The organism is Emergencia sp. 1XD21-10 (assembly GCF_009936045.1).
GTDB lineage: Bacteria > Bacillota > Clostridia > Peptostreptococcales > Anaerovoracaceae > Senimuribacter > Senimuribacter intestinalis.
In genome coordinates, this window is sequence record NZ_QWEQ01000016.1 from 1 (window position 1) to 57,671 (window position 57,671).

The 57,671-nt window shown below is 43.2% G+C and carries 49 protein-coding genes (1 of these 49 running past the window's edge); 34 read left to right on the forward strand and 15 right to left on the reverse strand.

Features of this window, described 5'->3' with window-relative positions; all coding sequences use genetic code 11:
- Nucleotides 1-2,519, reverse strand: a 2,519-nt coding sequence (locus tag D1151_RS10815; protein ID WP_161908916.1) for a hypothetical protein, incomplete at its 3' end; no start/stop codon positions are given.
- Nucleotides 2,520-3,039: 520 nt separating this feature from the next.
- Between D1151_RS10815 and D1151_RS17245 the strand changes: the two genes are divergently transcribed.
- Entirely contained in the window at nucleotides 3,040-3,231 is a 192-nt protein-coding gene (locus tag D1151_RS17245; protein ID WP_334296743.1) for a type II toxin-antitoxin system RelE/ParE family toxin, read from the forward strand.
- A 210-nt stretch (nucleotides 3,232-3,441) separates the two neighbouring features.
- On the opposite strand, the gene D1151_RS10830 is transcribed toward D1151_RS17245, so the two are convergent.
- Nucleotides 3,442-5,754, reverse strand: a complete 2,313-nt coding sequence (locus tag D1151_RS10830) for a cation:proton antiporter (RefSeq protein ID WP_161908917.1) — start codon at nucleotides 5,752-5,754, stop codon at nucleotides 3,442-3,444.
- A 346-nt stretch (nucleotides 5,755-6,100) separates the two neighbouring features.
- Here D1151_RS10830 and D1151_RS10835 point away from each other — a divergent pair, with 346 nt between their 5' ends.
- A complete protein-coding gene (locus D1151_RS10835; protein WP_161908918.1) occupies nucleotides 6,101-7,225 on the forward strand; it encodes a HipA family kinase in 1,125 nt (374 codons plus the stop codon).
- 77 nt (nucleotides 7,226-7,302) lie between these two features.
- On the opposite strand, the gene D1151_RS10840 is transcribed toward D1151_RS10835, so the two are convergent.
- On the reverse strand, nucleotides 7,303-10,110 hold the full coding sequence (locus tag D1151_RS10840) for a fibronectin type III domain-containing protein (protein WP_161908919.1): 2,808 nt from the start codon (nucleotides 10,108-10,110) through the stop codon (nucleotides 7,303-7,305).
- Between the two features lie 223 nt (nucleotides 10,111-10,333).
- On the opposite strand from D1151_RS10840, the gene D1151_RS10845 reads away from it, so the two are divergent.
- A complete protein-coding gene (locus D1151_RS10845) occupies nucleotides 10,334-11,398 on the forward strand; it encodes a hypothetical protein (protein WP_160203189.1) in 1,065 nt (354 codons plus the stop codon).
- Between the two features lie 156 nt (nucleotides 11,399-11,554).
- Nucleotides 11,555-12,529 carry a lysine exporter LysO family protein gene (locus D1151_RS10850; RefSeq protein WP_161908920.1) on the forward strand — a complete coding sequence of 325 codons (975 nt, stop codon included), beginning with the start codon at nucleotides 11,555-11,557 and terminating at the stop codon, nucleotides 12,527-12,529.
- 90 nt (nucleotides 12,530-12,619) lie between these two features.
- On the opposite strand, the gene D1151_RS10855 is transcribed toward D1151_RS10850, so the two are convergent.
- Entirely contained in the window at nucleotides 12,620-13,888 is a 1,269-nt protein-coding gene (locus tag D1151_RS10855; RefSeq protein WP_161908921.1) for a M18 family aminopeptidase, read from the reverse strand.
- Nucleotides 13,889-14,493: 605 nt separating this feature from the next.
- On the opposite strand from D1151_RS10855, the gene mscL reads away from it, so the two are divergent.
- The 9 genes from mscL to D1151_RS10900 all read left to right on the forward strand — a co-directional run bounded on the left by mscL (nucleotide 14,494) and on the right by D1151_RS10900 (nucleotide 24,370).
- Nucleotides 14,494-14,976, forward strand: coding sequence for a large-conductance mechanosensitive channel protein MscL (gene mscL / locus D1151_RS10860; protein ID WP_160203186.1), 483 nt, complete (start codon nucleotides 14,494-14,496; stop codon nucleotides 14,974-14,976).
- Between the two features lies 1 nt (nucleotide 14,977).
- Nucleotides 14,978-16,327, forward strand: a complete 1,350-nt coding sequence (locus D1151_RS10865) for a replication-associated recombination protein A (protein ID WP_161908922.1) — start codon at nucleotides 14,978-14,980, stop codon at nucleotides 16,325-16,327.
- 50 nt (nucleotides 16,328-16,377) lie between these two features.
- The gene (locus D1151_RS10870) at nucleotides 16,378-16,680 is read left to right on the forward strand and encodes a YunC family protein (RefSeq protein ID WP_201759613.1); all 303 of its coding nucleotides are present in this window, start codon (nucleotides 16,378-16,380) and stop codon (nucleotides 16,678-16,680) included.
- Between the two features lie 146 nt (nucleotides 16,681-16,826).
- Complete coding sequence (locus D1151_RS10875) at nucleotides 16,827-17,549, forward strand: ABC transporter ATP-binding protein (protein ID WP_160203184.1); 723 nt, start codon at nucleotides 16,827-16,829, stop codon at nucleotides 17,547-17,549.
- Nucleotides 17,550-17,552: 3 nt separating this feature from the next.
- Nucleotides 17,553-18,482: a SufD family Fe-S cluster assembly protein gene (locus D1151_RS10880; protein WP_160203183.1), complete on the forward strand. Its 930-nt coding sequence runs from the start codon at nucleotides 17,553-17,555 to the stop codon at nucleotides 18,480-18,482.
- A gap of 5 nt (nucleotides 18,483-18,487) precedes the next feature.
- Nucleotides 18,488-19,522 carry an A/G-specific adenine glycosylase gene (gene mutY, locus D1151_RS10885; protein WP_161908923.1) on the forward strand — a complete coding sequence of 345 codons (1,035 nt, stop codon included), beginning with the start codon at nucleotides 18,488-18,490 and terminating at the stop codon, nucleotides 19,520-19,522.
- 177 nt (nucleotides 19,523-19,699) lie between these two features.
- On the forward strand, nucleotides 19,700-21,211 hold the full coding sequence (locus D1151_RS10890) for an AbgT family transporter (protein WP_161908924.1): 1,512 nt from the start codon (nucleotides 19,700-19,702) through the stop codon (nucleotides 21,209-21,211).
- Nucleotides 21,212-21,230: 19 nt separating this feature from the next.
- Nucleotides 21,231-22,418, forward strand: coding sequence for a M20 family metallopeptidase (locus D1151_RS10895; protein ID WP_161908925.1), 1,188 nt, complete (start codon nucleotides 21,231-21,233; stop codon nucleotides 22,416-22,418).
- A 758-nt stretch (nucleotides 22,419-23,176) separates the two neighbouring features.
- Nucleotides 23,177-24,370, forward strand: a complete 1,194-nt coding sequence (locus tag D1151_RS10900) for a pyridoxal phosphate-dependent aminotransferase (protein ID WP_160203179.1) — start codon at nucleotides 23,177-23,179, stop codon at nucleotides 24,368-24,370.
- A 622-nt stretch (nucleotides 24,371-24,992) separates the two neighbouring features.
- Here D1151_RS10900 and D1151_RS10905 read toward each other — a convergent pair.
- A complete protein-coding gene (locus D1151_RS10905; protein ID WP_161908926.1) occupies nucleotides 24,993-25,643 on the reverse strand; it encodes a phosphoribosyltransferase family protein in 651 nt (216 codons plus the stop codon).
- Nucleotides 25,644-25,860: 217 nt separating this feature from the next.
- On the opposite strand from D1151_RS10905, the gene D1151_RS10910 reads away from it, so the two are divergent.
- Nucleotides 25,861-26,055: a hypothetical protein gene (locus tag D1151_RS10910; protein ID WP_160203001.1), complete on the forward strand. Its 195-nt coding sequence runs from the start codon at nucleotides 25,861-25,863 to the stop codon at nucleotides 26,053-26,055.
- Between the two features lie 68 nt (nucleotides 26,056-26,123).
- Here the strand turns inward: D1151_RS10910 and D1151_RS10915 are convergent, their stop codons facing one another.
- Complete coding sequence (locus tag D1151_RS10915) at nucleotides 26,124-26,489, reverse strand: helix-turn-helix transcriptional regulator (RefSeq protein WP_160203002.1); 366 nt, start codon at nucleotides 26,487-26,489, stop codon at nucleotides 26,124-26,126.
- 190 nt (nucleotides 26,490-26,679) lie between these two features.
- Nucleotides 26,680-27,837, reverse strand: coding sequence for a cation:proton antiporter (locus D1151_RS10920; RefSeq protein WP_160203011.1), 1,158 nt, complete (start codon nucleotides 27,835-27,837; stop codon nucleotides 26,680-26,682).
- A gap of 323 nt (nucleotides 27,838-28,160) precedes the next feature.
- Between D1151_RS10920 and fabG the strand changes: the two genes are divergently transcribed.
- From fabG to D1151_RS11005, 17 genes are all read left to right on the forward strand, one after another.
- Nucleotides 28,161-28,916, forward strand: a complete 756-nt coding sequence (gene fabG, locus D1151_RS10925) for a 3-oxoacyl-ACP reductase FabG (protein WP_243151207.1) — start codon at nucleotides 28,161-28,163, stop codon at nucleotides 28,914-28,916.
- A 54-nt stretch (nucleotides 28,917-28,970) separates the two neighbouring features.
- On the forward strand, nucleotides 28,971-30,770 hold the full coding sequence (locus D1151_RS10930) for an FtsW/RodA/SpoVE family cell cycle protein (RefSeq protein WP_161908927.1): 1,800 nt from the start codon (nucleotides 28,971-28,973) through the stop codon (nucleotides 30,768-30,770).
- The gene (locus D1151_RS10935) at nucleotides 30,767-32,098 is read left to right on the forward strand and encodes a penicillin-binding transpeptidase domain-containing protein (protein ID WP_161908928.1); all 1,332 of its coding nucleotides are present in this window, start codon (nucleotides 30,767-30,769) and stop codon (nucleotides 32,096-32,098) included. Before D1151_RS10930 ends, D1151_RS10935 begins: the two co-directional genes overlap by 4 nt.
- 522 nt (nucleotides 32,099-32,620) lie before the next feature.
- A complete protein-coding gene (locus tag D1151_RS10940; RefSeq protein WP_334296744.1) occupies nucleotides 32,621-33,310 on the forward strand; it encodes a response regulator transcription factor in 690 nt (229 codons plus the stop codon).
- The gene (locus D1151_RS10945; protein ID WP_161908929.1) at nucleotides 33,285-34,922 is read left to right on the forward strand and encodes a HAMP domain-containing sensor histidine kinase; all 1,638 of its coding nucleotides are present in this window, start codon (nucleotides 33,285-33,287) and stop codon (nucleotides 34,920-34,922) included. The genes D1151_RS10940 and D1151_RS10945 overlap by 26 nt, the downstream gene beginning before the upstream one ends.
- Nucleotides 34,923-35,011: 89 nt before the next feature.
- Nucleotides 35,012-35,989 carry a 3'-5' exoribonuclease YhaM family protein gene (locus D1151_RS10950; protein ID WP_161908930.1) on the forward strand — a complete coding sequence of 326 codons (978 nt, stop codon included), beginning with the start codon at nucleotides 35,012-35,014 and terminating at the stop codon, nucleotides 35,987-35,989.
- The gene (locus D1151_RS10955; RefSeq protein ID WP_161908931.1) at nucleotides 35,986-37,275 is read left to right on the forward strand and encodes a CCA tRNA nucleotidyltransferase; all 1,290 of its coding nucleotides are present in this window, start codon (nucleotides 35,986-35,988) and stop codon (nucleotides 37,273-37,275) included. The genes D1151_RS10950 and D1151_RS10955 overlap by 4 nt, the downstream gene beginning before the upstream one ends.
- Entirely contained in the window at nucleotides 37,275-39,494 is a 2,220-nt protein-coding gene (locus D1151_RS10960; protein WP_161908932.1) for an ATP-dependent RecD-like DNA helicase, read from the forward strand. Before D1151_RS10955 ends, D1151_RS10960 begins: the two co-directional genes overlap by 1 nt.
- Complete coding sequence (locus tag D1151_RS10965) at nucleotides 39,491-40,216, forward strand: ComF family protein (protein WP_161908933.1); 726 nt, start codon at nucleotides 39,491-39,493, stop codon at nucleotides 40,214-40,216. Before D1151_RS10960 ends, D1151_RS10965 begins: the two co-directional genes overlap by 4 nt.
- A gap of 659 nt (nucleotides 40,217-40,875) precedes the next feature.
- The gene (gene raiA / locus D1151_RS10970; RefSeq protein WP_160202413.1) at nucleotides 40,876-41,403 is read left to right on the forward strand and encodes a ribosome-associated translation inhibitor RaiA; all 528 of its coding nucleotides are present in this window, start codon (nucleotides 40,876-40,878) and stop codon (nucleotides 41,401-41,403) included.
- 158 nt (nucleotides 41,404-41,561) lie between these two features.
- A complete protein-coding gene (gene cdaA / locus D1151_RS10975) occupies nucleotides 41,562-42,407 on the forward strand; it encodes a diadenylate cyclase CdaA (protein ID WP_160202414.1) in 846 nt (281 codons plus the stop codon).
- The gene (locus tag D1151_RS10980; protein ID WP_161908934.1) at nucleotides 42,397-43,602 is read left to right on the forward strand and encodes a YbbR-like domain-containing protein; all 1,206 of its coding nucleotides are present in this window, start codon (nucleotides 42,397-42,399) and stop codon (nucleotides 43,600-43,602) included. The genes cdaA and D1151_RS10980 overlap by 11 nt, the downstream gene beginning before the upstream one ends.
- A 9-nt stretch (nucleotides 43,603-43,611) precedes the next feature.
- A complete protein-coding gene (glmM, locus tag D1151_RS10985) occupies nucleotides 43,612-44,964 on the forward strand; it encodes a phosphoglucosamine mutase (protein ID WP_161908935.1) in 1,353 nt (450 codons plus the stop codon).
- A 35-nt stretch (nucleotides 44,965-44,999) separates the two neighbouring features.
- Nucleotides 45,000-46,829 carry a glutamine--fructose-6-phosphate transaminase (isomerizing) gene (gene glmS / locus D1151_RS10990; RefSeq protein ID WP_161908936.1) on the forward strand — a complete coding sequence of 610 codons (1,830 nt, stop codon included), beginning with the start codon at nucleotides 45,000-45,002 and terminating at the stop codon, nucleotides 46,827-46,829.
- An 11-nt stretch (nucleotides 46,830-46,840) separates the two neighbouring features.
- Complete coding sequence (locus D1151_RS10995; protein WP_160202418.1) at nucleotides 46,841-47,350, forward strand: GerMN domain-containing protein; 510 nt, start codon at nucleotides 46,841-46,843, stop codon at nucleotides 47,348-47,350.
- Nucleotides 47,351-47,377: 27 nt separating this feature from the next.
- Nucleotides 47,378-48,628, forward strand: coding sequence for an adenosylhomocysteinase (locus D1151_RS11000; RefSeq protein WP_160202419.1), 1,251 nt, complete (start codon nucleotides 47,378-47,380; stop codon nucleotides 48,626-48,628).
- Nucleotides 48,629-48,675: 47 nt separating this feature from the next.
- The gene (locus D1151_RS11005) at nucleotides 48,676-49,245 is read left to right on the forward strand and encodes a TIGR01440 family protein (RefSeq protein WP_160202420.1); all 570 of its coding nucleotides are present in this window, start codon (nucleotides 48,676-48,678) and stop codon (nucleotides 49,243-49,245) included.
- Nucleotides 49,246-49,507: 262 nt separating this feature from the next.
- Here the strand turns inward: D1151_RS11005 and D1151_RS11010 are convergent, their stop codons facing one another.
- The 6 genes from D1151_RS11010 to D1151_RS16670 form a co-directional block, all read right to left on the reverse strand.
- Nucleotides 49,508-50,737 (reverse strand): hypothetical protein, encoded by a 1,230-nt coding sequence (locus D1151_RS11010; protein ID WP_161908937.1) that lies wholly within the window; start codon nucleotides 50,735-50,737, stop codon nucleotides 49,508-49,510.
- A 206-nt stretch (nucleotides 50,738-50,943) separates the two neighbouring features.
- Complete coding sequence (locus D1151_RS11015; protein WP_160202422.1) at nucleotides 50,944-51,678, reverse strand: hypothetical protein; 735 nt, start codon at nucleotides 51,676-51,678, stop codon at nucleotides 50,944-50,946.
- Nucleotides 51,679-51,739: 61 nt separating this feature from the next.
- Nucleotides 51,740-52,111, reverse strand: a complete 372-nt coding sequence (locus D1151_RS11020) for a cell wall hydrolase (RefSeq protein WP_160202423.1) — start codon at nucleotides 52,109-52,111, stop codon at nucleotides 51,740-51,742.
- A 37-nt stretch (nucleotides 52,112-52,148) separates the two neighbouring features.
- Nucleotides 52,149-53,681: a recombinase family protein gene (locus tag D1151_RS11025; RefSeq protein WP_161908938.1), complete on the reverse strand. Its 1,533-nt coding sequence runs from the start codon at nucleotides 53,679-53,681 to the stop codon at nucleotides 52,149-52,151.
- 207 nt (nucleotides 53,682-53,888) lie between these two features.
- Nucleotides 53,889-54,752, reverse strand: coding sequence for an Abi family protein (locus tag D1151_RS11030; RefSeq protein WP_161908939.1), 864 nt, complete (start codon nucleotides 54,750-54,752; stop codon nucleotides 53,889-53,891).
- Nucleotides 54,753-55,178: 426 nt separating this feature from the next.
- Nucleotides 55,179-55,736, reverse strand: a complete 558-nt coding sequence (locus tag D1151_RS16670; protein ID WP_202620420.1) for a transcriptional regulator — start codon at nucleotides 55,734-55,736, stop codon at nucleotides 55,179-55,181.
- Between the two features lie 164 nt (nucleotides 55,737-55,900).
- Here D1151_RS16670 and D1151_RS11040 point away from each other — a divergent pair, with 164 nt between their 5' ends.
- A complete protein-coding gene (locus tag D1151_RS11040) occupies nucleotides 55,901-56,125 on the forward strand; it encodes a DUF739 family protein (RefSeq protein WP_161908940.1) in 225 nt (74 codons plus the stop codon).
- Between the two features lie 30 nt (nucleotides 56,126-56,155).
- Nucleotides 56,156-56,326 carry a hypothetical protein gene (locus D1151_RS11045; RefSeq protein ID WP_161908941.1) on the forward strand — a complete coding sequence of 57 codons (171 nt, stop codon included), beginning with the start codon at nucleotides 56,156-56,158 and terminating at the stop codon, nucleotides 56,324-56,326.
- A gap of 424 nt (nucleotides 56,327-56,750) precedes the next feature.
- On the opposite strand, the gene D1151_RS11050 is transcribed toward D1151_RS11045, so the two are convergent.
- Nucleotides 56,751-57,113: a hypothetical protein gene (locus D1151_RS11050; protein WP_161908942.1), complete on the reverse strand. Its 363-nt coding sequence runs from the start codon at nucleotides 57,111-57,113 to the stop codon at nucleotides 56,751-56,753.
- A gap of 147 nt (nucleotides 57,114-57,260) precedes the next feature.
- Between D1151_RS11050 and D1151_RS11055 the strand changes: the two genes are divergently transcribed.
- Nucleotides 57,261-57,461: a hypothetical protein gene (locus D1151_RS11055; RefSeq protein WP_160202432.1), complete on the forward strand. Its 201-nt coding sequence runs from the start codon at nucleotides 57,261-57,263 to the stop codon at nucleotides 57,459-57,461.
- Nucleotides 57,462-57,569: 108 nt separating this feature from the next.
- On the opposite strand, the gene D1151_RS11060 is transcribed toward D1151_RS11055, so the two are convergent.
- Nucleotides 57,570-57,671: the 3' end of a hypothetical protein gene (locus tag D1151_RS11060; RefSeq protein WP_160202433.1), read on the reverse strand. Its footprint extends 108 nt past the window's final position; the window shows 102 of its 210 coding nt (coding positions 109-210); its start codon lies beyond the right edge, outside the window; it ends in the stop codon at nucleotides 57,570-57,572.

Genomic DNA, 57,671 nt, shown 5'->3' on the forward strand with positions numbered 1-57,671 from the left:
GTCCAGTTGATTCTCATCTTGGAACCGGTGTAACGCTTTGTGGTTACCTTAATCTTGAAGGATTCTACTGCTTTGATAATCTTTTCTACAGCATCTTTTTCTAAAGCTGCTAATGTAGCTTCAGCATCTGCTAATTCTTTGAATTTTGCATCAGGAATATCTTTTGCAGCATTCTGATTATATACGCCACTTGGAGCTGGAGCAGTATAATCTGTGTATTCAGCAACATATGCATCATATAATGCTCTAGCCGTTTCAACTAATGCCTTATGGGCTTCAGTTACATTAAACGGAATTGCATCAATTGCCTTTTTAACAGCAGCTAATTCCTGACCGCGAATGGTTACTAGCTTATCAGTTAAAGTCGTAATTTCAGCATCAGTAAATCTTGTCACACCTTCGTAGATTTTGCCAGTATCACATTTTTCATTGAATGCCTTCTCTTTCGCAACTAATGTTTTGATATTTTCCTTATCAGCGCTAGTTACATTAGCAGGAAGTTTTGCAATTGCATCAGTGATTTCTTTCTTTTCAGCTTTGGCTAATGCAGAAATCGCTAATTTTAAAGTTGCGATGTTTGCAATGTCAGTATTATCCATTGTTTTATTCGCATCTTTGTTGTATGCCACAGCTGCATCAAATGCAGCTGTAACTGCAGCGGCATTTGCGGTAGTAATGGTTGCAGGCAGTGCCGCAATTTTATCTTCAACTGCTTTCTTGTCGGCTGCAATCTGTCCCTTGGTTTTTGCTGCGTCAAGTACTGCTTTTGCAGTGTTTAACAGTGCAGCAACTTTTTCAGTTGTTCTAGCACCATTGCTTGCATATAAATCTGCAAAGAAATTATCATCATATGCCGTGAAATCTCTGTAGCCTGCATCTGCGGATGTAAATCCAGCATTCAGCATTGTTTTATATGCTTCCAGAGCAGTTTTGTTGGTAGTAAAGCCTGCCATCGCTTTAATCTCATCTAATAAATCTTCTTTAGTATAGATTTCATCTAAACCAACTACTGCATTGTTATTAGTATATACGTTCTGAACTTCAGTAGCAGTTTTTGCAGCATCTACAGCAGCAATTAATTTATCAAAGAGAGCGTTTACTTTTGCTTCTTCTGGAGCATAGTAGCCTTCGGCAAGTGCCTCTGCTCTACCTTTTTCAATATCAGCTTTTTCAAGTTCAATCACTTCTTTGGAAACCGCAGCTGCAGCATTGGTAGCATCAGATTTAATCTCTGCTTCAGCAGCATCATATCCAGACCAGGCAGCATTTGTTTTGTATGCTGCAACTTTTGCATCTGCAACAATTTTATCAATTGCATCTGCATCTTTTACAGTATTTCCATCTGCATCTTTATATGCTTTATATTTAGCTGCAACTGTTTCCAGATCAGAGATTTTTACCGCATTTGCAGTATAGAAGAAATCAGTTGTTGGAACAGCAATAGTATCGGTTGAAGTAGCAATGGCACTCAACTCAGCATCTGTAGTAACAGCATTGATAATTGCAGTCATGCCTGCAACATATGCATCCTTTTCGGCCTTTACTTTTGCAGCAGTATCACCAGTAGCAGTAGCATTGCTAGCAAGGTACTGTGCAGCATTTGCATTTACACGGCTTAAATAAGCAGCCTTTTTTGCAGCTAAAGTGGTAGCATCTGCTTCTTCTTTCGCAGTTGTTAAATAGTTCAGTGCATTTGCGAGCTTGTAACCGATTACAACATTTGCATCTGTACTGTCAACAATTTTAACAACATCTTTTAATGCGCCGGCATCAACCGTTGCCGTTTCAGTACCATATTCACCGGTAGCAGTATTATAAGTAACGGTTTCTGTAGCACCAATCTCACCTAATGCAGTCTTAACAGCACTAACATCTGCATTTGCAGCAATTGTTACAGCATTGATTTCTTTTTTGATCTCAGCAATTTTTTCTTTTGCAAGATCATAACCACTCTTTTTTGTTACTTTATCAACAGTAGTGGAGTAAATAGATAAATTAATCTTATCTACAGCATTCAGTGCTTCTGCTTTCTTCTCTGCAAAGTCAGCTCTAGCAACAGCATCCTTCACCTTGACATCAGCGTATAACGCATCGTTTAAATCACCCTGTACCAAAACTGGAGCGTCAGATGCAAAATCATTTTTGGTATCATCTCCCTTCGCTTCACTATAGAGTGCAACAATCTCGTTTACTGTTAAGTCTTGAAGATCAGCATATTTGCCTTTGATTTCGTTTGTTCTTGCAGTGATAGCAGCAAGCTGCTTATCTTTAATCAGCTGTGCAGCAGCAGTCCAAGCAGCTTTGCTGGCAGTATAGCCAGTATCATATTCTGCAGCAGTTATGTTCTTTACAACATTGTTATAGCTGCTATTCAGAGTTTCAGTAACCTGCGCCTGAGCCTGATTTACATTACCGTTGAATGTTCCTTCATCGGTTACCGCAAAAACAGTTCCAACAGCACTGAAGCTATAAGTGAAGACAACTGACAATGCAAGAAGCACTGTTAAAAATTTCTTCATTTTAAGAATTCCTCCCTCTTTTTTGTTCTTTTTTAAGATTATAGTTATACGCCTTTTTGCGCAAAACTCATAAATGAAATGATAGTTCACAATGAACTTAAAAATAAAGTGTCGAAGTAAATTTTAACAAAGATAACAAAGAAATTTGAAATAGAGAACAGCAGTTTATGATTAAGCGCATAATATAAAAGGAGATGACGCTATAGGAGTTATGACTATGGATATAGGAGATATGACGGGCAGAAAGACTGTAAGCATTTCACAAAAGCGGAAGCTTATAATTCCATAGTGGCAAGAGTTGCTTTTGAAATTTAAAGAGATACAAAGGAATTTTCGACCTGCAATGGAGTCAATGCTTGAAGATGCAGCAAAAGCAGCATACGGCGAAGGCGAATTTTATACCAGTGAAGATATTTTTGGTCGGGAGGATTAACTATGGTTTACCGCCAGCTGCAAAATATCTTAAGAAAATAAAGGACAAACATCTAAAAAAGTATTCCAGAATGCGGTTAGTGGGATTTTGCTGAATCCGCAGATAGGGAGCCCGAAAAAGGGAGATTTATCTGGTATTTATGGATACGACATATATCATAACAAAACAAATTACGAACTTTCCTATCAGATTGAAATTATAGATGAAACTGTAGTTATCGTTATTTTAGCAGGGACTAGAGAGAACTTTTATGAGCAACTGAAGCGATATATGAAATAAGAGGTCAAGCAATTTGTGAATTATGAATGATGACAAAAGAAGGTCGGAATAAACCGACCTTCTTGATTTTTTTGGATAGGTGAATCACCAATCATTTAGCAATTCTGTAAGCCTTGTTGGATTAGTCAGATTATAAGCGCTTACTTTGTTCAGGTACTCGGTATTTTTGTAAGTACTCTTTGATTTCTTTTCCTGCGTTTAAAGATGGAATTATCTATCAATCCTTGAAAGAGGTCTGAAATCTGTTTCCTCGGCTGTTTCAACAGATTCGGCAACGATAACGCTCACGTTATGGTTGGAACCCATGACCCAGATGATGTCATCCTTGGTAATTAGAGTATTGATATCAGGCATGATTATCGGGTAGCCGCTTTGCTGTACGCCCAGCACCATGCAGTGGAACTTTTCTCGAATATTACCGTTCTTAAGGGTTTTTCCGGCATAAGACTCATTGCCGGTCACCTTGATCGCACAGACAGACAGGGCATTGTCAGCGTCAGGATAGTCTGTCTCCATAAACTTCTTTAGGGTTCTAGGAGGTTTAGAAGGTTTCATTTGTACCAGACGATAAAAATTTTCGATGGACTTTAAATCTCCAACTACAAAGACTTTATCGCCTGCGGCAATGGTAGCCTTAGGTTCCGGTAAAATAATGTGCTTGCCATGATGGCGGATTTTAACAACATATACGTTATATACTTTCCCCCATTGCAGATCAGCCAGGTGCTTACCGAGAAAATCTGCTGACTCCGGCGCAATTAAGGAAATAATATGAAGTTCCGTATCCAGCCAGGACTGGTGCAGCCCTTTTTCTTCTTCGGCCTCAATCAATCTCTCGTTCAGATTGCGAAGAAACTGAGTTTCCAGTCTGAGGTAAGCCGTTGAGAGAAAGTTGCTTTTTCCGGCAATGAGCACTGCGATAATAATAAAGATAAATAGGTATGCAGGATTGATTTCGAACAATACGCTAATTGGAATCATGGCAATTGTTGCAGTCAATATAACGCGAACGGCTGCCAATACGATTAGAGGCAGTCTATTTGCCCTTTTTTTGAGCCATAGAGAGGTAAAAAGAGCATTGCCGGGATTCAACATAGGTCTTACAAAAATCGCTATGACGAAGAAAATTATAGCGCAGGTAGCGATGCTCGCTGAAAGTGGAGTGAGTGTTTCTGCTAAAAACGGATAAATGCCTTCGATACCAATCATGACAGCAACAAGCATGATGACACTATAAAGTGCTGTTCTGGAAACAAATTTTCGGATATATTCATTCCAGTCTGTATCTTTATCATCATCAGTCTGGTCGCTGGAAGTATACTGGTGCAGCTTTTGAAGAAGACTCTCTGGAAGTTTTCTCTGCAAAAGGTCAGTAACGCTACTGGAATTTTTAATTAAAAATGGTGTTAAAAACGTAGTTATCACTGCAGCAGATACGATAATCGGATAGAGGTTTTCTTCCATCACACCAAGGCTGACGCCCAGTGCCGCAATGATAAAAGAAAATTCCCCAATTGGCGCTAGACTGAAACCACTTTTTACGGCGGTGTTTAAGGTTTGACCGGATAACAGCATGCCGACTGTGGCAAAAATCAGTTTTGCAATGACCGCAACTACAGTAATTACTGCAATGATTGGCGCATAGTTTACAATAGCATGAGGATCAACTTTCATTCCGACGGACAGGAAGAAGAAAGATACGAACATATCCTTAACGCCGCCGGTAAGATGTTCCACTCGTTCAACGTGAATGGTGCCCGCAAGAAGAGAGCCTGCAAGAAAAGCGCCCAACTCTGAAGAAAATCCCAGAAAGTTGGCAATCATAACCATACCAAAGCAAAGTCCTAATGATAAAATAAGAAGCATTTCATCATTCATCACCTTGATGACTTTGTTCAGGAAGGTTGGGAGTAAATAAATGCCGAGAAGCAGCCAAACAACCAGATAGCAGACCATCAGTGCCAGACTGATCATCAACTCTTTGCCTGCAACGCTCTGGCTGACAGAGATAGTGGATAGAACCACCATCATAAAAATGCCCACGATGTCTTCAATAACCAGAGTGCCCATAACTAGTTGGGAATACTTTTGTCCTTTGATTTCCAGTTCTTCAAAGCTTTTTTGTATGACAGCGGTAGAACTGATGGAAAGCATACAGCCCAAAAAAAGACTGCTGATGACGGAAAAACCCATCAGGATACCGACTAGGTATCCTGTCAGCATGACGCCGCCCATCTTTATAATGGCAGAGATGACTGCCGTTCCGCCCAGTTTTGCAAGCTTATGCAGATTAAATTCAAGTCCAATGTGAAACATCAGAATAATAACTCCGATTTCACTCCATAGATTAATGGAATCGATGTCTTCTACATTGAAAAATAAAGGAAAGTACGGGCTAATAAGAAAGCCCGCCAGAATATAACCTAGAATCAAAGGCTGTTTGATTTTTTTAAATAAAATTGTGATAAGACCGGCAGTAAGCAGCATGACGGCTAAATCAGTAATCATGTCAGGTGTGTGCATGAATCAAACCTCCTTTTGTATAAAATTTGTATACTATTATTATATATGAAAAACTTTCGGGGAAAAAGAAATTATTGTGAAAAAGGGGCGTGAAATTATGAAATCAGTAAAAAGTTTAATCTGTAATTTCTTTGTGTGAGGATACTGCAAAGGGATATCTGCAGCATTGCTGGATTGTCTATACCGGTTTCAAAGAGAGGATTTTTCTCATTTCTAACTGTATAATGCCTGCATCTTGTTCACTGTATTATGAAGAAAAATGCAGATGAGTGATGAATTGTCATTAAAAATATGATATACTAAAAATACAATTTCGAATAAACTTTATTACCGAGAGAAGGTCCCCATGAATTACACGCTTATGAATAAAGAGCGTCCTATCCTGACGTTTTCTACTTTTAAAACTGAATATGGTACAACCAAGGCGAAGAATGTAAAAGTTCTGGAGCCGGACGGACTTCCCGCTGCATATGACGGCAGCATAATTCGGTTTATTGAACGGCGTAAAGCTCCTAAGCACCGCAAATATATCCGGGGCATTTTGAAACAGCTGGGAGCAGAGGATATTGACGGCTTTATTAAAGTCAGCCGGGGTGCATCTTTGAATGATACCTTCTGGGTAAGAAATGATGAAGAACCTCTGGTATGGAAGCAGGTTTCTCTTTACCATAATGATTTTGACGAAAATATCGCACGAATTGCTTTTGAAGGCGGTTCCGGCAGTCTCAGCACAACGACACCGGAACTTTCCGTAGACGGTAACTATGCGAAATGCTGGATTCGTGAGAATGAACAGCTTTTTCTTCTGAAGCGGGGCAGCGAGACCCACGGGCAGGAGGTTTTCGCCGAGTACTATGCTTCGCAGCTGGCAGAGGCTTTCTGCACTGATTCTGTTAAATATGATTTAGTAAGTCACCACGGACATCTTGCCAATAAGTGCGGCATTTTCACCAGCGAGGAAGTAGGATTCTCTCAGATGACATATCATGTGGAAAATCCCCAGTCGGTTTCTGTCCAAGAGGCGCTGGCGGTGATGGAAAAATGTGGCCATGGTGAGCATTTCAGGCGAATGATGGTACTGGATGCACTGATTCTCAATATTGACCGCCATTTGGGGAATTTTGGACTTCTGGTGAACAATGACACTCTAAAACCTATAGGGATGGCTCCAGTATTTGATCATAACCGATCTATGCTGTTTCATATGGATGATGACCGTTTTATGAGACAGAATATGGATTGTCTGATAGATATTTATCCGCGCCTTATGGGGGAATTCAATATCAACGCTAACGATATGCTGACAGACGAAATTCGGAGTGACCTGAAAAATCTTTCCGGCTTTGCGTTTATTCCTCACGAGAAGTACAACTGGCCGAAGGTGAGACTGGAAAAATATCAGAAGTTTATGGACACGCAAATTGACCGCATACTGAAACGGGAGAAGCTGTTTATCAGCAGATTTGAGTAATATATAGCAGGTAAAATATCAAAAAGAAAAAGAAGGCCGAATTTGACCTTCTTTTTCTTTTTGATTTAGTTTAAATCTTATTTCCAGATTCTATTACCTACTGTGGAGTAGTCGGAGAAGTATCTTACGCCGTCAATTTCAACATAAGCTCTTACTCTGTAGTATACTCTAGTACCCTTCTTCACGTTCTTCTTGATGGAAGTGTGGTTGATGTACTTCTTAGTAGTCTTAGTTAAGTACTTGTAACCGGAGTTGGACTTCTTAGTGGAGTAGTATACTCTGTATCCATCGATTGCGGATTCATCACCTGTTGCAGTCCAGTTGATTCTCATCTTGGAACCGGTGTAACGTTTTGTAGTTACCTTAATCTTGAAGGATTCTACTGCTTTGATACGACCTTCCACATCAGCTTTTTCTAATGTTTTGATAGCCAGTTCCAGCTTAGCAACCAGTGCAGCGGAATCTCTGTCAAATGCAGCCCTATCAGCATCGGATAATGCATCGTAAGCAGCTTTTGCAGCGTCTACAGCTTCCTTATCAGCAGCTGTGATAACTTCCGGCAGAGCGGCAATCTTCTTAGCCGCATCAGCCTTCATAGCATTGGACAATGCAGCTTCTGCAGCTTTAAGTGCGGCATAGACAACAGTATCAGTAGCCGTAGCGCCACTTCCAGTCTGATAAATATCAACGTATCCAGCGTACTTGGAATAGTTGTCAGCATATGCATCAACAGCAGCTCTTGCAGCTTCAACAGCAGCTTTATCTGCAACTGTAATAGTTCTAGGCAGAGCATTTACTAATGCTTCAGCAGCAGCTTTTTCTAAGGTGATGATTCTGGTTACATAAGCGTTCAGCAGACCACGATTGGTAACGCTTGCTTCAGTTGCACCAGCAAGTTCAAGATAATCTTCGTACATTTTCTGTACAGCCAGATAATCAGCTTTCTTTTCTAATGTTGCGGTAACAGGTAATGCTTTGATAGCATCGATTACTTTCTGCGCTTCAGAAGCTAATACAGAATCCGCTTTCATAGCATCAATCTTAGCTAATGCAGCAGCATAATTTTCAGACAGAATAGCTTTGATTTCAGAAGCTTTCAGGTTTGCATTCTGTTTAGCGTTTACAGCATCATAGAATACCTCTAATGCCTGATTAACAGCATCTTCTTTTGTCTTGTTTGCATAAGCGTTTACGCTGTCTCTAGCAGCAACGCCATCAGCATAAGCTTTTAAGAATCCTGTAGTCTTATCAATGGCAGCTGCAGTACCGCCAACATAACCAGCTGCAATTAATTGTGTGTTAACACTTGTTTTTACAGATGCAGTCTGAGTAATAGTCAGATATTTATCCATAGCGGCTCTTGCTTCTTTTACTAATGCAACAACAGCATCAGCATTGGCAGCAGCTTTAATTTTAGCTTCAAAATCCTTCTGGATTGTTTCTACAGCATCTTTATTATCGCCTTCCCAGTTTGTAGGGGCATATTTATCCGTTGCTTTGTTCAAAGCAGAAAGATTCGTGTTGTTTGATTCTAATGCAGTAGCAGCATAATCAGTTTTAATCAGACGTACGCCATCATTGATAACTTTTTCTAAATCTACAATCTCTTTTTCTGCATTCGGAATATTAGTAGAAGACTGCATCCATGTCTGGATTTTGCCATAAGTATCAACGGTTGTATCTAAGTTATTAATTAATTTAACGAGCTTTTCTAATGCAGCATCAACAGTTGCAGCGTTATAAATAGCCTTACCTGTAGTAGGACTATACTGGTTCTTTAAAGCAGCCGCATAGTCAGTAGCATATTTTACTAACAGGTTGACATTTACAAACTTGTCAGCAATCTTATAGAAGTTGTCTGGTTCACTAGTATTAGCAGAAGGAGCCAACGTAGCTAATGCAGTAGTTTTAGCTGTTGTGACAGCACTTTCTGCTTCCGCATCATTAATCTGACCAACATATAAAGCAACTACCTTCTGTACATTTGCAGTTAATGAACCTAATCTTGCGTTTGCTTCTGCAACCTCAGTAGCATTGCTTGCTGCTTCAGGATTCGCAACGATATTCTGCAGTCTTGCTCTTTCAGCAGCAGTGAAATCAGCAGCATCATCATTTACAGCATCAACAGCTTCTTTCTTTGCTTTGTCCAGAGCAGCTGCTGCATCAGTTTTTGTTACTAAATCTTTAGTAACATTTTTGAATACTGCGATTGCACCTAGCTTTTCAGTATCTTCTGCAGCCTCTCCGCCTAACAGTTTCTGCAAACCTGCCTTAGAATTTGCTACAATTGTAACAACAGTTGTTAAGTCAGCCTTTTTTTCTACGATAGTTGCAGCATCAGTATCGCTGTAGTTAGCAGGATCAATTGCTTCCATAGCAGCCTGTGCAGTTGCCTTAGCAGCTTTTACAGCTTCTGTGTACAGAATGCCATCTACAGCACCATATGCACCTGCAGTCTCATCAAATAACTTTGTGCCTACTGCATATGCGTCAGTACCTTTTAAATCAGCCCATACATCATCTACTGCTGTAGTATCTTCATCTGTCCAGTTGTTATCGGCAACTCTTTGAGCAGCTTCTGTAGCAATTTTTTCATTGTAATCAGCTTTCAATTTAGTCAGTGCTGCATCAATAGCAGCTTTTGTAAGGTTTTTATCCAGAGATGCATCAGCAACATCTGGTACGCTTACTACATTGCCCTGCTGATTGTAGACAATCTTGCCAGCAAATTCATCTACATATTCAGCCATTTCTTTCTGTGCGTCAGCAATTGCAGCATTTGTCTGTTCAGCTGGTGTAGCGGCTGCAAAAACAGAGCCAACAGCACTGAAGCTATAAGTGAAGACAACTGACAATGCAAGAAGCACTGTTAAAAATTTCTTCATTTTAAGAATTCCTTCCTCTTTTTGTTCTTTTTTTAAGATTATAGTTGTACGCCTTTTTGCGCAAAACTCATAAATGAAATGATAGTTCACAATGAAGTGAATTTGTACAAATAGTGCTGAATTGTAAAATTTTGTAGAAAGGTGTCGACAGATTAGAGTGGACAGGCAGGTAGACATAGGTTAATATAAAACTAAGAAATCACTAAATTGCTAAGGAGGGAAGATGAAAATGAAGAAAATCATGAAAAAGGTATCTGTGCTTGTGACGTTGTGTTTGATTATGACGATGCTGTCTGCGCAGCCTATATTTGCAGCGGGTACTTATACGGTTGACGATGGGGGTACAATTACCGCAGTCTCTGCGCAACGAGCGGCTGCATGTGACAAGATGCTTAAAATGTCACAGATGCCTTGGAAGCTGACTGCAACATTACGATATTGTTATGGTCAAGATGATAACAATCAGCTGACAGAGAGTTCTAAGGTAAAGGTCAACTGCCGATGGGATAATAAGCTGGCAAATGAGGTGATTCCACGGAAAGGGATTCCGTATTCACAGGTTTATAGAGAAGAAGAGTATTCGAACGGTATAACATTAAAAAAGGGGACAAAGACACTTGCCAGCGATCCGCAATACGTTTCTATTTATGGAACTGACTGCTCTTCATCTGTTGGTTTTGCATGGAAAGCCGCGACAGGTGTGTATTTGGCAAGAAAAGATACAGGGAAGATTTACAGAACAAAAAACATGTTTGCCGATGGTATTATTGCAAGCGAAAATGAGAATGATTATCTCATGCTGGTAGGAAAGTACGGAAAATACTATAGCGCTCGGAAAAATGCTACTACGACGAAACAGGTTGTTACTGGTCTTTCAGCAGAAGGAAATTATGAGGATGGTGAAGATATTTACAGTAAGGTATATGCAGCAATTAAGCCTGGAGATGCATTACTTTTTAGAACCACGGATGGGAGCGGGTATGGACATGTTCGTTTAGTTGTGGGCGTTAAGATTGTGTATGCAGATGCTTCAAAAACAAAGGTAGATCCAGAGAAGAGCCAAGTAACATGCATAGAACAGGTAGGTTTCAGTAAGACAAATGGAAATTGCAAAACTTCATGGATTCCAAACGACGAGATTGTTCCAACCGGAGCATTTGCGGGACAAACTTACACGGGAGTATATACCTTTAATCAGCTTACAGGAAAATCAGCAAGCCCAACCATAAATGATGGGGATAAAACGAGATGTTATGTTCCAATCAGATTAAAAGCATTTAATGATTAATAATAGAGAGATGACTTGATAATAATGGAGCCTTTACAGGAAGATTCGGTAAAGGCTCTGTTTTTATGCAAATATATAAGGAATAAAGTGTTCGACTTTTTTTGTTTTAGCCTGTATAATATTAGAAAATAACTTGAAGAAAGAGAGGTCAGCAGCATGAACGTGTATATTCCCTTTATCTGTCTTGCTTTAGGTGCCGCGATTAACTGGCGCGAGCTGCCCGAAAAAATTCTTCAGTACATAGATTACCTGACGAATCTGGCTTTATTTTTGCTGATGGTTGTAATTGGAATCAACATCGGAACCAGTGAGGAGGTCATGGGTAATTTGAATCGGATTGGGATCAACTGCTTCCTCATTTCTCTAAGCGCAGTGGCTTGCAGTGTGGTGGTCACAGTACTTTTAGAAAAGACAATCATGCCTCTTGAAAAAATTCGTCTGCAGCTTCATATGGAAAAAGGGGCTTCTATAGCATCGGATACTGCTTCTGGAAGCGAATCGAAGTCTAAAGGAAGAAGTAGCTTTTCACCTTTGATTGTTATCATGCCTGCGTGCATTGCAGTAGGCATGATTGCTGGCAGATTTTTTATGCAGAATATACAGGAATACCTGTTAGATGCAATGTTGACTGGCTGTCTGATTTTTCTTTATACAGGCGTTGGGGTGAGTCTTGCGTCCAACAAAAGTGTGTTTAGCTATATTCGTCGATTGGGATTTCGAGTGCTATTGATGCCCACAGGGATTTTTGTGGGTTGCCTGTTCGGGGGAATGCTGGCAGGCGCGGTGCTGAGCGTGCCGACAAACTGGGCGGTGCTTTCGGCAAGCGGTATGGGATATTACAGTTTGACGGGTGCAGCGATGACGGATACTTTTGGCATTGAGGCCGGAACTTATGGATTTATTGTAAACATTCTGCGGGATGTACTGACTGTGGCACTGCTACCGGTTCTTATCAGAATCAGCAAAGGTAGCCCCATAGCCTCAGGTGCTGCTGGTTGTATGGATTCCATGCTGGTGCCTGTCAGCCGCTTTGTGGGTCCGGAACTTTCCATGGTGGCACTTATCAGCGGTACTATTTTGACCTTTGTGGTACCACTGTGGCTTCCTATGGGTACCCAGCTTCTGACATGATTTATTACATCATAAAAAATTAAAAGCTTTCGCTTCCTTAACTGACATGATTAAACAGTTAAAGAACGAAAGCTTTTTCTTTACTATATCTTATGCAAACAGTGCAACAGCCACTTGAGCCAGGTCTGCAGTATCTTTGATGCCGCCGGTTTCATAAGGGGAGTGCATTGCCAGCTGAGGCAGACCGATGTCGACGGAGTTCAGTGCAACCTGAGAGGTGGAGATATTGCCCAGTGTGGAGCCGCCAGCCATGTCGGAGCGATTTGCAAAGGACTGAACAGGCACGCCGCAGACTTGGCACAAATCCTTGAACATGGCGGAGGAAACCGCATCAGTGCAGTACTTTTGGTCACCGTTATACTTGATGACGATGCCTTTATTTATATAAGGACGGTTGGTTGGATCAGCTTTGTCTCCATGGGCTGGATGCACTGCGTGCGCATTGTCGGCAGAGACGAGAAAACTCTTTGCAATAGCAACCAGATAATCCTCATGGCTCATGGAGAGCCCTTCGCAAATGCGAGCTAGAGTGTCTTTCAGGAAGGTAGAAGCTGCGCCTTGTTTGGTTTCGCTGCCGACCTCTTCATTATCGAAGACGCAGTGAATTGCAGCATGCTTTTCTTTTTTTCCTTGCAAAAATCCTTGTAATGACGCAAAGGCACACTGTAAATCATCCAGTTTGGCGCTGGAAATAAATTCGTTATTGGCACCCCAGACGGTGCCTTGCTGTCTGTTATAAAGGAATAAATCGTGACCGAGAATATCTTCTGCCCGCACACCTGCAGCTTCTGCAATCAACTCCATGAAAGAACCCTCAGCTGGAGAAGCAGCATAGAGTGGAAGCAGATCCTTTTGCGGATTGTACTTGTATCCGCTGTTAACCTCCCTGTTCATGTGAATGGCAAGATTTGGAATCAACAGCAGGTCACGGTCAATGTTTACCAGTTTTGTTACGAATTTATCGCCATCCTTTATGACGATACGACCGGCAACGGAAAGAGGGCGATCCAGCCACGAACTGTAAATCATGCCGCCGTAGCGCTCCACATTGAGCCTGGTATAGTGGTTTTCTATTGTAATTTCAGTTTTTTCTTTCACTTTAAAAGTAGGAGAGTCGCTGTGGCTTGCCATAATACGAAAGCTGCTGATGCCGCCTATCGGAATGGTAAATGCGATGATAGAAGAGTCATTTCGTGTGACAAAATAGCTGCCACCCGGAGCAAGTGTCCATTTTTCTTCTTCGCAAAGCTTGGTAAAGCCTTTGGATTCCAGTGTGTCTGCCATATTCTTTACAGCATGGAAACAACTGGGGCTGGCGTTTAGAAATGCCAGCAATTCTTCAGATATTTTTCTATACATAACAAATTGCCTCCCATTGTGTTCTTGATAAAAACCTGCGGTTACACACAGGTTTTTATCAAGAATATACTAGCTTTGGAATGTTGTTCTGTCAAGGATAAGATTTCAGTGCGTGTGACAGGAAAGAGGGGGTAAAACGTTTTCAAAAATTAGAAAGTCTGCGAATGCTGTGCGTCTGGCGCATGAACAAATGATTTCAACCCAAATTACGATTTTCGATAAAATATGTATAACTGGGGAGACGAATCTTAACCGAGAAATAGAAAATACAAAAAAAGTGTATAATTGTAGTCAAATTGCATCACCAATAGGTGTGATACCCTGGGCTTCAGATAGGATTTACCCTTGATTTTCTGCGGAAATACTGCATTTTACGTAAGAATTTGGTGATTTTATATGATATCTTACGCCAAATGCAAGCTGCATAAAAGTACAGAACAAAAATGTTATACACTTTTTCTTGAAAACAGGATTTTAGGTTGAGATGCACAGTAGGGAACCGGTTGCCGTGTTTATCAAAATATGCTAAAATAAGATGAATTTCAAATAATATCGTAAAAAAACGATGAACGATGCAAAAGAAAAGAACAGCAGAGGAAAACTTTATGGAGAAGAAAAACAAATTGACAGGCACTGTAGGCAGCACAGTCAGCGAATTTAAAGCCTTTATCTTAAAAGGAAATATCATTGATATGGCTGTTGGCGTGATTATCGGAGGTGCTTTTGGGAAAATCGTAACATCTCTTGTAAACGATATTCTTATGCCGGCATTAGGAGCGATTACAGGTACAATCTCTTTTTCAGATTTAAAGTGGGTGATAAAGGAAGCTGAGCTGGACGCTGCCGGCGCTGTCGTAACACCGGAAACAGCGATTCTTTATGGAAGTTTCATACAGAATATCATCGATTTTTTGATTATCGGTGTGTGTATTTTTGCCATGGTGAAGGTTGCGGCAAAAGTGACAGCGACATTTACGAGAGCAGCTGCAAAAGAAGCCGAAGAGAAGGCACCGAAGGGACCAACCCAGGAGGAGCTTCTTGTAGAAATTAGGGATTTGCTGAAAGCAAAGCAGACGGAAGAGAATTAGTATGGAACAGATTACAATTTTTGACAATAGACCCGAAGTTGCGCCGCTGGCAAGCCGTCTCAGACCAGAAACTCTGGACGAGTATGTGGGGCAGCAGCACCTGATTGGAAAAGGGAAAATCTTACGCCAGCTCATAGACAAGGATCAGATTTCTTCGATGATTTTCTGGGGGCCACCGGGTGTGGGAAAAACCACTCTTGCAAGGATTATCGCAAAGCAAACCAAGGCGAACTTTGTGGAGTTCAGTGCGGTAACCAGCGGAATCAAAGAAATCAAAGCGGTTATGGGACGAGCCGAAGAGTCCCGGCGTATGGGGATTCGCACACTGCTCTTTGCGGACGAAATCCATAGGTTCAATAAGGCGCAGCAGGATGCGTTTCTTCCTTATGTGGAAAAGGGCAGTATCATACTAGTTGGTGCAACGACGGAAAATCCATCCTTTGAAATTAATTCTGCGCTTTTATCAAGATGCAAGGTCTTTGTGATGAAAGCTCTTGGCGAAGAGGATCTGACAGGACTTCTGCAGCATGCCATTACCAGCGAAAAGGGTTTTGGAAATATGGATGTTGATATTACGGAAGGGGATCTTTCGGTTATTGCCAGGTTTTCCAATGGGGATGCAAGAACAGCGCTGAATACGTTGGAGATGGCGGTGCTCAACGGTGAAATTGACGAAAATGGCACAGTTCATGTGACTGATTCAGTGCTTTCCGAATGCATGAATCGCAGATCGTTGTTATACGATAAAAATGGAGAGGAACACTATAATCTGATTTCAGCGCTTCACAAATCCATGCGAAACAGCGACCCAGACGCTGCAGTGTACTGGCTTTGCAGGATGCTGGATGGCGGAGAGGATCCACTGTATATCGCGCGCAGACTGGTGCGCTTTGCCAGCGAGGATGTAGGTATGGCAGATTCTGCAGCACTACAGATAGCAGTCGCGGCTTATCAGGCTTGTCACTTTCTGGGTATGCCAGAGTGTGATGTGCACTTGACCCATGCTGTGGTGTATCTTTCCATGGCGAGCAAATCCAACGCTCTTTACAAAGCCTGCGAAGCGTGTAAGAAAGATGTAAAGAATATGCCGGCAGAGCCAGTGCCGCTGCACCTTTGCAATGCACCGACCAGCCTGATGAAGGAACTAGACTACGGAAAAGGATATGAATATGCCCATGACACAGAAGAAAAGCTGACTGTTATGACTTGCCTGCCGGATTCACTGAAAGGAAGACAGTATTATCAGCCGACGACCCAGGGCAGAGAAAAGCTGGTAAAGGAGCGGCTTTCTCAGATTGAGGAATGGAAACAGAAGAAACGAGAAGAGAAGAGGCTCTTTACTTCCGAGTAAAGGGGCAGTATAATAAATCCAGAAGAATACCATACAGGAGGAAAATGGAAATGATAGAAGTTGAAATGTTAAACGTAAACGGACAATCTGTTCAGGGACTGCGAGTTGTTGCCCCTGGCGGAGAAGGACATCCGAATATGCTTTTGATTCCTTGCAGGAAGGGATATGTAATGTGCGGCTATCTCAATCTGCCGGCGGCTGAGTCCTTTGGGGATGCTGCTGCAATTGTAGGCGGCAGCTGTTTTGAGGAGACGCTGGCAAATCCGGTAAAGGCGGTTTCTGCAAAGGCTGCGGAGCTGGGCGTTGAGGTCGGTATGACAGGCGCTGAAGCGGTAGCAAAATTAAACGCATAACTTTTAGTATCTAACACCTCTTTTATGCAGTGCAGGCGGGAGGTGTTTTTTCGCGGCGTTTTCGAGAGAAAAAGGTTTCAATTCTGCTGTAAATGGTATAAAATAGAAAAGTATGTAACAATTATTAAGTTTTTTGGAGGAACAACATGCTAACACTTGAGAATGTGTGCTGGAAACCGGATGGCAGAGATGCGGTTCTCAAAGGAATTGATTTGCAGCTAAAACCGGGGAAACTGACTGTAGTTACTGGTCCAAATGGAGGCGGCAAGACTTCCCTTGCGAAGGTTATTGCGGGTCTGAATCAGGTCAGCAGCGGCAGAATCAGCCTTGGAGATATAGATATTACGGAGAAAGATATTACAGAACGAGCGAAGCTTGGTATCAGCTATGCTTTTCAGCAGCCGGTCAGATTTAAGGGGATTACCGTGCGTTCTCTTCTTGATTTGGCAGCAGGCGGAGACGTTGGCGATGAAAATGTCTGTCAGCTGATGGCGAAGGTGGGGCTTTGCACCAAGGATTATATCGATAGAGAAATCAATGCCAGCCTTTCAGGCGGTGAAATCAAAAGAATCGAAATTGCTTCCGTACTGGCGCGAAGAGACAGCAAGGTGCTTATTTTCGACGAGCCGGAGGCAGGTATTGACCTGTGGAGCTTTACAGGACTCATTGAGACCTTTGAGGATCTTAAAAAAGAACAGGATAAGGCTCTTCTGGTTATTTCCCATCAGGAGCGTCTTCTTGAGATTGCAGATGAAATTGCGGTAATTGTGGACGGAAAAGTTCGCATTTCAGGTCCGAGCCAGGAAATTATGCCGCAGCTTTTGGCAGGTGAAAAAGCCGGCATCTGCCCGATTGGAAAGGAGTGGTAAAAGATGGACAAGCTGACAGAAGAACTTTTAAAAGCAGTCTCTGATTATACAGAGGGAGGCTATACAGGGGCATTCAACATTAGAGAAAACGGCGGCTGCGCAGGCAGACAGTCCACCGACAACATTCAGATTGAGGGTAAGGCTGACGGCAGCGGTATTGATATTTACATCAAAGCAGGCACCAAAGGAGAGAAGGTTTTCATTCCTGCCTGTGTGACTCGCGGTAACGTGAGTGACCTTGTATATAATGATTTTCACGTTGGTGAAGGTGCTGATGTAGTGATTGTAGCAGGCTGCGGTGTGCATACCGACGATGAAGGGGAAGCTGCACACAACGGTATTCATAGCTTCTATCTGGAAAGAGGTGCTAAAGTTCTTTATGAAGAAAAGCATCTGGGAACCGGAGAAGGAACCGGGCAGAAGAAAATCAGTCCGGTAACCCATGTGGAACTTGCTGAGGACGCTGTGCTTGAGATGAACACCATTCAGCTGGGTGGTGTGGATCATTCCGTCAGAACTACCACAGGAAGCCTTGAGGACCGGGCGAAGCTTTTGATTCACGAAAGTCTGATGACAGACGGAGACGAATACGTCATGACAGATTTTGATGTGGATATGAATGGCGAAGACAGCGCCATTGATTTGATTTCCCGCTCTGTCGCAAAGGGCAATTCCTATCAGGAATATCATTCCAAGATAAAAGGCAACAACCGCTGTACAGGTCACTCCGAATGTGACGCAATTCTCGTAGGAAAAGGCAGAGTTAATGCGGCGCCCGAGCTTTATGCCGGTCACCTTGATGCAGAACTGATCCATGAGGCAGCTATCGGCAAAGTGGCAGGCGAGCAGATTTTGAAGCTGAGAACTCTGGGACTTACTGAGGAAGAAGCAGAACAGCAGATTATCGAAGGATTTTTAAGAGCAAATGGTTAAACAAAATGGTGAAACGAATCGATAAAACTTTTACAGAAACGCTGATGACATGGTACCGCGAAAATCGCAGAGATTTGCCTTGGCGAGAAGACAAAGAACCATATCATGTCTGGGTTTCAGAGATTATGCTGCAGCAGACCAGAGTGGAAGCAGTACGGGAATATTATCTGCGCTTTATGAAGGCGCTGCCGACCATTTCTGATCTTGCAGCTGCGGAGGAAGAGACCTTGCTGAAGCTTTGGCAGGGTCTTGGATATTACAATCGAATCCGAAACATGCATAAAGCCGCCCAGCAGATAGAAGCGCAGATGGGCGGTATTTTTCCGCAGGAGTTTGATGCTATTAAAGCCCTTCCGGGCATTGGAGATTACACGGCAGGGGCAATTGCATCCATATGCTTTAATCAGAAGACCGCAGCTGTGGACGGCAATGTGCTGCGGGTGATGAGCCGTTTAAATAACGACGATACGGATATTTTAAATGCCGGGCTGAAGAAGCGGATTACTGCTTACCTGTCCTCCCTTTATCCAGAAAAAGACTGCGGCGATTTTACGCAGGGACTCATCGAGCTGGGGGCGCTTATCTGCGGACCGGCAGGCGCACCAAAGTGTGAAATCTGTCCGGTGAACGCCTACTGCGAGGCGAAAGCCGCAGGTACAGCAGCTGCACTACCTGTGAAAGCGAAGAAAAAGGCAAGAAAAAAAGTGGACATGACTGTTTTTATCCTGCAGGCGCCTTTAGGAACGGCTGTTTGCAGGCGTGCTGAAACAGGTCTTTTAGCGGGACTGTATCAGTTGCCTAATGTAGAGAAAAGGCTGACTGCCGCCCAAGCCATAGAGCAAGTGGAACGCTGGGGCTGTGCGCCGAAGAATCTTTTGCGCAGTACCGATTACTGCCATGTATTTACCCATGTAGAGTGGCATATGACAGGTTATTTTATTGCAGTGGAAAAAATGCCGAAAATTTTCCAGTGGGCAAGCGATGCGCAGTTAGCTGCAGAAATACCGCTGCCGACAGCTTTTGGATATTTCTTGAAGTAAAGTAGTAAAGTTTTTATATGAAAAAAATAAAAAATTTACTAGAATTTTGTAAGGTTTTGCGGTATCATAGAGAACGTGTGTGGCATGTCAGAATGCACCAGCATTTGATATGCCTGCTTTTATTGCGTTAAGTTAATTTGTTTAACAAAAGAAATGATGTAACCAAAGGAGTAAAAAATGAACGAGAAGAAACGCGGAATTTGGAACGGTATTGAGCGCTTCGGAAACAAGCTGCCTCATCCCGTTTACATTTTCATCATTCTGACGATCGTAGTATTCGTCATTTCCGGTCTTTGCGGTAATATTGTATTTCCACATCCAAACACCGGTGAAGAGCAGTATATCATGAACCTGATGAGCAAAGAAGGTCTGATTTGGCTGCTGCAGTCTATGGTTGAAAACTTTGTAACTTTCAGCCCGCTGGGTATGACCCTGGTAGCTATGCTGGGTATCGGTATTGCTGAAGAAACAGGGCTTGTAACCACTGTAATCAAATCTTCTATTGCAGGTGCGCCGAAAGTACTTGTAACTGCTGTAGTACTGTTTGTAGGTATTATGGGAAGTTTGGCTGGTTCTGCAACATTCGTTATTATCCCGCCTCTTGGCGCTATGATTTTTAAGGGTATGGGAAGACACCCGATTGCAGGTCTTGCTGCTGGTTTTGCCGGCGTAGCTGCAGGTCTTTCTGCAAACCTGTTAATCACGCAGACAGATATTCTGCTTGCCGGTATCACCCAGGATGCAGCACAGATTTACGACCCGAACTATCTGGTAAATCCGACTGTAAACTGGTACTTCATGGCAGTATCTACCATCGTTTTGACTATCACAGGCACCATTGTTTTAGAAAAAGTGGTTGAGCCTCGTTTGGGCGAATACAAAGCTGAAGACGGAGATGGTACTGTAGAAGATACCACACTTTCTGCAGTAACAGCAGAAGAAAAATCCGGACTGAAATGGGCGGGTATCTCTGTTTTAATTTATCTTATTGTGGTTGCAATTACCATTGTGCCGACAAACGGCATTCTCCGTGGAGAAGACGGCGGCGTTATTCAGTCACCGTTTATGAGCAGCATGATTCCAATTCTGACTGTTTTCTTCCTGGTACCGGGCATTGTTTATGGTATTCGCACCAAGGCAATCAAAAAATCTGCAGATGTAGTAAATATGTGGGGCAAATCCATGTCCGGTCTGGCTGGATTTATCGTACTGTGCTTCTTTGCAGGTCAGTTTGTAAAAGCATTTTCACAGTCCAATCTGGGATTATATCTGTCAGTAAAGGGCTCTGAATTTTTAAGCAGCACCAACTTGACCGGTATTCCTCTCATCTTGGCATTTATCGGTATTACTATGCTGATTAACTTTGTAATCGGCAGTGCATCTGCAAAATGGGCGCTGATGGCACCGATCTTTGTACCGATGTTCATGAAGATGAACTTTTCACCGGCATTTACGCAGGCAGCATTCCGTATCGCTGACTCTGTAACTAACTCCATCTCACCGCTTGAGCCATTTATGCCGTTTATCATCATGACTGCGCTGAAATATGACAAGAAATCTGGTCTGGGTTCTATTATCGCAACCATGCTGCCAATGGCAATCACTATTGGTTTGACTTGGGTTGTACTGATTGTAGTATGGTACGTTCTGGGACTGCCTCTTGGACCTGGCGCAACCATCTTCATGTAATTTCACGTAAGGAGAAATCATGTTAGCTGAAAAATATATTGGAAAAATCACTGAGGAACTGGAAAGCCGAAGACAGGCGCTGACTGCTATGAGCAGAACCATCTGGGAAAACCCGGAACTGGGACATCAGGAGTTTAAGGCTTCGAAGCTGCTTACTGATATGCTTTCTGAAAACGGTTTTACTGTAGAAAGAAATCTTTTAGGCATGGAAACTGCTTTTTCCGCGGTGAAAAAATCTGGAAAACCGGGACCTGTTATCGCATATGTTGCAGAGTATGACGCACTTCCAAAAATCGGACATGCCTGCGGCCATAACCTGTTCTGCTGCTCCGCTGTAGGCGGCGCAATTACCCTAAGCAAAATTCAGGAGGAACTGGGAGGCGAAGTCCGTGTCATCGGCGCGCCGGCTGAAGAAGGAACTGTTCCTAACTACGGAACTAAAGCGGTTATGGTAAACGAAGGCATTTTCAGCGATGTGGACTGCGTATTCACAGCCCACGGTGAGGGAGAAACTGTCATCGAGAGAAATCTGGTGGCTGCAACCACTGTAAAGCTGCACTTCCACGGATATGGCGTTCATGCAGGAGGCGATCCGGTGCTTGGCAAAAATGCACTGACTGCCGGCATGCTTTGCATGAGCAACATGAATGCAATCCGACAGCAGAACCGTCCTTGCGATGTCATCAGCGGCATTGTAACCGACGGAGGACTGGTTTCCAACACCATTCCTGACAGCTGTGGACTGGAATTCAGTCTTCGTTCCGACACATCTCCGCATCTTGACAGAGTTGTGCAGAATCTGCGTAACTGTGCGGAAGCGGCTTGCTTGGTAACAGGCTGCACTTACGACTGGGAAGTTGTTCCAAACCCGATGAAAGATACCAAATCCAATCATCAGATGGGGCTGGTTTTGGCACAGTATTTGGACAGCATTGGAGAAAGCTATACCCAGACAGATTCCAGAAACTTTGCATGGGACGTAGGTGACATCACCTACGCGTGTCCGACCCTCGGATCCTACTTCAAAATGGGTCCTAGTGACATCGCTTGCCACACAGAACCTTTCTGCAAGGCAGCAGGCTCGCAGCAGGGCTTTGACGGTATGATGCTGGCAGCCAAAGGTTTAACCGTAGTTGCCTGTGAATATCTTCTCAATGAAGATTTCCGCAAAGCTGCATGGAAGGAATTTGAAGAGACAAGAAAATAAAAAATTGAGTAAATTATGCCGTATCGGGGGATTTTCCTGATACGGCATTTTCTCTATAGGCGATGTGCGTGATTTTGTTTCTTTATCCTTTCCTTTGTCAGTATCGCCTTTGTCGATACTGTTTTTGTCGGTACTGCCGGTAGGTGCTGGTGATTGTACTATCCTGACGCGACTGGTTCGTGCTGCCGATTCATGTAACTGCTTCGTATCGTCGAGAAGTCGTGTGCCATAATCCCGGGACTTTTCTGTATACATGGCGCATCACCCTTATAAAGTGCCATGTTTTAAATGCTTTTTCGTATACACGGCGTTCCGCTGCTGCCAAACGCCATGTTTGAGCTCATTCTCTAGAAAACTGGCGTACGGTTTGCTCCTAAAGCCAGTTTTTTAACATTTTGACACAGGATGCTGGAAACTTACTGACTATCCGGCGACTTTTTCTTTTATGGACGCCGGGTTTTCTCAAAACTTCTCGTTATATGGCACTTTCCCATATGTCTGTGCCTTGTATACAAAAATAGAATTAAAACATGGCGTGAAGGAATCGTATCTAAAGTGCGGATTAGTGCGGATTTTCGGTAAAGCAGGCTGTACTGGAAACTTGCTCAAAGCGAAGTCAGCGCATAGCAGCGATAAAGCATGAAAGAGTTTTGAAATAATCTGAAATTTTGTTTGAAATTCTAACGAACTTGGAGTAAAATATAAGTATTTTAGGAGAAAGAAAAGTGTTTTGATAGAAGAAAGGCAGGTAGAGAAACATGATTTCAAAGAAAATGGTTCCTTTTGTAGAAGGAAGCTCTGTTGTAAGAGCTATGTTTGAAGAAGGAAAGCGAATGGCAGAAGAATTTGGTCCTGAAAATGTTTTTGATTTCAGCGTAGGTAACCCTAGCGTTCCAGCGCCAGAGGAAGTAAAAGAAGCAATCATAGATATCATCCAAAATGATGATCCGCTGTATGTACATGGCTATATGAGTAATGCAGGTTTTCCAGAAACCAGAGCTGCTGTAGCAGGCAATTTGAACCGGCGTTTCGGCACAAGCTTTACAGAAAATAATATCATTATGACTGTCGGAGCAGGGAGTGCTTTGAATATTTTGCTCAGAACGATGCTCAATGAGGGTGAAGAAGTAATCGTGTTTGCACCATATTTCCTTGAGTACGGCAACTATATTAAGACTTACGGCGGCGTAACTGTTGCAGTTTCTCCAAATCCTGAAGGCGGATTTATGCCAAAACTGGATGAATTTGAAGCCAAAATTACCCCTAAGACCAAGGCTGTTATCGTTAACAATCCGAACAATCCAACAGGTGCAGTATATCCGGAGGAAATTGTAAAGGGCATTGCTGATATTTTAAAGAAAAAGCAGGAAGAATATGGAACAGTAATTTACCTGCTTTCTGATGAGCCGTACAGAGAACTGGCATTTGGCGGTGTAGATGTACCGTATATGACAAAATACTACGATAATACTGTTGTGGCATATTCCTACAGTAAATCCCTGTCACTTCCAGGTGAACGTATCGGTTATGTTGTAATTCCTGACGAATCCGACGGTGCTGAAGAATTTATTCAGGCTGTAACTGTTGCTAACCGTCTGGGCGGTTTCACCAACGCGCCGTCTTTAATGCAGCTGGTTATCGCAAGGTGTGTTGACGCTCAGTGCGATGTTTCCTACTACGAAGAAAATGCAAAAGCGCTCTACGGCGGCCTGACTGCGCTGGGATTTGAATGCACCAAGCCGGAAGGTGCATTTTACCTGTGGATGAAGTCCCCTGTAAAGAACGAAAAGGAATTTGTAGCAGCGGCAAAGAAACATAATCTTCTGTTAGTGCCGGGAAGTTCTTTTGCAGGCCCAGGCTATGTGAGAATGGCATACTGCGTATCCCGCGAAAAGATTATGAATTCCCTGCCTAGATTTGCAGAGTTGGCAAAGGAATACAATTTAGATTAATTGTACATCGAGATAATAGAGAAAGGGACTGTCTCAAGCGTAGACAGTCTCTTTGCCGTAAAAGTAGTATTAGAGCGAAAAAGGATTCAGGTCAAATGCTGGGATTTGGTATGCGGCAGTTCATGCTGCGGAGAAACCGGCGCGCCATAATCTCAGGATTTTTTTGTATATCTGGCGTTCACTCCCTGGAAAACGCCATATTTTAAGCGTTTTTTTGTATACATGGCGCCAGCCACTCGCCAAACGCCATATTTGAATTCATTTTCTGAAAAACTGGCGCGCACCTGCTGCCTGATACCTACCTTTTTGATATTTTACTGTAGAGTGCCAAAGTTTTTCCGACTTTCTGTCTGCATTTCTTTCTGCAGCCGCCATTTTTTCTTAAAAAGCTTTTATATATGGCACTTTTTCGCAGGTCTGCGCCATGTATACAGAAATCAAGGTCAAATATGGCGCGCAAATCATCGACATATCCCCATTCTCTTTTTGTTAAGCTTACTCCCGTACACAAACCTAGGACTTACTGCTTCAAACGGGTGCGTGGAAATCTTGTTGTCCTCAGACAATAAAAAGACGCGCACAAGATTCACCGATACACGTCTTTTAATTATCCGTTAATCATTTAGTTTCGGAATGTGGAAACTGAAATTTCGGTTTCTGCTTCTCTTGCTTTTGCAGCCTTTTTCATAGGGCTTTCAATCGGGGTAAAGGTGCCGTCTTCGTTTGGTGTAAAGACATAGTGTTCTTTTAAGAAGATGATATCATCTCTGTAAACCGAGTCAAGCTCAGCAAGAACTGCTGCACGGCACACGATTTCGGCTCCAGCTTCCTTTGCCAAAGTTTCCAGTGCGTTCAGCGATTCCCCGGTAGCAATGACGTCGTCTATAATCGCAACTCTCTTGCCGCGAATCTTATCTACATCGCAACCGTCCATGTAAAGGGTCTGTTTTTTCTGGGTGGTGATGGAGTAAACATTGGCTTCCAGCACATTCTGCATATATGGTTTGTTGCTTTTCCTTGCTACGACAAAGTCCTTGTGACCTAGAATTCTGCTGAGCTCATAGGTTAGAATGATTCCTTTAGCTTCAGCAGTTAAAAGTACATCAAATTCCGGCAGTTTTTTTGCAAGTTCAGGCGCAACAGCCTGTACCAGCTCTGTATCAGAAACGATACAAAAGCTGGCAAGAGCCATGTCTTCTTTTATCTTTACAAAAGGAAGTTTTCTCTTTACTCCGCAAATCTCAAAATCAAAATAAGGTGGTTGATATCGCATAGCGTTTCCTTTCTGCTATAAGTTGTATTCTTTACAGAGACCTTTTATCGGTTTTCTGCATTAAAATTTATTATACAGGATTTTTTGCTGTAAATAAACCCCTTTCTATGATAAAAAATGTCGAAACTTACGATTTTGTAAGGGGATTGTAAGCGGCAGCTATGGAAAGGGAAACAGACGGATTATATAATGTAGGTACAAAGGGGGATTGATAAGGATGAGAAATCACAGCAAGCTGGCTTGCGGTGCGCTGACCGTCAATTTAATCAGCGGGATATTGGGGCTTTGCTATCTGATTGTATTAGGGGTAAATCAGTCAGAGACGACAGCGTTTCCGCTGCTGGGCATTCTGGCAGCAGTTATGGCAGTTTCCACCCTCGTAATGATACTTGCGCTGCCAAAGAAAAAATAGAGAGTAATAGAAAACAACCGGATTTGGCAGATTACCACCACCTTCGCCCGGTTGTTTTCTATTGGCTCTTATTTTACTTTCTCGTCCATCAGCAGAATGGCTGCTTTTTCAATGAGACAGCCTTGGGAGAAAGGGGAAAGCTTACGATATAGGTACAGCAGTTCTGATACATCGGAATTATGAGCATCGGAAAGGGCGACACTCCTTGCAAACTTTTCGTAGTTTTGTTCCATGAGAAGGTCGACAGGCACCTGATAAACCCGTGCCAGTCTTACAAGTAAATCTGTGCGCATATTTTTAGTTCCGCTTTCCAGTATTCCGTAAGTCGTACGAGAAATATGTAAAAGGGCGGCTACGTCTTCCTGTGTGTAGTCATAATAATCCCTGAGATACCTTAAATTATTCGCTATACACTGCTGCATTTTTTTGTCCATGTGGTATAGTCCTCCTATTAAATTCTAAAAAGTGTTACATAATAATAGAGTACGTCACAGGGCAAAAAAGTTTCAAGTTTTGACGTTTTTAGACAAAATTCCACATGTTTTTTTAAAAATACAATTACAATAGCAAAGCCCGCAGGGGATGTACCCAGCGGGCTTTGCAGCATTTACAGTAATTAAGGTGTTATTTCATGAATTTTTTCAAAAGCACCGGCGTAATAATGGTAGTAACGATAACTACCAATACGATTGGTGAGAATAAGTAGCCGCTGAGAAGTCCCATGTTGTAGCCTTTCTGTGCAACAATCAGTGCGACTTCACCTCTGGACACCATGCCGATACCAATATGGAAAGAATCGCTGGTGCTAAATTTGCAGATTCGTGCACCCAGTCCGCAGCCGAGAATCTTTGTCAGAACAGCTACAAGAAGGAGCAGCACAGAGAAAATCAACATGGATATTGTCATACCGGAAAGCTCTGTTTTGATTCCGATACTTGCGAAGAAGATCGGAGAGAAAAAGAGATAGCTTGGAACGGTAAGTTTTTTTGCAATATAGGATTTAATCTCAAAGGTAGACATTAAAAGCCCCAGCAGGTATGCACCAGTGATATCAGCGATTCCAAAATACTGTTCTGTAATAAATGCGACGAGCAGAATGAGCGCCATTACGTAGATGCAAACTCTGCGTTTGTCTTTTAAATCGTCAACTTTTGGTCTGGCAGTTTTAAGAATAACGGCAAGCACAGCCATGAGAACGATATATAGTGCGATTTTGATTAAAATGGAGATAATGCTTACCGACGGATCTTTCAGGCTGGATACGATGGTTAAAATGATGATACCGATGATATCGTCAAGCACTGCAGCACCCAGAATAGCACTACCAACAGGACCGTTCAGCTTACCCATTTCACGGAGTGCTTCTACTGTAATACTTACAGAAGTTGCAGTTAGAATGACACCCATGAATACGCACTTTAGGACTTCATTAAAGTCGGATGAATCTACATGAAAATAGAAATAGTAGCAGGCAGCGCCGCCGATGAGCGGCAGAATCACACCCATGGCTGCAATACACAGCATGGAAACGCTGTTTTTCTTGATTTCGTTAATATCTGTATCAAGACCTGCCATAAACATCAGTAAAATAACACCGATTTCGGCGGTTTCCGCAAGAAAATTGGTTTCTGTTACAACGCCAAGTACCGATGGTCCGAGGATAACACCGGCAACCAGCGCGCCCACAACCTGGGGCATGTTAACCTTTTCTGAAAGGCCGCCCAAAAACTTCGTTGACAAAATGATAATGGCAACGGCCAAAAGGAAGTAATAGCTAGTCATAATAAATACCTCAATCATTCTATAAAAATTTTCACTAGACTACTCTAACACCAACCAAGCGTTTTGTAAATGGAACTTTTTACTTAAAAGGCAAAAACTTAAGTTTCAAAAGAAAAATCCGGAAAAATTTTCAAAAAAACAGAAATAATATCTGAAAATTCTTTGACAAGTGGAAAAAGTTGTAGTAGAATATAGATGAAAATAATCTGAGAATCTCGGAATTAGTTTCTAAGATTATAGTTAATACTATGCGCCAGAAATATAAGCAAAGAAAAAACATTGGGCAAGTCCCAATGTTTTTTTGCAAAGAAACAGGTTTGCCTATGAAACTTATGAGAACAGAAAAGAGGTCCAAGATGAAATCGGTTTTGATTACGGGAGGCTCCAGGGGAATCGGCGCTGCTATGGTAAGAGCGTTTACGGAGAGCGGATATAAAGTTGCCTTCCTTTATAAAGAGAGAGGCGACAAGGCAAAGGAGGTTACCGAAGAGACAGGTGCTGTAGGCATTTGTTGCGATGTATCTGACAGTCAGCAGGTTTCCGAAGGTGTGCGGGCAGCCCGCATGTATCTGGAAGTGCCTTATTTCGATGTGCTGATATGTAATGCAGGAATTAGCATCACGGGGCTGTTCACAGATACAACGCAGAAGCAGTGGAAGGAGATTATGGATACCAACTTATACGGAACAATCTCAGTGACCAGCCAAATACTTCCAACCATGATAGAAAGGCAGCGGGGAAGTATCGTGATGGTTTCCTCTGTTTGGGGACAGACTGGTGGCTCCTGTGAAGTGGCGTATTCCACCACCAAGGCCGCAGTTATTGGATTTGCAAAGAGTCTTGCCAAGGAAGTCGCACCTTCTGGCGTTAGAGTCAACTGCATTGCGCCGGGGGTTATCGATACCGATATGAGTCGCATTTGCGGAGAGGATACCCTGCAGGCGCTGACAGAGGAAATCCCTATGGGAAAAATTGGTGACGCCGATGAGGTGGCAAAGGCGGCTGTGTTTTTAGCCTCAGAAGAAGCTTCCTATATAACAGGACAGGTTCTTGCTGTCAACGGGGGGTTTTACATCTGAAAAAGACTGTGATATACTATTGCCAGAAAGAGAAATGGAGGGGTTAGCCAGATTATGACGATCATTTCGGGAATTTTTAAAAGCATTGGAGAGTTTTTTGCAGGGATTCTGGAAACAATTCAGGAAGTTTTCGCATCTGACTACGGTTTTGAACTGATTTATACTGCTGTAGCCAGATGGGTTTTTATTGCCCTTGCGATTTTTATTTTAATGCGGGCGATTCGCTCACTTCTCAAGTCCAAAAATCCGTCGGAGGTTTGGGCTTATTTACATTTGAGTACGGGAGAAAATCTTCCCATTACCCATTGGGAAAATGTACTTGGAAGGGCGAAAAGCTGCGATATCAACATCGAAGACCCGCGGGTTTCCAGAAACCATGGGACACTGACCAGAGACCCTAAGGGGAACTGGACTTATCGTGATTTGGGATCCAAGAACGGAGCCTATGTCAACGAGCGACGCGTCAGAAAGGATCAGAGAGTCAAAGTTCGCCCCGGCGATGTCATCAGCGTGGGCATGACTCAGTGTACATTGTTTCCAATCAGCCTGGAGGAACGCCGCAATAATATAAAGATGAGAAAATCGGACACAGTGATTCCGCTGCCGTGGCCGTCCTTGTTTGCGCTGAGCATTTTTCAGGTAATGACAGTGATACAACTGAAGATAGCTTTGGGAGAAAACTATCTTCATTCTATTACGATGGCTTTTGCTGGAATCTGTATCCTTATGTGGGTTTATGTAATTCTGCTTCGATCCATGAAGCGAAAAGGTTTTGAAATGGAAACTATCGCCTTTTTCTTATCTACCTTGAGTCTTTCGGTGACCGCTGCGAAATTTCCAGAAGCGGCTTTTAAGCAATTTATTGCGGTTGCCATGGGGCTTGCTTTGTTTTTCTTTATGTGTGCTTACCTTAGGAATCTGACGAGAACGGAAGCCATTCAGAAGCTGATGTACATAGGTGCGGCGGGACTTCTTTTGTTTAATTTGGTCTTCGCTACTGATCGCTTTGGTGCTGCCAACTGGGTGGAAATTGGCGGATTTTCTTTCCAGCCGTCGGAGCTGATTAAGCTTGCATTCATCTGGGTGGGAGCGGCGTCCTTGGACAAGCTCTTTGAAAAAAAGAATTCTATTATATTTATGCTGTTTTCAGGCTTCTGCTTTTGCTGCCTGGCGCTGATGGGGGACTTTGGAACGGCGATTATATTCTTCGTCACTTTCCTGGTGATTTCTTTCCTTAGAAGTGGAGATTTTACCAAGCTGATTTTGCTGGTAGGCGTAGCTTTTGTTGGAGGTCTGATGGTGCTGAAGTTCAAAGCATATATAGCGGAGCGCTTTTCGGTATGGGGACATGCCTGGGAGTTTGCAGACGGGCTGGGTATGCAGCAGACAAGAACCATGTCGGCGGCGGCAAGCGGTGGTTTTGTCGGCGTTGGTGCCGGAAAAGGCTGGCTGTCCAGCGTTTTTGCTGCGGACACTGACCTTGTTTTCGGTATGTTGGTAGAAGAGTGGGGACTGATTATTGCAGTTCTTGCGGTGATTTCTATCATCACTCTTTCCCTTTTTGCGGTGCGCTCTATCTTGGCAGGCAGGTCCACCTATTACACCATTGCTGCTTGTGCGGCTACTTCCATGTTCCTGTTTCAGACGGTGCTCAATGTTTTCGGTGCGGTGGATTTACTGCCGATGACCGGTGTGACTTTCCCATTTGTTTCCAACGGAGGAACCAGTATGATTGGCTCCTGGGGTATGCTGGCCTTTCTTAAAGCGGCGGACACCAGGCAGAATGCCAGCATTGCAATCAGCCTGACGGACAAAGGTCTTAAGGCTGAGACGGAAGAGGAGGATATGATATGAAGAAATTAGAGCAGAGAGGCATCATTTGCCTTGCTCTTGCAGCAGCGCTGTTTTTGGGCATATGTATTTTCATATTTAAGTTTGTGACAGACGGCGGTGAATGGGCGACTTTCTACGCGAACCAGCACGTGTATTATGAGGGAAGGCTTGCAATTGGCAAGGTTTACGATGCAAACGATACCATCCTTGTAGAGAATACCAAAAATGGAATGAAATATAATGACGATGAACTGACACGCAGAGCGACCCTTCATGCCGTAGGGGATATGGATGGAAATATTGCAACTGCAGCGCAGAGTGCTTTTCGAGACAAAATCGTAGGCTACAGTCTTTTGACCGGAACCTACAGTATTACGGGAAACGGCAACGACCTGAAACTTTCCATCGACGCGGAAGTGTCAAAGGCTGCGTATAACGCTCTGAACGGAAGAAACGGCACCGTAGGTGTATATAATTATGAAACGGGGGAAATTATCTGTATGGTAAGTTCTCCGGGATTTGACCCTGCTAATCCGCCGGAAATTGCAGCGGATGATACGTCGGGCGTATATTTGAACAAGTTCCTGTCTTCCAATCTGATTCCGGGATCCATCTTTAAGTTGGTGACCTGCGCTGCTGCCATCGAAAATGTTAGCGGACTTGAGGACTGGAGCTATACCTGCGGTGGTGTCAGCTACATCAGAGACGAGGCTATCACCTGCACTCAGGCCCACGGGACGGTGGATTTTGAGGGGGCGCTGGCAAAATCCTGCAACTGCGCCTTTGCGGATTTGTCCCAGAGGATTGGCGGCACTGTCATGGCAAGTTATACGAAAAAACTGGGGCTTTTGGACTCCTACGATATTGACGGCATTCATAATGCGAAAGGCTCTTTTGAGTTTCCCAAAAACGATGATTTGAGTCTGGCGTGGGCGGGAATCGGGCAGTATAACGATGAACTGAATCCTTGCTCCATGCTGGTTTATATGAGCGCAATTGCAAGAGACGGGGTGGGCACGGTGCCTAGAATTCTTTATACAAACTTTCCGTCAGGCGAGGATACCGAACGCATGATTGACGAGTCCACGGCGGAAAAGCTGCGCTCCATGATGAAAAATAATGTCGTATCCAATTATGGCGAGAGCAATTTCCCTGGGCTTGATATTTACGCAAAATCGGGAACAGCAGAGATGTATGGAAGCGAGCCCAATGCCTGGTTTACAGGCTTTATAAAAAACGAAGGAAATCCTTATGCTTTTATTGTCTGCGTAGAAAACGGCGGCTATGGAAGCAGCGTGGCAGGACCTGTTGCAAATCAGGTGCTGCAGGCTGTTGTGAACAGAGATTAACCGCAAGTACGGCACGGAATTTCTGCAGGTATACTATTATAGTGTACCTGCTTTTTTGATTGGTTTGATTAGAGGCAGACACACGGCAAACGCATGAAACACATCATTAGTACTTTTAAGAGTTTTTTGCAAAAAAGGTACTAAAATATCCAAAACATTTTATCTATTATATGGAAAATAAGGAATGAACTTTTGGATAATGGAAGACTTATACGAAAATAGCCCCTTAGAAAACAAAAAAGAACGAAGAATTTCATTTCTATTTCGTTTAATTTGCACAAAACCTTTTAGCTAGTATAAAGTGACTCCTAATTTTTGATACCTTTTTTGCAAAAATACGGAACAGGTACTAAAATTTAATGTTCGCAACTTTTCATGCGTTTACCGTGATGCTGGAAGCATGGCGCATTGACAACCGCGTAATGCCTTGTTACAATTTGTTAAGAATATCGTAAGAAACGCCATGGGCGCTTTGTAATAATTCAGGACTATTCTATAGTTGTAAGCGAAAGGAGTTAAGGTTTGATGAATATTTTGGTATGCGACGATGATAAAGAAATCGCAGGGGCAATTGAGATTTATCTAAGGAACGAGGGGTATACGGTGTTTAAAGCCTTTGATGGGATAGAGGCTTTGAATTATGCCAGAAATCAGCAGCTTCATTTGATTATCATGGACGTAATGATGCCGAAGATGGATGGGGTGCAGGCAACCATGAAAATCAGAGAGGAAAAGAATATTCCGATTATCATGCTTTCGGCAAAGTCGGAGGACTACGACAAAATCACGGGGTTAAACGTCGGCGCTGACGATTATATCACCAAACCTTTTAATCCGCTTGAGCTGATTGCCAGAGTAAAATCTCAGCTGAGACGATATGTGGATCTTGGAAGTATGGAGAAAAAGAGCGGGGTTTACAAGACAGGGGGACTTGAAGTGGACGACGATGAAAAGGCGGTGCGCATAGATGGGGAGTATGTCACCGTGACGCCGACGGAGTTCGGCATCTTGAAACTTCTGACGGAGAATGCGGGAAAAGTGTTTTCCATGGAGCAGATTTATGAGAACGTTTGGAACGAACCTGCTTACAATCCGGAAAATACCGTTGCAGTCCACATCAGAAGAATCAGAGAAAAAATAGAAATTAATCCTAAAAATCCAAAGTACTTGAAGGTGGTGTGGGGAATTGGATACAAAATTGAAAAGCTATAGAACATTGACGTACAGCATCAGTTCTGTGATTGCGGTGATAGCCGCAGAAGCAGCTGTTTTAGTGGGCTGTATGCTGGCACTGGTTTACCATATTAAATATGGGCTGTATGGCAGGACAACAGGAGAAGATGGCGAGACAACTTGGCAGCATGTTGAAATTCGCGGCGGAGACGAGCATATATCGGCATTGTGGATGATTGAAATCGGCGTGGTAATCATAGCCCTTGCAGCAATTATCGTGTCCCTTGTTAAGGTAGGCAGAAAAGATGCGATGGGAAGTGTGGTACTGAACTGGTTTGACAAAATATTTACCGATGTGCAGATTGTGGTTGGTGCTCTTGCCTTTTGCGGCATCGCACTGATGAGCATGCCTCATGTTGATTGGCTCAGCGGCAGCGATTGGTATCAGGAATATGCGTTGGGGCTCTTAAACAAAGAGCAGATGGAGCAGTTCAGCAGTGATATTTACTTTTACAATTCAGAGTTTGAGCCGAGATGGCTGGAGTTGTTCTTCTGTATTGCTGGAAATCTCTTTCTGATGGGCGTATTTCTCATACTGCTGCAGTCCCTTGTTAAAAAACTGAAGACCAGGTCTTTCTGGCGGCATACCATTATCGGAAAGCTAGTCTGCTATATTGCAGATGCAATTGCTGCCAGCGATGAAGTGTTCTGGAAAGTCATGGTTACGGCCATCGTGGCAGTGCTGCTTTCCGCGACATGGCTGGGAATGATACCGGTATTGATTTTCATCTTTATCTTTATTCCTAAATGGGTGAAGAAGTACTGCGAAGTTAAAGAAGGAGTCAATCAGATTAAGCGGGGCAATTTAGATTATAAAATCCCTGTGACGGATGGAGGAGAACTTGATCGTCTTGCTATGAGTGTTAACGAAATTTCAGAAGCCATGAATATCGCCGTGATGGATAAGCTGAAGAATCAGAGAATGAAAATTGACTTGATTTCAAACGTTTCTCACGATTTGCGCACGCCGCTGACTTCCATGGTGTCCTATGTGGATTTACTCAAGACGGAAGGACTGGACAGTGAAAATGCACCGATGTATCTGGAGATTATCGATGAGAAGACAAGAAGGCTACGGAAACTCACAGAAGATTTATTTGAGGCAGCAAAGGCTTCCAGCGGCAATATTCCTGTGGAAATTGCGAAGATTGAAATGACTTCGATTGTCAATCAGGCAATGGCTGAGATGGAAGAACGGCTGTCCGAAAACAATCTTGACGTGATTTTTACCAATAAAGCGGATTCCATCTACGTGATGGCGGACGGTCAGCTTCTGTGGAGAGTCATCGAAAATCTTTTGACTAATGCGAGCAAATATGCACTGCCGGGTAGCCGAGTATATATTGATATTCTGGAAGAGAATAATATGATTTATTTGGACGTTAAGAACATGTCCAAGGAACAGCTGAACATCAGTGCTGACGAGCTGATGGAGCGGTTTAAGCGGGGCGATGAGTCCAGAAATACGGAAGGAAGCGGGCTGGGCCTTGCGATTGCAAAAGATTTGACCAGCCTGATGAACGGAAAATTTGAACTTACTATCGACGGTGACCTGTTCAAAGCCAGGGTGGTTCTTGAAAAAGCGATGTAAGGGAAAATTTCTTCACAATTTAATCACTATACTAATTGGACCAAATGTTATATAATTAGTGTAGTGATTTTTTTGATGGAGACGATTGAATGAAACAATTTTATGCGGCGGATTTGAAAGGACAATCCGAAATTACAGATTTTTTTATGGTAAAGAGTGCCAACATCAAGGTTGGTGCTAACAAGAAACAGTACTTTGATGTAGTGCTGGGCGACAAGAGCGGCGAGGTAAACGGCAAGAAATGGGAGATTTTGGATGATGAACTGGAACTCTTATCCGGCATGAAGGAGGGGGATCTGATTAAGGTCAGAGCGCAGGTTACCGAGTGGCAGGGGCAGAGTCAGCTTAGAATCAGCAGAATCAGAGCTGCCAACTCAGAGGATGCCCTTGAGATTTCTGAATATGTTAAGGCTGCGCCAGAGGACTCAGAAGAGATGTACAGCTACATTTACTCTGTGGCAGAATCTATGGAGGATAAAGATTTACGTGCTCTTTGCACCAAGGTGCTTTCAGAAAACAAAGAGAGACTTCTGTACTATCCGGCAGCGTCCAAGAATCATCACGCAGAGTACGGCGGTCTTTTGTATCACATAAAGAGAATGCTGATGACAGGGCTTCGCGTCTGCGAGGTCTATACCAATTTGAATAGAGATTTAGTGGCAACTGGTGTAATCCTTCATGATATTGAAAAACTCAATGAGATTCTGTCCAATGAGTACGGGGTGTCACCGGGATATTCCTTTGAGGGACAGATGTTAGGACATATCGTGCAGGGTGTAAAGTTTTTGGATCGAACCTGTCGAGATCTCGGCTTCAGCGAAGAGAAAACACTGATGCTGGAACATATGATTTTAGCCCACCACTACGAACCGGAGTTTGGAAGTCCAAAGAAACCCCTGTTTCCGGAGGCGGAGGTGCTGCACTATTTAGATATTTTAGATGCCAGAATGTTTGATATGGAGGATGCGCTTAGAGGCGTTGCGCCGGGTGAGTTTTCCGATAGAATCTGGACACTGGATAACCGTAGAATTTATAAACCCACAGAAGATGGAGGAACACAGAAGTGATTAAATTCGACAAAGATGTGCTGAGGACACTGAAGACACTGGAAAAAGAGGGCTTTGAAACCTACGCAGCGGGGGAATGTGTTCGCGGTCAAATCATGGGCGAAAAGGTGTACGACTGGGATTTGCTGACAAAGGCGACTCTTACTGATTTGCAGAGAGTTTTTCCGGACTGTCAGGTGCTGGACGAAGGGAAACAGTCAATACGGCTGGATTTTACCTATGAAGTGCCGGCAAAGGATGAAGACGAACCTGTTGTCATCGACGGCTGTATTGTTGATGTCAGAAACTTTGAGGGGACCATTGAAGAGGCGCTGAAAGAGATGGTGTTTACGGTTAACGCTATTGCGGATAATCCGGAAAGAACTTTGGTCGACCCATATGGCGGCAGGGATGATATTCGAGCCAGGCTGATTCGGACGGTGGAATCCTGCGAGGAGGTTTTTGAGAAAGAACCGATTCATATGCTGGAGTCTGTAAGAATTGCGGCGGAACTGGATTTTGACCTGCACAAAAGCATCTTTGAAGCAATAGGTAATCACTGGCGAGTTTTGCTTGCACAGACAGACAGCGGCGATGTAGCGTCCGTGCGTGAGGAATTTGAAAATCTTCTGATATCGGATCATGCGGGAAAAGGTCTGAAAATGCTGACTGGAACTGGCCTGATGGCAGTAATTTTAGGTGAAGATGTGGCAGGCAGGATGTCCATGTCTGACACCAATGCTTTTAAGACTGTATGCGGTAATATCGATAAAACCAAGCCGGTGAGAACCAGAAGGCTGGGACTTGTCTATACTGCGATTACCAAGAAGCGGGCGCTGGCTGCCATTGAGAGATTGCAGTTTGATAAGAAGACGGAGGAACACTTGAAAGATGGTGTGGAACGTATTATTGATATTAACTTTCTCAACACTGACATGGAATTCAAAAAGTTCCTGTTTAAATATGGAAATGAACGTTACAATTATCTGCACAATCTATCTAAGGCTATGCGCATTGTTTACGACCAGCCGAGCCTGAAAATTGAATCCAGAAACTACATGATGAAGAAGATCATTTCCGGCAACGAACCGGTATTCGTAGAGGATTTGGTCATTGATGCCAATGACATTATGGAGGCGGGTATTACCGATTCCGCAGAAAAAGCGGCGGAGCTTTTAGAGCAGGTAGCTGCTCTGGTACATAAGAATCCTGCAAATAATCATAGAGACGTGCTGTTGAAATATGCAAAGAAATACTCGAAGAATAAACTGGCGGCAAAGACCAGATACGTTAAGTGGGTAAAATAATGGAAGAAAAGCAAGGGATTATCACCGAAATTATTTTTCATAATGAGGACAACGGATATACCATTGCCATCATGGAGACTGACGATGAATACTTTACTGTGGTCGGCAGTCTTCCTTCTTGTGCGCCGGGCTTCCGGTACAAGCTTCGGGGAACCTTTAAGGTGCATCCCACTTATGGGGAGCAGTTTGCTTTTTCTGAGTTTGAAGAGGTGCTGCCGACTGGAATCGCAGGTATTGAAGGTTTTCTTGCTTCCGGGGTTATCAGAGGAATCGGTCCAAAGATGGCGTCTGCTATTGTGGCAAAGTTCGGCGAGGATACTTTTGAAATTATGGAGAGGGAGCCGCACAGATTGACCCTTGTCAGCGGAATCGGACCGAAAAAAGCCGAAGCAATCGCTGAGGCATTTGCAGCCCACAGGGAATTTGCGGAGGTGTCCATGTTTTTTCAGGAATATGGTGTTTCTGCAGAGTACGCCCTGAAACTCTACAAAGTTTACGGTGCCGACGCCGTGGAACTGATTAGCGAAAATCCTTACAGGCTGGTGGAAGAGGTGTACGGAATTGGCTTTCACAAAGCGGATAATATCGCTGCAAAGATGGGTATTGAACCGGAAAGCCCTTTCAGAATCAGGAGCGGAATTAAGTACGGACTTAGCTATTTTGCGGGAGAAGGAAACACTTATATGCCGCAGGAAGAGCTTTGTGAAAGGGTTGGACAGCTTCTTGACGTGTCCAGACAGTTGGTTTATGAGAATATGGTGGATATGGCTTTTGAAGGGGAGATTCAGCTGGATACACTGAAAGGGCAGACCGTAGTATATCTGTACGTCTATTATTTGGCGGAACAGAAGATTTGTCGAAATTTGGCAGCTATTGAAAATGCGGGGCTTAAGTCTCTTTCTGTGGACATCGACAGTATGATTTCCATGACTCAGAGACAGACGGGAATTGAGCTTTCCGCTCAGCAAGTCAGTGCAGTCAAAAGTTCCTTGACCAGCGGAATTTCAGTCATTACAGGTGGTCCCGGCACAGGAAAGACCACTATTATCAATACCCTGATCAATATCTTTGAGCAAAGTCAGTTTAAAGTGGCAATCGCTGCGCCGACTGGCAGGGCGGCAAAAAGAATTACGGAAACCAGCGGGCACTATGCTTCTACGGTGCACCGTCTTTTGGAATACTATTACTCCTCGGAAGAGGACACTATGCGCTTTGGGAAAACTAGTGAAGACCCGTTGAAATACGATGTGGTAATTGTGGACGAGGCTTCCATGATTGATCTGCTTTTAATGCAGGGGCTAACTGAAGCGATTAAACCGGGTACTCGTCTAATTATGGTAGGCGACTACGATCAGCTGCCTTCTGTGGGCGCGGGCAACGTGCTTAGGGATATCATAGAAAGCGAGTACGTCCATACCGTAAAGCTAAAAGAGATTTTTCGTCAGGCGCAGGAAAGTATGATTGTAGTAAACGCCCATCGAATCAACGAGGGTGAATATCCTTTTGTCAACAGCAAGGACAAGGATTTCTTCTTTATGGAGCGGGCTTCGGAAAAGCAGATTGTGGATCTATTGGTGCAGCTGATTACAAAGCGTCTTTCAGCTTATTATGAAGGCATTGTGCCGGTGCGGGATATTCAGCTTTTGACGCCGGTTCGAAAAGGCGCGCTTGGCTGTATCGCGTTGAATAAAGTGCTGCAGGAGGCTTTGAATCCGCCGCGGGAAGATTTGACAGAAAAGAAGTTCGGCGATAAACTTTTCCGCGAAAACGACAAAGTTATGCAGATTCGTAACAACTACGAAATCGGTTGGAAGAAGAGGCGAGACTTTTCAGAGGGGCAAGGCGTCTTTAACGGCGATGTGGGTTTCATAGAAAAAATCAACAAAGAATACAATCAGATGACAGTCATCTTTGATGAGGACAAGTATGTGACCTACGAATTTTCTCAGCTTGATGAACTGGAACTTGCTTACGCCATTACGGTACACAAAAGTCAGGGCAGTGAATTTCCAATCGTAGTTATGCCTATCTCTTGGTTTCCGCCGATGTTGGCGACTAGAAATCTTTTGTACACGGCGGTGACTCGAGGCAAGCAGGTAGTCGTGCTGGTAGGCGGGGAACAGAAGATGAATGCCATGATTGACAACAACCGAATTAAAATGCGCTATTCCGGGCTTCGGTACAGATTAGAAGAGTTGCTGGAGGTGGGCATAGGTTGAAAAATGCAGCAACAGGCGCTGCCCGCGCAATGATCTCAAAAGGACTGGATTTGCTGTATCCACCGGCACTTTACTGTATCTGCTGTGGCAATATCATTGATGAAAGCAGAACTTACCATTTATGTGACCACTGCATGGCGCATATCAGATGGGATGGGCAGCCACCGCAAAAAGTTAAGTTTGCAGGCGGTGATGGCATAGCTGGTGTTGCTGGCGGATCGGTTCCATTTTTGTCTTTGCGCTGCACCCAGTATGGTCTTTATGAACGCAGGCTCATTTTCTCCCTAAAATATAACGGGAAAAAGTACATTGCACGGGATTTGGCGCAGATGATGGCGGATCGGCTGAATCTGGCACGCCTTGTCTTTGATATGATTGTGCCGGTTCCTATGTTTTTCGAAAAGGAGCGGCAGAGGGGCTTTAATCATGCGGCGCTTATGGGGCAGCACCTGGGGAGGCTGCTGGGAAAGCCTTGCCTGAAAGATGCTCTTTTGCGAACTGGAAATACCCGGCCTATGCGAGGCTTAAGTCCTACGGAGCGGCAATTAAATGTAAAAGGAAAGTTTGCATATAACCAAAAATATGGTACACTGTTAAAGGAAAAGAAAATTCTGCTGCTTGATGATTTTTATACGACCGGAAGTACGGCGAATGCCTGCTACGAGGCACTGCTTTCCGCACAGCCTGAAATCGTGTATTTTTTAGCATTTGCAGCAAAATAAAAAATAAGAAGAGACGGCGTTGCAGTTGTCTGGGTCTGTGGTTGAAAATCCAAGCCAGTTACGGGCAAAGGGATCCACGTAAGCTGATCCGCAAGGCGGCAGTGATCATGGCGTAGCTTAGATGTAAGTCCTCGGGAAAATCCCGGTCAAGGCGAGTGTGGGGGCAAAGACCAGGTCAGCCAGACAACTGCAATGCCGTTTTTCTATGCTTTTCGCCCGAAGGGCGGAAAGTATAGCGAAGCGTAGAAAAAGGGACAGCGAAGTGAACGAAGAGAACGGAGGAGAGAGCAAAGTGAACGTTGCCGTTTTTCTATGCTTTTCGCCCGAAGGGCGGAAAGTATAGCGAAGCGTAGAAAAAGGGACAGCGAAGTGAACGAAGAGAACGGAGGAGAGAGCAAAGCGAACGTTGCCGTTTTTCTATGCTTTTCGCCCAAAGGGTGGAAAGCATAGCGAAGCGTAGAAAAAGGGACAGCGGCGGCAGCTGCATAGGTAGCCTCATCGACATAGGAATAATTTCAGGAAAAAAGTCGGACTTGGCACAAAAAAGATATATGATTTTTCAGAAAAGTATGTTATAATGGTTTTAAAGAAAATCACCTTTGCTTTCGGCGTTTCTGCTGAAAGGCCGGACTCAGAGGAGTGGCTAAGGAGGTCATCACATGAAGGTAAACATCACAGGTAAGAATTTTAACACTTACAAGCATTTACAGGACACACTGGAGAGGAAATTTGATAAGCTTGGGAAATATTTCTCCGATGACATTACTGTAAAAGTGGTATTATCTCAGGAGAGAGGCAAGGACAAGATAGAGGCAACTATCAACGCCAAAGGGGCAGTATTCAGAAGCGAAGACGTTTCGGATGATATCTATGAGGCAATTGATAAGGTTGTAGATAAGCTGTCCAGCCAGATGGCAAGATTTAAAGGCAAGCTGCAGAAGCGTTATAACGACAACAAATCCGTAAGATTTGAGAGTCTGCCAGAACTTCCGGAAGAAGTGGAAGAAGTAAAGGTTGTGAAAACCAAGAAGTTTGAGCTCTCGCCGATGTCAGTGGAGGAAGCAATTTTGGAGATGGAAATGCTGCAGCATAATTTCTTCGTCTTCCTTGATATGGAAACAGACAGCGTCAATGTGGTCTACATCAGAAAAGATGGAAACTATGGTGTGCTGGAGACAACTTACTAATAAAGGAAATGTTTTAGGACTGTCCGTTTGGGCGGTCCTTTTTGAATAGAAAACTTTGTTAAGATTTCATGAGTTTACCATGGTTTTTGTGCCAATTCCCTTGAATTTTTTAGTTAGATACGGTAGAATTATATAAGCTATATATAAGGGGAAGGCATATGGAAAATTTTTTCAACAACATCATTTCCAGTATTGGAATTAACGATATTTTGGACATTCTCATCGTGGCCTTTATCGTCTACAAAGTCATTAGTTTTATCAGAGATACCAGAGCGCAGCAGCTGGTGAAAGGACTGCTTGTATTAATTGCCGCTTTTTTCCTTTCAGATGTGCTGGACTTGTATGCGCTTAATTGGATTTTAAGGGGGACACTGACCATGGGTATTATTGCTCTGGTTGTAGTATTTCAGCCTGAATTGCGCAGGGGCCTTGAGTATGTAGGCAGAAGTAAGATTGTGAAAGCGCCATTCGGTCAGTTGGACAAAGAAAAGGCAAAGGATATTACCGACGAATTCGTCAAGGCAGTGAACTCTTTTTCTGCGACAAAGACTGGTGCGCTCATTATTTTGGAAAGAGAAACAGCTCTTGTAGATATCGCTGAGACCGGAACTGAAGTCAATGCGGATATTTCTGCACAGCTTTTGGGCAATATATTCTATGAGGGTGCGCCGCTCCATGATGGAGCTGTCATTATCCGTGCAGACAGGATTTATGCTGCAGGATGTGTTCTGCCTTTGACAGAAAATAAAAATTTAAATAAAAGTCTGGGAACCAGACATAGAGCTGGTATTGGAATTACCGAACATTCTGATGCGATTTCCATCATTGTGAGTGAGGAAACGGGCGTTATTTCTATGGCAGTGGATGGAAAGCTGACGAGATTTTTAGATACTAAGACTGTTGAAAAAACTCTTTTAAATTTATATTTAAACAAGGAAGGAGATCGCGGCGACAAGCTGAAAAAGATTATAGGCAAACTGGGGAGGAAGAAAGATGCTAGATAACAAAAAGTTCAATATCGTCCTCTCTGTGCTCATAGCGATTGGAATTTGGGCATATGTTATTGGGGAAACCAACCCGACCGACACCAAGACTTACAGGGATGTCCCAATTCAGTTTCTGGGGGAAGAATCGCTGGATGAAAACGAGCTGGCAATTTTAGACATCAGCGCTGAGACTTTGAACGTGACGGTGACGGGCACAAGAGCCAACGTAAGCAGACTGCGCCCTGGTGATATTACTGCTTCTGTCAGCTTAGAGGAGGCAGCGAAAGGTGAGAATCAGTTACGGGTCAATATCAGAGTGCCGGATAATGTGGAAATTGAAGATAAAAGTTTAAATAAAGTCACTGTTACAGTTGAAAACAAAGTCTCAAAGGAAATTGACATTCTGCCGCAGTATGAGGGAGTTTTCAGTACGGATCAGGAACCGATTACAGTAGAATTGAGCCGCAGCAAGGTTACGGTAACTGGTGCACAGTCACTGGTAGAACAGGTAGATCATGCTAGTGCCTTGGTAAAAGAAGGAGAAGTAACAGATAGGTTGAAGACCATTGCCTGCAAATTGGAACCTGTAGATAAAAGAGGCGAAATGATAGAGAGAGTCAAACTTTCTGCAGGGTCTGTACAGGTGACAGCGGAGCTTGGAATGGCGAAGACCGTACCGCTAAAGGTGCCAGTTGTGGATCTATCCGACGGCACATTGGAAAAATCCGTTTCTGCTCCGAAGACTATTACGATCAAGGGAAAAAGCAGCGTCCTTGAATCCATTGAATTTGTTACTGCTGAGGCTATTGATTTGACCGATGTTACAGAGGATACTACGGTGAAGATTGTGCCAGTACTTCCTGCAGATGTACAGGTTTCCGGAAGGTCAGCAGAATCTATGATTGCAGAGATTAAGGTGGAAGCCCTTAGCACTAGGACTTTTACTTTTAACAGCGATGAAATTGATATGCAGAATTTGGCAGCGGATTTACAGGCGGAAATCTCGGGAATTGATCGTCTGGTTGTTGTTCTGACAGGTAAAGAGGAACAACTTGCAGCTATAGAAAAGGAAGATATTATACTGCAAGTGGAACTGAAGGATAAACAAGAAGGTAGTCATCAGGTGAGTCTGGAAGTCGTGTGTCAAAAAGATTGTACTAAAATTGAAGTGATTCCGAAAAAAGTACACGTTGAAATTGAGCAAAAGGAATAGAGGCTATTTATGGGAAGATTATTTGGAACAGACGGTGTCAGAGGCATCGCCAATTCAGAACTGACGCCGGAGCTGGCGTTTAATTTGGGAAAAGCAGGCGCTCATGTTCTGCGCAAAGAAAGCAAAAGACCAGTTATTGTAATCGGTAAAGATACAAGAATTTCCGGTGATATGCTGGAAAATGCTTTGACTGCTGGTATTTTGGCAGTCGGCGGAAATGTGATTAAAGTTGGCGTAATTCCTACGCCGGCAGTTGCATATCTGGTAAAATATTATCATGCGGACGCTGGGATTGTCATCTCTGCTTCACATAACCCTTTTGAATATAACGGAATTAAATTTTTTAACAGCGAGGGTTTTAAACTGGACGATTCCATAGAAGAAAAAATAGAAGATATTATTATCAGAGGAATCGACACTAATAGCCATAAAACTGGTGATGAGTTGGGAAGATGTCTGGATGCAGATGATGATGCGGCGGAGCTTTATTGCAAGTTTCTTCTGTCAACCATCGATATCAGACTGGAAGGCATGAAAGTGGTGTTGGATTGTGCCAATGGTGCAGCATTTAAAACAGCACCAGCAGTTTATCGTGCCCTGGGTGCAGAGGTAATTACTATCGGGTGCGAGCCTGACGGTCTTAACATCAACGATAAAATTGGCTCAACTCATCCTGAAAAATTGCAGCAGGCAGTGGTATCAGAGCATGCTGATATTGGTCTTGCTTATGATGGAGATGCAGACAGACTTATCGTTGTAGACGAAAAGGGTATGGTCATTGACGGAGACAAGACCATCTGCATTTGTGCTAAAATGCTAAAGGAAGCAGGGCAGCTTGCTGAGAATAAGGTCACTGCAACGGTAATGAGCAATATCGGCTTCCATAAATATATCAAGGATGTTGTGGGTGCAGAGGTAGAAGTGACTGGTGTAGGTGATAGATACGTGCTGGAATCTATGCAGGAAACTGGTTGCATTCTGGGTGGAGAACAGTCTGGTCATATTATTTTCCTGAATTACACCACGACGGGGGATGGAACCCTTTCCTCTCTTCAGTTTGTGAAGGCGGTAGCCTCGTCAGGAAAAAAGCCTTCGGAGCTTTCCGCTGAGATTGAAATTTTCCCACAGGTTCTTGAAAATGCGAGGGTAAGCAATGAAAATAAAAAAGCCTATCTAACCGATAAAGAGGTGCAGCAGGCTATTTCTGCTATTGAAAAAGAGATGGAAGGAAGTGGTCGAGTTCTCATCAGACCATCCGGCACAGAACCGCTGGTTCGCGTGATGATTGAGGGCAGTGATATAGAGAGGATTCATCAGCTGGCAACAGAACTGGCAGATTTAATTAGCAGGAAATTCAGTTAGAAAAAAGGAATTGAGAGATAAGAGAGGTATAACTTATGTGTGGAATTGTAGGATATGTCGGGGCTGATAACGCCAGGGATATTATCATTGATGGACTTAAAAAGTTAGAATATAGAGGATATGACTCTGCGGGAATTGCCCTGCACAGTGGCGGTGAACTAATCGTCAGAAAGAAAGAGGGCAAGATTGCTAATCTGGAAAAAGACATTGCCGGTGAGAACCTTTATGGAACAACGGGAATCGGACATACAAGATGGGCAACCCATGGCGTTCCCTCTGACGCCAATGCACATCCGCATATAAATGGTGACAGTTCTATCGCCATTGTGCATAATGGAATCGTAGAAAACTATGTGGAATTAAAGGAGTGGCTCACCAAGGAGCACGGCATTACTTTTCGGACTGAGACGGATTCAGAAGTTATTGCACATCTTTTGGGTGTTCTAAAGAAGACAACCCTGGAGGATGCCGTCTTTGAGGCGGTAAAGATGATGAGGGGAGCCTATGCCATCGTAGCGATGTCAAAGGATGAACCGGGCAAAATCGTGGCATACAGAAAAGATGCGCCGCTGATTGCAGGTCTGGGAAAAGGCTGTAACTTCATCGCTTCGGATATTCCGGCGCTGTTAAAATATTTGAATAAAATATATCTGATTGAAAATAACGAGATGGTAATCTGCACACCGGAGCAGATTCAGATTTTGAATCAAGACAGAAAGCCGGTTAAGAGAGATGTGCTGCAAGTGACTTGGAGCCTTGAGGATGCTGAAAAAGACGGATATGAGCACTTTATGCTAAAAGAAATTCATGAGCAGCCGAAAGCGATCAGAGAAACTTTAACCAGGCGTCTTGATGAAAACGGCAGAGTGAAGTTAGACGGTATTTCTTTGACACTGGAAGACCTGAAGAAATTTAACAAGATTTATATTGTTGCCTGTGGAACAGCATATCATGCTGGTCTTGTGGGCAAGTACGCCATAGAGAAGATGGCAAGAATTCCGGTAGAGGTAGACGTTGCATCGGAATTTAGATATAGAGATCCATTTGTGGATGAGAATACTTTGTTTATTGCAATCAGCCAGTCGGGAGAGACTCTGGATACGCTGGCAGCGCTGCGTGAAGCCAAGAGCAAAGGTGCCAGGATTTTATCCGTAGTTAACGTAGTGGGAAGCTCGGTAGCAAGAGAATCCGACGATGTATTCTACACTTGGGCAGGGCCGGAAATCGCAGTGGCGTCTACTAAAGCATACACCACCCAGATGGTCTGCATGTATCTCATTGCCCTTTATATGGGGGACTTGAAGGGAACTATTACGGAAGAATACTATCAGGCAATGCTGGCTGAACTTATGGCAGCACCGGAAAAGGTGGAGCGGATTATCGAAAAATCTGCAGAGATAGAAAAGCTTGCCAAGGTACTTTATAATAGAACGCAGGTATTCTTTATTGGAAGAGGTATGGATTCAGCGGTAGCGTATGAGGGATCTCTGAAGCTGAAAGAAATTTCATATATCAATTCCTTTGCTATTGCGGCAGGGGAGCTGAAACATGGAACTATTGCGTTGATGGAGCCTGAGACCATTGTTATTGCATTGGCAACACAGGATGCGCTCTTTGAGAAGATGTTTTCCAACATTGTAGAGGTAAAAGCGCGGCTTGCACATGTGGTTTCTATTGCAAAAGAGGGCAAGGAGCAGATTGAAAAGCAGAGTAATGAAGTTATTTACATTCCACCTTGTGCTGACGAAGTTTCACCGCTTCTGTCTGTGATTCCACTTCAGCTGTTCGCTTACTATGTGGCAAGGGAAAAAGGTGAGGATATTGATAAGCCGAGAAACCTGGCAAAGAGTGTTACTGTAGAATAAAGGAATCACCGATGAAGCATATTTATTTTAAATTACTGGTGATTCTTGCAATCATCTCATTATTTATGGCATGTACCGGATTCGGAAATAAAGTAAGAGTAAAGGTTGTGCTGCTGAATATGAATGCGCTGCAAACAGGTAGCATAGAGGAAATCTTACTGGAACGAACTGATGAAGTTTCAAGCGGCGGTAGAACGGAGCTTTACGGAAAAGCGCTGAAGTGCCTGCAGGAAAAGAAAATTTCTGCAGATATGCAGGCGGGTACAGCTTTTAAGAATCAGTACAAGATAAACTACATTAAGGAAGTAGAAGGCGAAGTCACTGTTGATTTTTCCAGTCGGAATCTGGTTGGAACGGAGCTGGAGGAAAGGCTTTTAATTGCACAGATTGTAGCCACTTTGACAGGCTCATTTGAAGAGGTGAGCAGAGTGCGCTTCACTGTGGACGGAGAGCCGGCGGAAACACTGATGGGACATGTCTGTATTGCGTACAGCTTTGCTTCGCCGCTGGAAGCAGTATAAATACATATAAGAAAAGGAATCAGAATCATGGAGAATTACGATATCAGAGATATTTCACTGGCGCCCTCGGGGCATCAGAAAATAGAATGGGTCAGAAACAATATGCCGCTTCTTCGCGGAATGGAAGAGGAGTTTTCAAAAACGAAGCCTTTTGAGGGAATCAAAATTTCTCTTTCTGTGCATTTGGAGGCGAAGACTGCATACCTTTGCAAGGTTTTGGCGGCAGGCGGCGCGGAAATGTCTGTAACAGGCAGCAATGTGCTTTCTACGCAGGATGACGTGGCAGCAGCCCTTGCAGACAGCGGCATGAAGGTATTTGCATACCACGGTGCAACACCGGAAGAATATGACAAACATATTGAAATGTGCCTTGAACACAAGGCAAACATTATCATCGATGATGGCGGTGATTTAGTCGGCATGTTGCATACAAAGCGTCCTGATTTAGCAGAAGAAGTCTGGGGCGGCTGTGAGGAAACGACTACCGGCGTCATTCGCTTAAAGGCTATGGAAAAAGAAGGTATTTTGAAATTCCCTATGGTTGCAGTAAACGACGCAGACTGCAAGCATTTGTTTGATAATCGTTACGGTACTGGACAGTCCGTTTGGGACAGTATCATGAGAAACACCAACCTGATTGTAGCAGCAAAGACTGTGGTAGTAGTCGGCTACGGCTGGTGCAGTAGAGGCATTGCAATGCGCGCAAATGCTCTGGGCGCAAAGGTGATCGTTACGGAAGTAAATCCTGTAAAAGCCATTGAAGCCAAGATGGATGGTTTTGACGTGATGACTATGGAAAAGGCGGCGCCTTACGGCGATATCTTTGTATCGGCGACAGGCTGCTGCAAGACGATTACTGTGGATCATATGCTCACCATGAAAGACAGAGCCATTTTGACTAATGCAGGTCATTTTGACTGCGAAGTAGATATGAAAGGCCTTGAAGCAGCAGCGTTAGAGAAGAAGGAAACCCGTAAGAATATTATGGGATACAGGCTCCCAAATGGAAAATGGGTCAATGTTATTGGGGAAGGTCGTCTGGTCAACATTGCGGCAGCTGACGGACACCCTGCAGAAATCATGGATATGAGTTTTGCAGTGCAAGCCCTTTCTGCCATGTACATCAAGGAGCATTACAGTGAGCTGGGAAAAGGTGTTGTCGATGTCAGCACTGAAATTGACGATGTTGTTGCAAGAAGAAAGCTTGCAGCTTGGGATATTGAAATTGATACACTGACAGAAGAGCAGGAAAAGTATCTTGCCAGCTGGAATGTATAACAGAAGCGACATGTGAACATGCAAATTCATTTAAGGAAGTGATATAAATGTCTTATGAAGAAATCAGAGAGCAGGCAGCAAGTGCGGTGAAGGAGCTTTTAGAAGCTGCAAAGCTGCAGAAAGGCGATATCTTTATTATTGGCTGCTCTTCTAGTGAAATTAAGGGAGAGCGGATTGGGAAGGGTTCGGACTTCAATGCGGCGAAAGCGGTCTATGACGGCGTTTATCCGATTCTGGCGGAAAGAGGAATCTTTCTGGCGGCACAGTGCTGTGAACACCTGAATCGTGCTGTTATTGTGGAGAGGGAAGCTCTTCTTCCCGGTACAGAGATTGCTAATGTAGTACCACAGACCCATGCAGGCGGCTCCTTTGCTATGGCAGTTTATGAAAACGCAAAGAATCCTGTAGCTGTGGAGGAAATCAAAGCGGACGCAGGTATGGATATTGGAGATACGTTAATCGGTATGCAGCTCGCGCGTGTGGCGGTGCCAGTTCGCATTTCTGTAAAGAAAATCGGAGAGGCGCATGTGGTATGCGCTAGAACCCGTCCAAAATTTATCGGCGGTAGCCGCGCTGTTTATGACGATATCCTGTCTGGCGGCGATGTGAAGCGATAGAAAAGAGAAAAAATCTTTGACATAGACAGGAACAAATACACCGGTTTCATCATACTGTAAAGTAAAATCTATGAAAGAAGCAGGTGAAATATTATGTCAAACAATTGTGGATTATTCAACAACGAAGGTGGAATCGATACTAGCTTATTGTTCTTCTTCTTACTGTTAGTAATCATTTTCTGCAACTGCGGAAACTAAACATTACCTATTAGAAAAGGGCTCCACTTGGAGCCCTTTTGGCATACTGTTTTTTAATTTAGGATTATTTCCATTGAATTTCGTAATAACCATTACCAGAACCGTATTTGGTAACCTTGATGTAGTAGGTTCCTTTTTGCAGATATCCCATATGAACGCCATTGATTGTAGTATAAAGCTCTAATCTGCCTGAATAGGAATCTGGACTGCTTCCGTTATAAAACTCGGAAGATCCCATAGACTTGGAACCGCTGTAAACGGTAATCTTGATTCCACCAGAACCGCCTGTTTCTGTATAAACATCTAAGTTTACTGCCTGATTGCTGTTGACTTTAATCTTGTACCAGTCAGCAGAAGTCTTAGACTGGGTTGCGGTAACCAGACCTTTTTTCTTTCCGCCTTTAGAAATGCTTTTTGCTTTTGATTTGCTGCTTCCGCTGTTTTCGGTCACCTTTGTCTGTTTTACCTTAATGCTGTAGCAAGAATCAGTAGCGGTAGAAACAGCTACATAGTAGGTTCCCTTTGGAACAGCGCCAAAAGTAGTATAATCGATAGAGGAGCTTACAGTTGTAACGCCACTCAGGGTCTTTTTCTTTTTGGAATCCATGATTTTTACTTTATATTTTGAATTGGTTCCATCGCCCCAAGGGAAAGAAATTGTTAATTTTCTATTTCCTACGGTAGTAACTTTATAGTAGCGATAACCGCTTCCTGATACGGAGGCATAGAAGTCTTTGTTGGATTTTAGTGTTGAGCTGCTGGTGGTTGTTTTTGCTGGTGCATAAGTTACAGTGAAAGCGCTCTGTGCACTACCGTAAGCAGCCTCGAATACTAAGTAGTAAGTACCAGCTTTCTTTACCTGCACGGAGAAAGTCTGAACGTCGTCTGTTGTCTCAGCAGCAGCAATGCGGCGTGCGTCGATATATGAGTCATTAAGGTCTTCGTACAGATAGACATTAGTATCGCCGACAGATAAAATATCAAAGATAAAGTTTCCTGCTTTTGGAATTTCTACCGCATAATAAATTGCCTGATTTGTATATTCCGTGGTGGTATACATATTCAGGTCTTTGTCTGCAACAGTGTTTAAATTCTGTGCAACAACCGGAGTTAACTCTGTTGTGTCGTCTGCAGCTTTGAACTTAGCGGCATCCTGGAAAGGAGCTCCCTGTAATGTAATGTTTCCTTCAGGAAGCGTTACAGTATCCGCAAATACGCTCTCTGTTCCGGCAAATACTGTGGATAAAACCAAAGCCAGTGCCAGAGTGAGACTGATTAATTTTGATTTTCTCATTATTGTGTCCTTTCATATTCTTAATTGATTTTTTTCATAAAAATTATACCCCTTATGGAAGAAAAATGCAATATTCTTGCTAAAAATTTCATGTACAAGTTTGAGGAAAATTAGACAGATTCTGCTGGTTTTATCCTCGCATATTTTAATGAAAAAAGCAGATGGAAAGTCTTTTGGAACTTTCCATCTGCGGGGTACAGAGTTATTTATCTGAAATAAGGCAGTTGAGGGGTTGCGTAATAAATATAGACATATTTAATATTATAGTAGTCGATTGCACTGACGTTACCTGTGCCGATTTCCTGCAGCAGAATGTAGTTGACGCCGACGCCGATAAGGTAACCGTATCGGTCTTCAACGTTGCTGGAACCTACCAGCTGCTCAACACGCATATACTTTCCAATCTGTGTTCTGAGAAAACCGTTTAAGTACTGAAGATTTTCATAATCGATTGTCTCCTGATAGCCTGGCGGAAGGAGGGGATTATTAGGTACTTGAAACTGCGGGGCTTCAGGAAGAATACTTGGAGGAACACTACTGCTGCTTGGTGTTTGCGTGCTGCCCGTTGCGGAAGACGAAGTAACTCTTCCAGCATCTGCGTTAGCATTTGTGAAAAGCGCCGGAGGATCCGGCTGACCTGGAATGGTTTCGAAGGGTCCTTCGGCAGCAGGAATAATGGAAGGTGCCTGCGTTTCTGCACCACTCTGATTTACTGCTTGTGTACCTGGCATTGGCACGGTTGAAGCGACAATCCCAGGAAAGGTAGGAGAATTTGAAGTGCCGGGCATTTGCTGCGGTGTGTATGGGTGATTGGTGCAATTTGTCATTTGAGGGTAAGTAATAATTGGTGCGGGAACAAAATTGATATCATGGTTATCTATTGGTTTTGGCTGCAGGGACACGTTACCGCATCCGCTTTTTGCATTACATAATGTTGCCATATAAATTACCTCGCTTTAAATTTTTATAACATAGGAATGTCGATTTTTGATTCGGTTGTCATTAAGTATTGGCATAATAGGAAGTTGGAAGATAAAAGCAGTGATCACCGATTCGGTTATGAATCACGCCCACATTTGTAGGGAAATAGGTGGGACAGGTTGGGCTGTAAGGGTTGTGAAAGAATAGAGAACCATCCACACCGGGCAGCCTGCCGCCGCCCATTGCCCAGTCTACAATATCATAATGCTCTTGTGTCGGGGTCATATTATAAATATTTTGCCTGTTGTAAGTGCCGCCTATAGACTCGCGCAGACATACAAACTGCCCCTGCTGTAAAATGATGGCGCGAATGTCGCCGCCATTGCTAACGCGGGCAAACTCACCGTAATCTATTGTAGCGCGATTCATAATCACTGTTGCGACAGCGCGCATACCTATATGCGCTCTAGTTTACCACCACGGGCATTTTTTATAACTTGAGATGTATCTCAAGCTTGAAATCTAGCGGATTAGAGCCTTTTGGCTTATCGTACACAACGTAGTCGATGAGACCGCATAAAAACTCATTTTTGTGCTGCGGATCCAGATTTTCATAAACGTGGTTGATAAATTCCATTGCGGAGGTGATTCTCGGCAGCGTGTTTTCAGAATGCAGTTTTTTCTCTTCCAGTATCTTTATTTTTTCCTCTGCTTCGCTGATGAGAGCGTACTCTTTTTCCGTGGCAGCAGCGATTACTTTTCCACGCTGCAGAAAATCTTCCGAGGTGTAAGTTCCTTCTTCCAGTAAGTCATACTGACGTTGGCGCTTTTCCATCAGCTTTTTAATTTCTTTCCTGGCGTTTTCGATGACCTGCGAGGTAAGGGCAATCTCTTCTTCCAGTTCAGCTGCCGGGTCAATGTCGCGGTACTTCCACTGCAGCCCTTCGAGTATGTCTCTGACCTGCGAAATGAGCCGCTCTTCGACGATATCTATGTAAGTGGACATTACGCCTCCACAGCTTTGAGAACAACGCAGGGTAGGCTTTTTCTTGGTGGAGGAGCGCTGACTCATGGTGCGACCGCAGGCGCTGCACTTGATAAGATAGGAAAGGGGATTGCTCAGGTTCCGAGAATAGATGTGCGGTACGATGCGCTCTTTGGCAAGGTCCTGCGCCTTCCAGAATGTTTCTTCATCGATGATGCCCTCGTGTTTACCTTCGTAAATATTCCAGTCTTCGATGGATTTCAGTGTGCTGCCAACGCGGCGCCCGTCTTTATAGGTGAAATCCCGCTTATTCCATGCGACTTTTCCGATGTAAATAGGGTTGTTGAGAATCCTGCGAATGGTGGTGCGCTGCCAGTCTGCTCCATTATGGTTTTTTATGCCGTGGTCTTTTAGGTACCGGGCGATACGGGTATCGCCGTAGCCTTTGTTTACGTAGAGGTCAAACATCAGCTTTATGATTTTGGCTTCCTCTTCCACAATGCAAAGGGTTTTGTTTTCCTTGCGGTACCCGAACGGGGCATTAGTGCCAATATAATTGCCGGCGTTGAGACTTGCCTGTTTTCCGCGGGCAAAACGGCGCTTGATGGTGACAAGCTCTTTTCGGGCGAAAAATGCCTTGAAGTCGAACATGTCTTCGTCTGTCTCATCGGAAAGGTCATAGGTTTTGTCAGGCGTGATGATGCGAACATGTTTCCTCTTGAAGAGGTTCAGGATATAGCCCTGATCCTGCAGGTCGCCGCGACCAAGTCTGTCGATGTCCATGACGAGAACTGCATCGACAAGTCCTTCTTCGATGTCGGCGAGAAGTTCCAACATCATAGGTCTTACTGCGATGCTATCGCCGGTCTGCACTTCTTTATAGACTTTGACAACGTTCAGGCTTTTCGCCTTTGCCAGCCTGTTCAGGGTGTCGTGGTGACGGGCAAGAGTCACTTCGATGGGTTCATCGAGGTGCTGCTCGTCTTTCCTGGACTTGCGCAGGTACATGTATGTGTTCCATAGTTCCATTGGTTTCATGGTGGACTCCTCCTTGAGGGCATTTTATGAAAAAGGATACAAAAATACCTCTAAAACTTGATTTTTAAGGGCTGCAATGACACAACATGATTGCTTAAGTTGAGTTGCGTTGTGCAGCTCCGCTTCCATGTCCTCACGGGACTTGCGGAGGTAGATGGAGTATAGGTCGTTAGCGAGGTTGGGGTGCATGGGTGGTCTCCTAAAGGGTTACTTTATGGTTAGTAATGATTTCCAATGATAGGGGAAATCAAGATGATTTCGGCTGATGTACGGCGTGTATTTTTTTATCAGCTTATCTAATTGTTTTAAAACGTCATTATTCCATTTATCTTTTTCAGGATACATCAGTTTCAACATATAAAATTGAGCAAAAAGTCTACGAGTAGGCACGTAGCTTTCACCTTTTGGCATTTTCGGCATTGCAGGGAATTTTACGTAATATAATCTTGAGTAATGAGCGCACCTGTTTCTTAAGTCTGTTAAACAACGTAACCAACTGTCCATAGTTTGATAGTTTACACCATAGAGCGACTTAGCTAATGCCGCTTTATCAGGGTTACTCATTCCTCGATAAAAGTGAGAAAGCATTCCGATCGAGAAAAATTCAATGATTACCCATAATGGGAATTTGCCATTATATTTTTGTATATGGTGCTGTACAACAAGAGTCTTGCTGTTTTCGCTTATACATGATGTAACGTGCTTAGAGAAAAGGGCGTGATTGTGTTTTTTGTTGTATACCTTTGGGGACATATAACCATCAGGTCCATATTTATGTACGTAGTAGTATGACACTTGTGTTCTGAGAAAGATTTCAATCTGCTCAATGGTAGATAGAATTAACTTTCGAAGTTCTTTGTCAAACTCATAAATTTCTGCGATTTGCGAAAAGGGAATGTTGTAAATACATTTTCCATCAGGACCTTTATACGGCAAATAATAAGCAGACAGTCTATAATAGTTAATTCTTTTCAACAGATTAAGGCATTGTTCGCGATTATCTATGAGGATATTCTTTTGTTCGAGTAATTCAATCTGCTCCTCAAAAGTAGTTGCTTCTTTTAGTTTCATAGTTTCTCCAAAAAATAAATGTGCTCCCATTTGACACATCATTGAGAGGTGCGGGAGCTTCTGTTAGTACATAGTATATGCGAAATCTCCCAAAATGTCAATGGTAAAAAATGTATTTATACAGTTCAGCGTGATGCGCAGCAAAGTGATTCACCATTTTGCCAACCTCCGAAAATAGACCCTATCAAAATAAATCTTAATTCCATATACTTATAATCGTGTGCCCGTAATCTAAAAAGAGAGGGCATGTTATGAAAAGGCAATATAAAGATTTAAAGCACACCTATTTATTGGCAGTTTATGATAAAGTAGAAGATCTCATTATTTACAACACAGCAAGAGAAGAGGGGGCTAAATTAATTTTTATTATTTTCTAATTCTTTTGCAGAAATTACATATCTGCAAAGGAATTAATTCGAAAACAAGCTAAACTGATTCTTTGACGGGCGCACAATCTTCTAATTGTTCACAGCTTTTGCGTTTTCGCTCTTCCCGTGCTTTTATCACTTCCTGCCGGATTTCTTCATAATCATTATCAATTGAACCATGATTTAGTCCCTGTGCATATGCGAGCAGCCTACCTTTGCTATATGCGTCGCAGCTTACAAAACATTCCATGAGTGCGAGTGCGTCCCGCTGAATTTCTTCGGATTCATCCTGCAGCAAAGCAACGATATCAGAAGTGGTTGAGTAGGCTTCCGGCGATGAAGAGGTGCAAACGTCCATCTTTTCGTAAAATCTTCCCATAGGAACATTGAATCCCATTAACCAAGTTTCATTGACTCCAAGTGCCATGCCAAGAATAGCGAGTTTGTCTTGATTTGGTTCGACCTTACCAGAAACATATTGACTCAAATCAGATTTATTCATCTTAACGCCGTATTCTTCGCAGTAAGGTAAAGCTAACGACAAAATGTCAACTTGACGAAGATTACGAGAGTTCATTATTTCCTTTAAACGCTCTGCGGTGGTGTATCTTTTCATATTTGCATCTCCATTTTTTCTATCAATATAACACATAATGAACAAAAGTTCAATAGTCAAAACAAAAAAGTTAAAAAAATTGAATTGCAGTGTTGACAAAGAGGAGCTGTGATGATATATTAAGATAAAGTTCAAAATATTGAACCAAGAAAAGAGGTGAGATAATGTCATTCGACTATAGCAAGCTAAGGGGAAAAATCGTTGAAAAGTATGGGACAAATGCAAAATTTGCAAAGGATATGGGGTTATCCGAGCGTTCACTATCCCTAAAACTTAATGGAAAAGTTTTTTGGAAGCAGAATGAAATTTGTACGGCGGCTGAGCTTCTGGGTATAAAAAACGAGGACATACAATCGTTTTTTTTTACAAAGATAGTTCAAAATTTTTAACTTAGCACTTTGAAGAGGGAGGTGAAAACGATGAAAGACAAGATAAAGCCGGAAGAAGTATATATACTCCCGCCGGAGAAATTTTACCAATCCGGACGAAAAAGAGATTACCGAGCGGGAGTTTTGTACTACCTCAGTGTGATAGCAAGAAGTGCAATCTTGCTGACAAAGACGTCAGAATCTAAAGAATTTGAAGAATAAAGGCCGCAACTGATGCGATAGCAGCAATTACAGTACTCACAAACATGACAATGTTTTTAACTCGGCTTTTACGCTTTTCAGCTTCTAAGTATTCGATTATTTTGGCGGCATCGCTTTTGGTAGCGTTCATGATTGCTTCGTGCAATTCGGGATCCATTTTCATAATAGTATCATTTTCTTTGTGTTCGGTTGCAATAACGACTTGTAAGTACATTATAAGTTGGAAAATGGGAAAAAGCAATGAAAACTAAACGTAAGAAGTAATTTGAAGAGGGAGGTGAAGGAGTGGATATTGAGAAAGAAATCAGGCGGCTTAAAGAAAGTAATATGCACATAGAAAAGCAGGTACATTTAATTACCAAGACTTTAAGGACATTTGCTTGGTCAGCCCTTGGAAATACGATAACGGTCTCTTTACTGGCAATTAACCTGTTAATAATTGTACACCAATGGTAATAGCCCCTCCGACGAAAATACCGGTGATAGTAGCGATGAGGGTAGCTATGCCAATTCTATTTGAAAATTTATTGCTTTTTAAATCTTCCTTACGCCAAACTTCGGCTTTTTGTTGATACTCAATGTGTTCTTGATGTTGGATATCAAGTCGCTTGTTTGTTTCCTCTAGGGAACGCATCGTATTAGACATTAAGTCGATAAGCACATCCAGCTTTGCCCCTTCTGGCGTAGTAGGATTGCGAAGATATTCTAATGTTTCATCAGATATTTCAAGGTCATTCTGATGAATGAGAGAATTGAGAAGTTTTTCCTGATCTTTGATGGATGCCATAATAATCTCCTTGGTATTGATAAGGAAATTATATCATAGCAATAAATTGTGAACAAGCATAAGAGAGAAAGGCGGACCGGAAAAAGTTTTTACAAAAACAAAAGACGCAGGGTAAAAAGGAATTTTTAAAGAGGGAGGCGAAAACGTGTGAACAGGAACGTGGCAATAAAAATCAAGGCAATGGAAAGAATTGAAACGCTCTCAAAGTTTAGAAGAGAACTTGCAGAGTCGTATCAGAAAAATATAGATGCCGAAGAAAACGCAATATTGTCTGAGAGTTATTCTAAGCTTGAGAACGCTGTACAGACTGTATTTGATGCGGAAATCAAATACCTATCGAAGATTTGAGGAGGGGGTGAATAACTGTGGAAATTGTCATAAAGATTGATGCAAAAGAAGCGGCTGACATTGTAAAAGAACTACAAACTCAGCCGGATGTGAATCATATTGTAAATGTTATTCGCTGTCGTTTACAAGAAGCTCTTGAGCAAGAATCTTAGTATATTTTTTAGACAATGAGAGTACTTCAACAGCGATATTGAGATAAACATCTTCCTT

Excerpts from the sequence above, each read along its gene's own strand:
- glmM (WP_161908935.1), top strand. The coding sequence starts at position 43,612 with ATGGGAAGATTATTTGGAACAGACGGTGTCAGAGGCATCGCCAATTCA.
- D1151_RS10980 (WP_161908934.1), top strand. The coding sequence starts at position 42,397 with ATGCTAGATAACAAAAAGTTCAATATCGTCCTCTCTGTGCTCATAGCG.
- D1151_RS11010 (WP_161908937.1), bottom strand. The coding sequence starts at position 50,737 with ATGAGAAAATCAAAATTAATCAGTCTCACTCTGGCACTGGCTTTGGTT.
- D1151_RS16670 (WP_202620420.1), bottom strand. The coding sequence starts at position 55,736 with ATGAAAAGATACACCACCGCAGAGCGTTTAAAGGAAATAATGAACTCT.
- D1151_RS11015 (WP_160202422.1), bottom strand. The coding sequence starts at position 51,678 with ATGGCAACATTATGTAATGCAAAAAGCGGATGCGGTAACGTGTCCCTG.
- D1151_RS10905 (WP_161908926.1), bottom strand. The coding sequence starts at position 25,643 with ATGCGATATCAACCACCTTATTTTGATTTTGAGATTTGCGGAGTAAAG.
- D1151_RS11040 (WP_161908940.1), top strand. The coding sequence starts at position 55,901 with ATGTCATTCGACTATAGCAAGCTAAGGGGAAAAATCGTTGAAAAGTAT.
- D1151_RS10995 (WP_160202418.1), top strand. The coding sequence starts at position 46,841 with ATGAAGCATATTTATTTTAAATTACTGGTGATTCTTGCAATCATCTCA.
- D1151_RS10875 (WP_160203184.1), top strand. The coding sequence starts at position 16,827 with ATGCTAACACTTGAGAATGTGTGCTGGAAACCGGATGGCAGAGATGCG.
- D1151_RS10915 (WP_160203002.1), bottom strand. The coding sequence starts at position 26,489 with ATGGACAAAAAAATGCAGCAGTGTATAGCGAATAATTTAAGGTATCTC.
- D1151_RS10855 (WP_161908921.1), bottom strand. The coding sequence starts at position 13,888 with ATGTATAGAAAAATATCTGAAGAATTGCTGGCATTTCTAAACGCCAGC.
- D1151_RS10935 (WP_161908928.1), top strand. The coding sequence starts at position 30,767 with ATGAAGAAATTAGAGCAGAGAGGCATCATTTGCCTTGCTCTTGCAGCA.
- D1151_RS10830 (WP_161908917.1), bottom strand. The coding sequence starts at position 5,754 with ATGCACACACCTGACATGATTACTGATTTAGCCGTCATGCTGCTTACT.
- D1151_RS10880 (WP_160203183.1), top strand. The coding sequence starts at position 17,553 with ATGGACAAGCTGACAGAAGAACTTTTAAAAGCAGTCTCTGATTATACA.
- D1151_RS11045 (WP_161908941.1), top strand. The coding sequence starts at position 56,156 with ATGAAAGACAAGATAAAGCCGGAAGAAGTATATATACTCCCGCCGGAG.
- D1151_RS10960 (WP_161908932.1), top strand. The coding sequence starts at position 37,275 with ATGGAAGAAAAGCAAGGGATTATCACCGAAATTATTTTTCATAATGAG.
- D1151_RS11005 (WP_160202420.1), top strand. The coding sequence starts at position 48,676 with ATGTCTTATGAAGAAATCAGAGAGCAGGCAGCAAGTGCGGTGAAGGAG.
- D1151_RS10890 (WP_161908924.1), top strand. The coding sequence starts at position 19,700 with ATGAACGAGAAGAAACGCGGAATTTGGAACGGTATTGAGCGCTTCGGA.
- mutY (WP_161908923.1), top strand. The coding sequence starts at position 18,488 with ATGGTGAAACGAATCGATAAAACTTTTACAGAAACGCTGATGACATGG.
- D1151_RS10900 (WP_160203179.1), top strand. The coding sequence starts at position 23,177 with ATGATTTCAAAGAAAATGGTTCCTTTTGTAGAAGGAAGCTCTGTTGTA.
- D1151_RS11050 (WP_161908942.1), bottom strand. The coding sequence starts at position 57,113 with ATGGCATCCATCAAAGATCAGGAAAAACTTCTCAATTCTCTCATTCAT.
- D1151_RS10895 (WP_161908925.1), top strand. The coding sequence starts at position 21,231 with ATGTTAGCTGAAAAATATATTGGAAAAATCACTGAGGAACTGGAAAGC.
- raiA (WP_160202413.1), top strand. The coding sequence starts at position 40,876 with ATGAAGGTAAACATCACAGGTAAGAATTTTAACACTTACAAGCATTTA.
- D1151_RS11025 (WP_161908938.1), bottom strand. The coding sequence starts at position 53,681 with ATGAAACCAATGGAACTATGGAACACATACATGTACCTGCGCAAGTCC.
- D1151_RS10840 (WP_161908919.1), bottom strand. The coding sequence starts at position 10,110 with ATGAAGAAATTTTTAACAGTGCTTCTTGCATTGTCAGTTGTCTTCACT.
- D1151_RS11030 (WP_161908939.1), bottom strand. The coding sequence starts at position 54,752 with ATGAAACTAAAAGAAGCAACTACTTTTGAGGAGCAGATTGAATTACTC.
- cdaA (WP_160202414.1), top strand. The coding sequence starts at position 41,562 with ATGGAAAATTTTTTCAACAACATCATTTCCAGTATTGGAATTAACGAT.
- glmS (WP_161908936.1), top strand. The coding sequence starts at position 45,000 with ATGTGTGGAATTGTAGGATATGTCGGGGCTGATAACGCCAGGGATATT.
- D1151_RS11000 (WP_160202419.1), top strand. The coding sequence starts at position 47,378 with ATGGAGAATTACGATATCAGAGATATTTCACTGGCGCCCTCGGGGCAT.
- D1151_RS10835 (WP_161908918.1), top strand. The coding sequence starts at position 6,101 with ATGAATTACACGCTTATGAATAAAGAGCGTCCTATCCTGACGTTTTCT.
- D1151_RS10930 (WP_161908927.1), top strand. The coding sequence starts at position 28,971 with ATGACGATCATTTCGGGAATTTTTAAAAGCATTGGAGAGTTTTTTGCA.
- D1151_RS10850 (WP_161908920.1), top strand. The coding sequence starts at position 11,555 with ATGAACGTGTATATTCCCTTTATCTGTCTTGCTTTAGGTGCCGCGATT.
- D1151_RS10845 (WP_160203189.1), top strand. The coding sequence starts at position 10,334 with ATGAAAATGAAGAAAATCATGAAAAAGGTATCTGTGCTTGTGACGTTG.
- D1151_RS10870 (WP_201759613.1), top strand. The coding sequence starts at position 16,378 with ATGATAGAAGTTGAAATGTTAAACGTAAACGGACAATCTGTTCAGGGA.
- D1151_RS10920 (WP_160203011.1), bottom strand. The coding sequence starts at position 27,837 with ATGACTAGCTATTACTTCCTTTTGGCCGTTGCCATTATCATTTTGTCA.
- fabG (WP_243151207.1), top strand. The coding sequence starts at position 28,161 with ATGAAACTTATGAGAACAGAAAAGAGGTCCAAGATGAAATCGGTTTTG.
- D1151_RS11020 (WP_160202423.1), bottom strand. The coding sequence starts at position 52,111 with ATGCGCGCTGTCGCAACAGTGATTATGAATCGCGCTACAATAGATTAC.
- D1151_RS10910 (WP_160203001.1), top strand. The coding sequence starts at position 25,861 with ATGAGAAATCACAGCAAGCTGGCTTGCGGTGCGCTGACCGTCAATTTA.
- D1151_RS10950 (WP_161908930.1), top strand. The coding sequence starts at position 35,012 with ATGAAACAATTTTATGCGGCGGATTTGAAAGGACAATCCGAAATTACA.
- mscL (WP_160203186.1), top strand. The coding sequence starts at position 14,494 with ATGGAGAAGAAAAACAAATTGACAGGCACTGTAGGCAGCACAGTCAGC.
- D1151_RS10865 (WP_161908922.1), top strand. The coding sequence starts at position 14,978 with ATGGAACAGATTACAATTTTTGACAATAGACCCGAAGTTGCGCCGCTG.